Origin of the sequence: Clostridium sp. KNHs214, from assembly GCF_000744935.1 — a bacterium.
GTDB lineage: Bacteria > Bacillota > Clostridia > Clostridiales > Clostridiaceae > Haloimpatiens.
On sequence record NZ_JQMW01000009.1, the window covers coordinates 115344 to 173014 of the forward strand.

Below are 57671 nucleotides of genomic sequence, written 5' to 3' on the forward strand. Positions count from 1 at the left end.
AAAACAAAAAGTGTATGAACTTATACAATTTTTATCCGAGCTAGAAAAACAGTATTTACAAGTGGATACTGAAGAACAAGAAAAAATATTTTATGAGCAAAGAGAAAAATTTAATCAAGAAAAGAGTACCACAGATTATTTAAATTATTCAGATGATTGGATTTCTCATGCTGGTAGAATGATTTTTTTAAACAAAACTTGTTTTAATGGATTGTATAGACAAAATAGAAAAGGAAAGTATAATGTACCTTTTGGTAAAAGAAAAAAAGTAACCATATGCGATGAAAGCAATTTAATGGAAGTAAATAGAGCACTACAAGGAGTAAAATTAAAAATAGGAGATTTTCAAGAATTATCGGATTATGTGGATGAAAATACATTTATTTATATAGATCCGCCATATAGACCACTAAATGCTACTTCAAGTTTTAATGATTATTCAAAAGAACCTTTTAATGATGATAGCCAAATAAGATTAGCAGATTGGACAAAATTGCTAGATTCTAAAAAAGCCTTTTTTATGCTAAGTAACTCGGATCCAACAAATACAGATCCTGAGGATAAATTTTTTGAGAACTTATATAAGAATTTTACTATCAATAAAGTAAAGGCAAGTAGAGCAATAAATAGTAAAGGTAGCGGTAGGGGTAAGGTAAATGAACTATTAATATTAAATTATAAAAGTGAGTAGTATATGAACAAAGAGTTTTAAATAATTACTCTTTAAAAATGCTAATATTTAAGCACCTTAAGGGTGCTTATTTTTGATTTTGTATAGGAGTTTGCGATATAATAAAAGGTAGTTGTTAGTAAAAATGATATTAAATATATTTTATAAAAATAAAAAAATGTATACTATAAATTATAGGGAATAGGGGGAGAAAAATAAGTATGAGTATAAATTATGAAAAAAATGTGGAAACGTTCAAATATCTTTTAGATACATTAAAAGATTCTATTAAAGGTTGGGACTATTTTGTTAACTGGGATAAGGTAAATAATAATGTAAGGGATATTGAGATACAGTTAAATATCCTTAATTATTTGATTGGAAAAGAGAATATTTATGATGAAGCAAAATATTTGATTAAAAAACATCCAGAAGTTATTAAAGTAATTCCTGTGCTTATAGCATGTAGAGAAAAAAAGTTTGAAATTGTAACTTTTGATGCTAAAGGTGCTTCTGAAAGAAAAGGATATGCATTTAATAAATATAAATCATTAGATGATAGTAGAATTGATGATATTGTTGAGTTTATGGATAAAGCTAAGATACTAGATTTGTTTGCAAATAAATCAATTAAGAATATAGTTGATTATGTATTTGGCATTGAAGTAGGGCTAGATAGCAATGGGAGGAAGAATCGCTCAGGACATGCCATGGAGGATATTGTGGAGAAATTTATTTTGAAGGTTTGTGAGGAAAAGGGGTTTTGTTATTTAAAAGAAGCTACTCCAAGCCATATAAAAAGTGAGTGGGGTTATAAAGTAACTGTAGATAAAACAGCAAGAAGGTTTGATTTTGCCATAAATACAGGGTGTAAGCTTTATCTAGTAGAAACTAATTATTATGGTGGTGGTGGTTCTAAGCTTAAGGCTACTGCTGGGGAATACAAAACACTTCAAGATATAACTACACAGGATGGGCATGAATTAATTTGGATAACTGATGGAAAAGGGTGGCTATCAGCTAATAGGCCATTGGAGGAAGCATTTTATCATAATAAGTATATAATTAATTTGACAATGTTACAAAATGGGTTATTGGATGATATATTAGAGGAAGCTGACTAATCTTAATTTATGAGAGTATGTGTTGCTTAGAATATTATGTAATATGTAAAAGCTAGAGGGAAGAGGAGGGTTTTATATGAGCATTTGGCTTTTTAGAGCAGGTAAAAACGGAGAGTATGAAAATAAATTTCTAAATGATAATAGAGTATACCTTACATGGGATGATTTAAGAATTAATTTAAATACAATACGTTCAAAAGAGGAATTATATAAAATTTTATTAGAGAATTATGATTTAGAAAAGGAAAAGACAGCTATTAATTGGGCATCACAAATTTGGCCAATTGCTCACACTATGAAAAAAGGTGATTGGGTTGTTTTGCCAAGTAAAATCAATAGGACAATTCATTTTGGAGAAATATTAGGTGATTATGAATATGATGAATCATTAGGTAGTCCATATTATCATTATAGAAAAGTAAAATGGTTTGCTCTAGATATACCAAGGGATAGATTTGATAAAGACATTTTATATTCTCTTGGTGCATTTATGACTGTTTGTAGGATACATAGAAATAATGCAGAAGAAAGAATTAAAGAAATGCAGAAAAATAATTGGAGTACTAAAGCTAGTATTACTATGAATATCATGGATGATAATGATGAAAATACAACAATTGATTTAGAAGAGTTTATTTTTGATAGAATCTCAGGAAGAATTATTCAAAAATTTAAGGGGCATAGAATGGAAGAGTTAATTAATGAAATTCTTAAAGCAAAAGGATTTACAACTTATAGAAGTCCAGAAGGTGCAGATAATGGAGTGGATTTACTAGCAGCTTCAGATACTTTAGGATTTGGCTCTCCTAAAATTTGTGTTCAAGTAAAAACACAAGATAATCCAGTAGATAGACCAACATTAGATCAATTAGTAGGTACCATGAGTAATTTTAATGCAGACTATGGATTGCTTGTTTCATGGAATGGCTTTAAATCTTCTGTTACAAGAGAAATCCCAAAACAATTTTTTAAGGTTCGTTTGTGGGATTCAAAGAAAATAATTGAAGAAATATTTCAAAATTATGATAAATTAAGTGATGATATAAAAACAGAAATACCATTAAAAAGAGTATGGATGTTAAATGTAGAGGAATAACAATTGGAATAGGGATAACATACCATCAGCAAAGCTAGACAGTTTATTTGCTAAGTGTTAGCAAACAAAAAAAGTCTTCCGCTCCGCTATATCCTTTTTTTGTCAGAACCCCTGGGAGTAATTTTTACCATTAATTCAATAAAAAAACAAAAATACGCAGATGAAGTAAACTATGTACCGACCCCAAAAGGTTAGACCTAAAAATCCAATAATTGGAGGTCGGTTTTCTATTGGCGAAACATAGTTTTGAATTTAAGAAAAAAATAGTACAAAAATATCTTAATGGTGAAGGCGGGTATAAATTCTTATACCAATCAATACGGAGTTTAGAAGAGGAAAATAAGCTGGATTATGCAAGTATATTAGGCAAAGGGGAATATATTTCAGGGTTAGGAATAAAAAAATCATTATTTAGTCTAGGAAATAAGATAGATATTTTCTCAAACAGAAAAGGATGTTCAAGAAGGTTCTTATTAGACGTTAATTCAGTAAGTGATGAGTTGATATCTCAAAGTGAAAGTATAGATTATAACCCGAATGCAACTGAAGGAACTAATATATTTATAAGTGATTTAGAGAATAATATAAATAAACAAATAATCAATAGTTCTTGTATAGATAATATTTTAGCCGAATTAGGTAGAAGGTGTAGTAAATTTATAAAAAAAGAGAACTTGTAGTTTTTGTAAACAGAAGAAGAGTAATAGCAGAGGATATTGGTGCAAAAAAAATAGACTCCTGTGAAATATTAGGTGATTATAAAGTAGATTTATATAAAGGTGGTAACGGTGATATTTCAGGAATAGATCTTTTTATAAATGATTATATGATATATAACAGGGAAAAAAGGAAAAAAGAAATCCAATGGAACTTGCTAAATGAAGCTAAGCATACTTATACAAATTGCATAGTAGAGATTCAGTATTATGGAGATGAATCAAATTTTATAAAAGATAAGGAATTACTATTTTCATAGGTAATAAAGTTTATTAAAAAAAATAAAGTATATTTTGAAAGTAAAACAATTACAGTTCAATATGAAATGCCCATACAAAAAGTTGAGGAGTTAAAAGCATATTATGATGAACGTACAGCTAAAGCTATAGGTATTATAGCATTCAATAGATTATATGAAGATTTTTTATATAATAATATGAAAAACAATTAATTATGCACTATACATTTTTAAATAATTATAATACTATTTTTATGGAGTTTATATATAAATAAAGCTATTTGTTATAAAAGTGGAGGCATATATGAAAGCAAAAGATCTAATACCTTGGTGTTTAACAGATAAGTATAGTTTATTAAAAGTAATAAGTGATGAAAATTTTATTCATCAAAGTTGGCTGCTGGAAACAGGAGAGGTTTTAACCTATGAAAACATACCAATAAATTATCCAGCAGGTGGAATTGTAGTTTTTGATGGTATAGAGGAATATGTAGAAGCTATTAAAGATGTAGATTGGATTAATGATAAGAATAGTGTTCAATGTGTTGGAGTTGAACTAGAAGATATGGGTTTTCCTTTTTTATAAGAAGAAAAGCAAAGGGTATAGATGTAGTAGGTAGAAAATTTTTTTACACTTAAGGAGTCGTAACTTAAACCTATAATATATGTTTGCTAATTTTCATTATGTATATAAGTTTAAAGATGATAGCATCTTGTTTTACCACAGGTGCTATTTTTATGTATAAAATAATGGAAAATCATTGTATAAAAAGTAACTAAATTTAGGAGAAATACAATGATAAAAATATTAGCTATAAAATTTAAAATATACAAATTTGTGATATAATGGTAGTTAAGAGCAATATAGGGGAGTTGGTTATATGCAAAAAAAGAAGACTATTTTTCTATTAATTGTCTGTTTAATAATTTCAACTTTGTTTTATGGCTGTGAGAAAAAACAATCTAATGAGAAAAATAAATTTGCCATATACTTTGTAAAGGCAGAGGCTAAAGAGAAAGCACTAAGCTATGGAAGAGATGAAAATGGTGAATATGTGAAGCCTGAATCTGATATTAAATCTTTGCCTATAGAAAAATCACCTATATTAACTGAAAAAGATATAAAAAAGTTTAACTGGAATACGCAAGAAATTGAAGTTACAGATGAATATTTAAAGAATCATGAAGCTAAGGTTCAGGGAGAAAATGTATCTAAAGTGGGTAGTAAGTTGCTTGGAGCTAAAGAACTTGATGCAGTTATAATAGTAGTAAATGGTGAAAGAATTTACTGCGCTGGTTTTCCCATTGATGAGCGTAAATCCTGTTTTCCACCAGAATATATGATTTCTGATGCCTCTAAAAATACCATAAGTATTAAAAAGAATGGTAATAAGGGTAAAGATTTAAGAAAAGATGAAAGAATATATAACGCTTTAAAGAATGTGAATATATTAGTTGAATAGATTAGTAGACATATAGGAATTATATAAACAGGAAAAAATGTTAATACTCCCTTATTGTATTTTTAATGGTGTAATTTGTATATAATTACTAAAAAGGTGGTTTTTATTATGAAAAAATGGAGTTTAGTATCTTGTTTTTTAATTGTTTTTAGTATCCTAGCGTTAGGATGTACAAAAGATAATAAGGCAAACTTAGATACTAAAGATATAAAATATCAGGTACTAACATTAAACGTTAGTTCAGCTTCTGATGATAGTATTATCGCGACTGAAGGAAATGGCAACAAGTATCAAATCTCAAATTCTCAATTAGATATAACAGATGACAAAGGTAATCATTTATCATGGAAAGAACTAAAAGATGCAAAAGTTATTGAGGTACATTATTCAGGTAAAATAAAGGAAGTATCACCTGCTGTATTCGAAAAAATAACTAAGGTAGTAATTATATCCTAACATTATGTTAAATCAATAAGTGCAAAAATAAACCACAATTATAAAATACAGGGGACACCAAGACTAATTAATATGTATAATACCGACAAAACATGTAATATGTGTTATACATATTATATGTTTTGTGAAAATAATGCACGAAGAGCAATCTCTTGTGACTACATTTCATAGGCACTAATGGGTTGTATTAAAATATATTTATAGATGGAACTAAAATTGAAGCAAATACAAATAGGTATACTTTTGTATGGAAAAAGGCGTATAAAAAATGAATGATCACCATATACTTCAAATATATGGTAATGTATTATTGTAAAAAAATGATTGGAGTGAAAATAATTGAAATATATATATGACCAATTTTTTAATTCTATACTGATAGTTTTAGTAACATTACCTGTTATAACATTGATTATATCTGCCATATTATCTTTATTTATAAAAAAGCGAATGTTTATTTTAAGTTTTATTTTTATAGTATATATTATTTTAACTTTTACTATATTTAATTCTTCTTTTTTAGTTTGGATTCCTGTATATATAATAATTGCTTATATAGGAACATTATTTGGCGATTCAATACGTTTTTTCAAAAATAAATAAAAAACCAAAAAAGTTTTTCGATCTTCTGCAACCTTTTTTGGTAGTAATCCTGGAGTCGTTACATAAACTGAAAGTTTGTGTTTACTAACCTATTTTAAGCAATGCATATATTTTTCTGCCTCATCTGCTTTTATTAAAAAACTTTGTCCCTTGGAGCAAAAAATTGAAGTAGATGTATATTCGATATCAGCATTTTTATCATAATCCATTTTTTTAATAATCTGTTCTTCATTATGACAAAGATCATATCCATCAAAGATAAAATTAATTTTTCCCGTACCTTTTGTTAATGAAATAAATTCTATAGGATAGTTCATAAAAGTAGCCACTGGCCCTCTTCCTGTTATAATAGCCTTATTATAATTCATTTTTGGTGGTTCAAAAGAACCATTTAATTTTTGTATGTCAGATAAAACCCTGCCCATATAATCTAGTTCAACGTCCATTTTAAAGGCATAATAAGGCTCTAGTAATGTATTGGTTGCTCCCTCTAAACCTTGTCTTAAGGCTCTGAAGGTTGCTTCCCTAAAGTCTCCTCCACTGGTGTGTTTATTATGAGCTCTTCCAGTTAATAAAGTGATTTTTAAATCGGTTATAGGTGAGCCTGTTAATATTCCATGATGTTCTTTCTCATAAATATGGGTACGAACTAAATTTTGATTACCTATAGTCAAGTCCTCTGTATTACATATACTTTCAAAAGTAATTCCACTATTTCTTTCTGCTGGTTCTAATTTAAGATGTACTTCTGCATAATGTCCTAAAGGTTCAAAATGGCCATAGCCAATTGATTCAGTAGAAATAGTTTCTTTATAAAGAATTTCACAAGGGCCAAAGTCTACAGGTATATCAAATCTCTCATCTACCAATTGTTTTAAAACCTCTAATTGAATGATTCCCATAATATGAATTTGTATTTCCTGTAGCTTTTCATCCCAAATTATACTTAAAGTAGGGTCCTCTTCTTCTAAGACCTTAAAACATTTTAAAACATCTTTTGCATTTATAGCTTTATCAAATATAACTTTTGATTTTAATGTTGGAACCATTTCATAATTAGACTTTTCTCTTAAAGCTCCAACTCCATCTCCTATAGATGCATTTGCTAATCCCGTAACTGCAAAAATTTCTCCTGCTGAAACCTTGTCCACAGTTTTAAATTTGTTTCCATTGTAAATTCTTATTTGATTAACTTTTTCAGAAAAATTATCTTCATCATTTCCTAGATATATTTCATCTTTAACTTTCAAAATACCACTTAATGCCTTTAAATAAGTTATTTTAGTTCCGTTTTCATCATGACGTATTTTGTATACTCGTCCACTGAATTCTTCTTTTTTGTTATATTCTGTATAAGTTAGCATATCTAATTTTTCTAAAAAACTATCTATATAAATATTCTGAAGAGCTGAACCATTAAGGCATGGAAAAATTTTATTTTCCTTAATCATTTTTTTCATAGAACTTAACCACAGAGATTTTTCATAGCCGTTCTCTATATACTTTTCAAAAAGTGCATCATCTTTTTCAGCAATAAACTCAATAAGTTCATCTTCCATATCTTCACCATTAAGAGAATTTGTAATAAAACAAACATCTTTAGTTAAATTTAATTGAATTTCTTCTAAAACATCTTCAATATTTGCACCTACTCTGTCTATTTTATTGATAAAGAAGAATGTTGGTATCTTATGCTTTCTAAGCAGTTGCCAAATGGTTTCTGTATGTCCTTGAATTCCTTCAACTCCATTTATTATAACAATGGCATAATCCATTACTTCAATTGCTCTCTCCATTTCAGATGAAAAGTCTATATGACCTGGAGTATCTATTAAATAGTAGGTTGAAGAATTATACTCAAAAACAGCCTGATCTGAAAATACAGTAATTCCTCTTTCCCTCTCTATGTTATGGCTATCTAAAAAAGCGTTTTTGTGATCTACTCGACCTATATTTCTAATACTTTTGGTATGATACAGTATTTGCTCAGCAAATGTAGTTTTGCCAGCATCTACATGAGCTAAAATTCCAATTGTCTTATTCATATTTAGCACCCCTATGAAATCATTTAGTTTTATATTAAATTTTATCATAAAGTGCAAAAGCATACTAGTTTGGTAATGCTACCAGGCATCTGGTGATTTAGAAACAAAAAAAAGTTTTTCGCTCTGCTGCAACCTTTTTTGGCACCTCGAGGTTATGACATAATACATATAGTGTAATTTATTTGATTTTTTTATTTGCTTATTTTACGTCTAACCAATATAATAATATTTGAATAATAACTTTAATAAGTAAGGGGTATGATTATGAGCAACAATAAATTAGATACAGAGGATATCTATGAAATATTGAAACAGAGAATCATTCATCTTGAATATGGATCAGGGCAAGTTCTAAATGAGGTAGATGTAGCTGATGAGTTTAATATTAGCAGAACCCCAATTAGAAGGGTGTTTCAGCTATTAAATAATGATAAACTTTTAAACATAGTACCAAGGTTTGGGGCTCAAGTTACTCCTATAGATTTTAAACAGATGAAATCTATTTTTGAGGTAACTAGAGTGTTAGATCCATTTGCTGCAAGACTTGCTGTTGAAAGAATAAGTGATGAAAGTCTTGCTGAACTTGAAGAAATAATATCTAGACTTAATAGTTATGATATAAGTAAGGATTATCAAAATGCTATAAATGATGATGAACGTTTTCATAATATTATTTTTTCATCCTGTGGTAATCCTTGGCTACAGGATATTTTAAAGTCATTACATTACCATACAGAAAGGTTATGGCATTATTGTGAACAGTATTTTGATAGTATTGATCTTTTTAGTCATACCCTTGGGAAGGTATTAGAAGGTATAAAGGAAAAAGACTTGGATAAGGTGGAAAAATATTCAAGAGACCATATAGATGAATTTGTTCTCAAGATAAAAAAAGAAATGCTATAGGAAATTTCAAAAAGCTCTAATTTCGAACGACTATACTCGTTCGAAATTAGAGCTTTTTTTATTTTTTTCAAAATTTTCAGAATTTTACTGAAATACACTTGAAATACACAAAGAATATGTGTAGAATAATAATCAGAAACAGTTGAAAAACATTTAATGAACTTAATCAAAAAAAAGAAAGGAGGTGGAAAGAGATAATTTTTAATGAGAACACAAAAATTATTATTGGTGACAGGTATGGCATATTAGGACTAGCTATGGAAGAATGTATAAAATATTGATAATAGTAATATGGAAGGAGATAAACAAGTGGGAAGCAAGACAAATTATCAGATAGTAACTAATAATCCAACTGTAAAAAACAATTATGAAGAAGTAATCTTTATTGAAGGTGGCTTTGAAAATGTGTTATTTAAGGTTAGGGATTTAGTTCATTCAGGTTTTGAACTTATCAATCATCCTTTAGGAGCAAGTATAAGAATGTTTTTCTCCCCATATCGTTCAATTATAATTGGTGAGAAATTACAAAAGATAAATGATATTCATATAGAAACAATTGAAAACAGCATATCAAACTATAAAAAACATATGAAAGTTAGAAAACCAGATATAGTAAATGCTGAAGACTATGCTTTAATTGATATTGAACTTTTAAAATCCTCATTAGAGGAGTTTAAAAGAATTTATAATTAAAAACTAAAAATAAAATGGAGGTGACTTTCCTTGAAACTTGAACTTAGAAGAATCTATATCAAGGATATTCAACTTGGTAATGAAACAAGTGTAAAAAATGGGGTTTTAACAGTAAACCAGGAGGAGCTAATTAGCAAACTTAAAGAAGATGAAAGAATTAAGGAAGTAAAGCTTGATGTAGCTAGACCTGGAGAAAAGGTAAGAATTATTCCAGTAAAAGATGTTATTGAGCCAAGAGTAAAAATTGAGGGAACAGGAAATGGTTTTCCAGGATCATCCACTAAAATAGCTCAATTAGGAGAAGGAAAAGTAAATGTACTTTATGGTGCAGCTGTTGTAACTGTAGGGGATATTGTAGGATTCCAAGAAGGTGTAGTTGATATGTGGGGTGAAGGTGCAAAATGGACTCCATTTTCAAAGACTTTCAACCTAGTAGTAGATATTGTACCTGTAGAAGGATTATCACCACATGTTCATGAAGCAACTGTTAGATTAGCAGGACTTAAAGCAGCAGAATTTGTAGGGGAAGCTGGAAGAAGCGTAGAGCCAAATGAAGTTTTAACATATGAAATAGGTAGTCATGATGAGGAAGGAAAATTATATCCAAACTTACCAAAGGTTGCATATGTCGAAATGCTTATTTCTCAAGGATTACTACATGATGGATATATTTATGGAGTTAACAGCCAATTAATATTACCAACTCTTCTACATCCAAATGAAGAGTTAGATGGGGCAGTAATCAGTGGTAACTGTGTTGCAGCATGTGATAAGATAACTACTTATCAACATCAAAATAACTCAGCAATTCTTGATTTATATGCTCAACATGGTAAGACTATCAACTTTTTAGGCGTAATACTCACTCCAGAGTTAACTACTCTTGAAGGTAAATTTAGAACTTGTGATTACACAGCAAAATTATGTAAGAACTTAGGTGCAGATGGAGTTATTATATCTGAAGAAGGTTATGGTAATCCAGACTCTGACTTACTAATGATTTGTAAGAGATTAGAAGACTCTGGAATAAAGACAGTATTAATAACAGATGAATGTTCAGGATGGGATGGAATGAGCCAACCATTGGCAGATACAACTAAAGAAGCAGTAGCAGTAGTATCTACAGGAAATGTTAGCCATGTAGTTACATTACCACCAGCTGATAGAGTAATAGGAAATGATAAAGCAATTGCAACTTTAGCAGGAGGTTGGGAAGGCTGCCTAGAAGAAGATGGAAGCTTGAAATGCGAATTAAACGCAGTAATAGGAGCTACATCAGAAATCGGATATCATAACTGTACAGTTAAATTATATTAACTAGCTTAGAAAGGAGGAAGAAATATGAAATTCAAGGTATTATATTATGTTAATCAATTCTTTGGTCAAATAGGAGGAGAAGAACAAGCTGGAATAAAACCAATTTTTAAGAATGAAAATATTGGACCAGCATTAGGATTTAATGGTCTTCTTGGAGAAGAAGGAGAAGTATTAGGAACATTAATTTGTGGTGATAACTATTTTAATGAAAATAAAGAAGAAGCTTTAGAATATATAATGAAAGTAATAAAGGAAGAAAATCCAGATATCGTTGTTGCAGGACCAGCTTTTAATGCAGGAAGATATGGAATGGCATGTGCTGGCGTTGCTAATGCTGTAGTGGATGAGTTAGGAATTCCTGTGATAACAGGTATGTATATAGAAAACCCAGGTTTAGATGTATGTAGATCTAAGGCATTAGTTGTAAGTGTAACAGATTCAGCAGCTAGTATGCGTAAAGCCTTACCTGTAATGGCTAAATTGACAACTAAATTAATGAAAAATGAGGAAATAGGTCTTCCAGAGGAAGAAGGATATATTTCACAAGGTAAGAGACTTACTGTTTTATCAGATAAGAGAGGTTCACAAAGAGCAGTAGAGATGCTAATAAATCGCTTAAATAATGAAGAGTTTAAAACAGAACTACCAATGCCAGTATTTGATAGGGTAGAGCCTGCAGCAGCTATTAAAGATTTAGGTAAAGCGACTATTGCTTTAGTAACTAGTGGTGGTATGGTTCCACATGGTAACCCTGATAGAATCCAATCAGCTAGTGCTCAAAAATGGGGTAAATATGATGTAAGTGGTAGAGATGCGCTTACAGGAGAATATTGTACAATTCACGGTGGATATGACCCTGTATATGCAAATGAAATTCCTGATAGAATAGCACCGCTTGATATGTTAAAAGAATATCAAAAAGAAGGGGTTATCAGTAGTGTATTTGAATATTTCTATACTACTACTGGGACAGGAACATCCGTTGGAAATGCAATAAAATTTGGTACTGAAATAGGAAAAGAACTTAAAGAAGCAGGAGTAGATGGTGTTATACTAACTTCAACTTGAGGAACTTGTACACGTTGCGGTGCAACGATGGTAAAAGAAATTGAAAGATATGGTATCCCTATAGTTCATATGGCTACTATAACTACAATCTCCGAATCAGTAGGAGCTAATAGAATTGTTCCAACTATTGCAATTCCTTATCCAGTTGGAAATCCAAATCTTCCAAAGGAAGAAGAATATAGATTAAGAAAGAAAATGGTTGAAAGAGCATTAAAAGCATTAAGTACTGAAATAACAGAAGCTACTCAATTCTAAGAGAAAATTCCATTATAAAAAAATAAAGGGGCCGTATCTGGCCCTTTTTTTCCTAGGATAATAGGACAAGCCATTATTAACAATGATAGGAGATGGTAATTATGGAAAAAAAGAAAGTAAGCTGGGGAAGGGTTATGACGTACGCTGGTGCATTTATAGCGTTTTTGATAGGTTCTGGATTTGCAACAGGTCAAGAGGTATTACAGTATTTTAGTTCCTATGGTTATTTAGGAATATTAGGAGTAGTAGTAGTATTTTTATTATTTCTATATGTAGGTGTGGATTTTGTAACTGTAGGCCAAAAGCAAAAATTCCCAAAGGGCAGCGATATATATAAATATTACTGTGGGAATATAATAGGAAAGTTCTATGATTATTTCTCTGTTGCATTTATTTATATGTCATTTATAGTTATGATAGGAGGAGCAGGTGCTACTTTAAATCAGCAATATGGACTTCCTACATTTGTTGGTGGAATAATGATGGGCATATTAGCAGCAGGAACCGTAATATTTGGTTTGGGAAAAATAGTAGATGTAATTGGTAAAATAGGACCAGCTATAATATTCCTAACAATTATTTTAGGAATATCTGCTATAGTAAAAAATCCACAGGGGTTAGCTTCAGCAAATGAAGTAATACCAAAACTTAATTTATTGAAAGCATCATCTAATTGGTTTTATGCAGCTGCTTCATATGTAGGGTTTTGTATGCTATGGCTAGCAGGATTTATGACATCTATGGGTGCATCAAGCGAAAGTAAAAAAGAATCTGTTATTGGTGCAGCTTTAGGTGCAGTGGGATTTAGTGTGGCATTAGCAATTATCACATTAGGTATACTTGCAAATATTGTACAATTAGCTGGTTCAATGGTCCCAGCATTAATATTAGCTAAAAATATAAATTCAGCATTGGCTATTATATTTTCATTTATAGTAGTAGCTGGTATATATACAACAGCAGTTCCACTTTTATAGCAAGTTGTTGCTAGATTTTCAGAAGAAAAAACCAGAAAATTCAGAATGTTGACTATATTTCTAGCTGTAATAGGAGTATTTATTGGTTTAAAAGTTCCATTTGATAGACTGGTAAATATAATATATGTAATAAATGGTTATGTAGGTATCATCCTATTAGGATTTATGATAATAAAAACTATAAAAACCCAATTGGGTCGTGGGTATAAAAAATATTAAAGTAAAAATGGACTTGAAGCGGTGTAACGAGATTTTTTATTATAAAAAATTAAGGCTGCAACGGGTTCACCCGTTATAGTGATAGAGTATAATCATATGATTTATATGACGTACTTAATGAGGTACATATTGTGAAATGTGCATGAAGTAGGAGGGTAACACGAAGTTTAACTCTCGTTCCTAAGATTAATTTCTTAGGTCGGGAGTTTTCTTATATTTAAGTTTATTATAAAGAAGGAGGAAACAGAAAATGAATATTTTTATTGGAGGAGCTGAATGGAACCCCATTGAGCCGAAATATGGAGCTTCAATTGCGGAAGTTACAATATTATTTGAAAGAGTTGATAAGAAGATAATAGAAGAAGAGAAAAATCGTTTATTGAACTGTAGTAATTAAATATGTATTATAATAAAGAGATATAGAGTTGTAAATAAAAAATATAAATATAGAAGGAATATATGAATGAAGGTAGGGATCAAAATGATTAATGCGGATGTTATAAGCCTATTGAGAGAATAGGCTTAACGAAAACTGTTCTCTCTTTCCATTAGTATTATTACAATGAAAGCGAGAGATCATTATGAAAAAAATAAAAAATAAGTATGTTAAAACAATTAATTCATTGGCTTTTCCTATATTAATGAATTATTTGATTTCAAGTATATTTGAAATTATGGATAAAGCTATAGTGGGGCATTATTCAACGGAAGGCTTTGCAGGGGTAGGAGTAGCAGCGTCAGTTATTTATGTAATTACAGGTTCATTTGGCATATTAGCCGTTGCTTATAATATTGTGGCAGCTGAGATAAAAGGCAAATGTGATGATGACATGTTTGAAAAAGCTTTTTGTTCAGCTATGATGATTTCAATAGTTATAGGAATAGCATTTATGATAATATCGTTCATTGGTGGAAGAGTATTTTTTAAATATGTATATGGACTTCATGGAAATGTTTTAGAATTGCTGCTTCGTTATTACTATCCTGCTTCTGTTACGGTGCTACTTAATATGATAATATTTTTATTTTCCACATACTTTAGAAATAAGCATAACACTAAAATAGCACTATATAGCACAGCTGTAGCAACTACAGTTAATATATTTTTCGATTATGCTCTTGTATATGGGAAATATGGTTTACCGGAATTAGGAGTAAGTGGTGCTGCATGGGGAAGTGTCATTGGGTTACTAGCAGGAATCATGGTATATGTGATAGATATGAAAATTGTTAATAAGATGCAGATGAATATTTCATTCAGCAGAAAAGCTACTGTAAGAATGATAAAATTGTACATACCATTGTTAGGACAGGATATTATGGAGTGCACGGTTTTTACAATGATAGTAACAGGAATAGTATCTAGGCTTGGAACAAGTGGTATAGTATCATATAATCTTCTTGAAAATTTAGGAAGCATGGTTATTCTACCTATGTATGCATTTTCTACAGCAGCAATAACCATTTCTATACAAAAAAAGGCATCTGGTGATAATATAGCTGTAAAATCCACACTAAGAACTGCAATATTTATGTCATTAGTTGTAGTTATATTTATAAGCATGGCCTGTATTACATTGCCTGAAAAAATATTGGCATTAATAGTTTCAGATACGAAAACAATTGAAACTACAAAAACGCTTATTGTATATATGATAGTTTTACAGTTTGTAAAAATTTTTTACCAGATTTACAAGAGTTATTTGCAGGGAACAAATAATGAAAAGTTTGTTTTTATAACTTCTGTAGCCGGGTCTTTGCTGTCAGTAACCTGGATATATTTATTGTCAATAGTATTAGGAATCGGGGGAATATATATAGGACTTTCAATTAATTATATATTTTTAGCACTAATTTATTTAATAAAAATAAAAGAATCTATGCAGGAAAATTAGAAGAAAAACGGGGACGGTTAAGTAGTATTTGGCAAGTTATATGCCAAAAAGTTGTTAACCGTCCCCAATTGCTCCAATTGACATTCCAATTAATTCCTAATGTCTAGCTGAAATATTTGGAAATAATTTCATTATAGGATAGTTTAAATTGATTTCCACTATTCATATCTTTTAAAGCTAAAAGCTCATTTTCCATTTCTTCAGAGCCAACCAAGATAACATAAGGGATGTTAAGTTTGTTTGCATAATCAAGTTTCTTGGAGATTTTTTTATCTTCTAGATAAACCTGAGTGGAAATATTATTTTGTCTAAATTTTTTAGCTAGATTTATACAGTATTCTAGTGAGTTATCTAAAGGAATAACTAAAATATCTATTAATGAAGAATTTAAGCTATTTATAATACCTGCTTCCCTAAGTTGATAGAAAAGTCTTGTAAGGCCTATGGAAATTCCAACACCAGGCAACTTTTGTTTGGTGTAGTATTCTGCTAAGTTGTCATATCTGCCACCGGAGCAGACGGAGCCAATTTGAGGATAGTTATTTAATATTGTTTCAAAAACAGTTCCTGTATAATAATCTAGTCCCCTGGCGATTTTTAAATCTATAGTGTAGTTTTTTTCTGGAACTCCAAAGGAATTCATGTAATAATTTATATTTGAAAGCTCTTCAAGACCTAGAAGATAAGTGGAATTTGGTATATTTAGCGCTTTAAGATTGCATAATATTTCCTTATTAGTGCCTTTTATATTTATAAAATTCAAAAGTTTATCTATACTTTCCTGTGAAATACCACAATCCTTAAGTTCAGAGGACACATTGTCTAAGCCTATCTTATCAAGTTTATCAATAATTCTAAGAGCTTCCTCTTTATTATCTATATTTAAGTATTCAAAAAGTCCGTTTAATATCTTTCTATTGTTTATGTGTATGGTGAATTCATCTAAATCTAATTCGGTAAATATTGAATAAATAATGCTAGGGATTTCTGCATCATTTATGATGCTTAAAGTTTCATTTCCTATTATGTCAATATCGCATTGATAGAATTCTCTAAAACGTCCTCGTTGGGTTCTTTCCCCTCTATATACTTTCCCAATTTGGTATCTTCTAAATGGAAAGGTTAATGAAGACATGTGCTGAGATACATATCTTGCTAGTGGAACGGTTAGATCAAATCTTAAGGATAAATCACTATCACCCTTGTTAAATCTGTAAATCTGTTTTTCTGTATCACCACCACCTTTAGCTAATAGCACTTCTGATTTTTCAATAACAGGAGTGTCAATGGGTAAAAATCCGTACCTTTCATATACATTTTGGATTTTATTAAGCATTTTGTTAAATATAATTTGGTCTTCAGGAAGTAATTCCATAAAACCTGGCAATGTAGTTGGTTTTACAATTTGTCTTTTCATATAATTTCCTCCTTGTATAATAAGTTTATAGTAAGTTAAATGACTGCTATAAACTTATTTATTTTTATCATAACAATTTAACTACAAGTAATTACTATAAAATAAAAATCCCACACAGGTGTTATACCTATGTGGGATGAACTTTTTCTGATTTAGAACTTATCACCACCATAGATACAACACAAATGGACCTGTATCCATGGAAGTTTTTCCAAGAAACAAGTCTTTAACTATGATGATGAAGTTGTTTTGTTTTTGCAGTACATATTGTATATTTTATAAGCATTCAAAACACTCCTTGAAATTTTGTTAATAACATTTATAAAATTATAACATAAAGTTACATGTAGAACAAATCCAATGAATAAGAGAACAAACGTTTGTATAAACTTTTTCTAGTTGGAAATAATAAGTAATGACAAATAACTAGAAAGAGGGGATATAAATGGATTATAATAAAGTTTGATATATTAACTTTAACTTTTATACCTCTTATGAGGGGAAATAAAAGTAGAAGCAAAAGGACTTTGGAAAGTATAGAATTAGCAGATACAATACCAGAAAGTAATGAAAAGACGCAATGTATAACACTTTTATATGCATTATTTGATAAATTCGGAGATGAAGCATCCAAAAGAAAATTTAAGGAGGTCTTTAGTATGACAGAAATAGGTAAAATGATAAGAGATGAAGCCATAAAAGAAGGAATGAAAGAAGGCAAAGCAGAGGGAAAGAGTGATATTCTTATAAGGCAACTTATTAAAAAATTCAAATCTGTACCCAATGAATATAAAGAAAAAATAAAGAAACTACCTGAGGAAACTATAGACATAATAGCCACAGATATTTTTGAAATAGAAAAAATTGAAGATGTAGAGAAGTACTTTTAATCCAAAACATTCTCATACTCACAACTAATATTGCCAAGAAGTGCTTGTTCTAGTTTACTAAAGTTATATTTTCTTTGAGTGTAGTCGTTGAAAGTGCTAGTCTTATGGTTTTTACTGTAGTTATGACTATATTCTTTTTTAGTGTAAGTTTTTGTATTGGCGCAGCTATTTAAGCACCTATGAAGTTCTTAATTTCATAGGTGCAGTATAATTCATAGATACAATCATTATTTCCATGATTCTCGATGGTTCACTGAACTATGGGAAATTTGAAAATTATCATAAGGCCTTTTTCGTAAATGTTTTTAGCTTCTAGTTCAATTCCTAATTCTTCACATAAGGATTTACATATGTATAATCCCATACCAGTGGATTTTTCATTTAATCGTCCGGTTCTACCTACAAAGCCCTTATCAAAAATAAAAGGTAATTGGGAATTTTGCACGCCAGGACCATTATCACGGATAGATAAAACAATCTTGCTTTTTTCAATTGTTGATTTAAATTGAAGCTTTCCTGCAAGATTAGTGTTGCTCTTAGCTTTGGATAAAGCTATAAAATATTTAATTGAATTGTCTATAATTTGACCTAGAATAAATTTGAAACATTTTTTGTCCGTAACAATTACCTGTGGCATAGAAGGAAGTTCTATGGAAAAACCTGCTTCCAAGAGAACTTCTGCTTTGCTTTTGATTGCTTCTTTGCAAAGGGATTCCAAGGTAAATTTTTTGAAAATAAAATCCTTATGAGTTACTTGAGTTTTGGAGTAGTAAAGAACTTGCTCAACTTGGTTTTCCATGCTTCTTCTGGATTTAATTAGCTTTTCTTTAACTGTGGTGGAAATTTCATTCTCATGATTATCTAAGACTAACTGCATTAAAGCTAGAGGAGTTTTAATTTCATGAACCCAGCTTTCAATATAGTTACTGTAATTTTCATTGGCAGCAATTAACTTATCTTTTTCATTTTTCTCCCTTTCACATATTTCATCGAAAGTTTTAACTATATATTTATACTCTTTATCAGGAGAGGCTTTAATAAGGTAATTAAGTAAATCTCTCTGATAATGTTGTGTAAGAAAAGTGTCCAAAGCATTAAAGAACTTTTTTTCCTTTTGGTAAGTTATTTTTATTGAGATAAATATAGATGTTGTGGAAAAAACAATTGTAAGAGGAAGTATAACTCTAAAAGCCTTAGGATAAGCTATCCATCCAAGTATGCAAAAGCCTATGGTTAAAAAAATTATAGACAGAATCCAAACTATTTTAGATTTTATAATATCAATTACTTTCATTATTATACTCCTGTAGCATATATCCAACGCCTCTTATAGTTTTAATAACATTTTTTATATTTAAATCTGATAAATGCTGTCTTAATCTAGTTATATTCACGTGCAGTATATTGGCATCAATAAATTCATCAGAATCCCATAGGCATAGGCAAATATCTTTTTTTGTTACAACTTTCCCTTGTTTTTCAGCAAGAAGACTGAGAATTCTTCCTTCATTAGCGGGAAAAACTGCAGATTTTTCCTCAATGGTTATGGTAAATATTTCGGGATCAAGGAAAAACCATCCGCAGTTTAAAATATGTTTTTTACCTGATGATCTTCTTAAAAGTGCTCTGATTCGTGCTAGTAATACTTCCTTTCTAAAGGGTTTTGAAATGAAGTCATCTGCGCCAAGATCTAGTGTTAATACTTCATCTTCTTCTGTATCTCTTGAAGTTAAAACAAGAACAGGAATCTGTGACTCTTTTTTTATATCCCTGCATATCTGAAAGCCACTTTCATAGGGAAGATTTAAATCAAGGAGCACAAGGTTTGGATTAATAGCTTGAACTTGCTTATTCAATTGTTTAAATTCCAGTGCAGTTTCACTTCTATAGCCATTTTCAGAAAGCATTCTTTGAAGTTCGTCTCTCACCATTGATTGATCTTCAATTATATAGATTAATTCCTGTGAGATAAAAATCTCCTCCTTCCTTAGTTTATATATGCCTTTGCTCCATTAAGTCAATAATTTTGCTAGCAGATTTTCGAACAGCCATGTAATATAATCCATATATAAGCATTAGTATTATTACTGCAAAAAATGTTTCCATTAAAATATTGTTTATATTAAAACCGCGAACAGCTATAAGCTGAGAAAGTTCTATAATTGCAACTACACCACTGAGCATGGCAACAGATAAAGGCAGTAGAAAGTATAGCCTTATTTGTTTATAGAGAGATTTTTTCATTTGGATTGATGAAGCTCCAATGTCTGTAAGGATTTGGTAGCGTATTTTATTATCTCTTATTTCAGTGATGAATTGTAGTGCCAGTACTGTGCCTGTAACTAGAAGTAATATAATCCCCAGATATATTAATGTATAACTACTAGCTATGGCAATAAATAGTTGCCTACTATAGCTTTGTAGTGAACTTTCACAATCTAAATTTTTACTTTTAAAAGTATCTAAAATATGCTGAGTGGGAGCAATTTTTCCCTCCTCTTCGACCACATTTTTAGGCAATGCAAAACTTAAAAATCTATTAATATTTTTTTGATCTACATATTTATTAAAATCCTCATCATTCATTATAAAGCTTAAGGAGATGGTTATAAAGGTATCAGTTACTAAATTAGTTTGATTAACCTGTCCAACTAGCTTATAATCTTTATTGTTTATTTTTATTATTGGATTCTTCTTAATAGCTTTTTCTAATGAATTATAGTTACAAGAAAAGTTTGCATCATTATAAATCCCAATTTCGCCAGTTTTAAGGTTTAAGCCTTCTTTTCCCGCAAGTTTTAGTGCTTTATCATAGGCAGAACCCTTAATTATATATCCAGACCAATATATACTATTTTTGCTATAATTATTTTCTTTCATAAGCTTGTTACTAAAGTCAGTTAAATCAAAATTAAATTTATCTAAATCTGCTAATCCAAGTTCAACTACAGTAGGACTATCTACGTATGGACTTATTTCAGGGGAATTTAAAATATTTTCTATAAATTTTTCCCTACCAGAATATTCTCTTATGGTAAGGTCAAATACATTTAGTTTATTAGCTTTTTTTGCTTCGTTGTTTAAAGCCATTGAACAGCCAAAGGATAACATGGAAATTGAAAGAAATAAAAGCAGTGATATAATTCCAAGGCTTAAATATCTACCGGCAACTTGCTCATAGATCTGCCTAGAGGTAAAGGCATTTAAACCTTTAAAATATTTAACTTTTTTTCTCTTCGAAAAATTTACTATTAAATTAGTTATACCATAAAAAACAGCCATTGTGCCGTAAAACCCTAGAATAATGCTGATTATTAGTATTTGAAAAGGAATATTAAGTAATCCATACTTAAGAATATTAAAATATGCAATGGATAAAGTAATAATTCCAGTTATTAATATAAGTTTGCAAAAGTTAGGGGTTTTTTCTTTTAATTTTTTCTTTTTTGTATCCCCATAAAGAAGATTAGCTAATTCTAGTCTATATACACTAAAGGATTGAAGAAAAATGGCAATAATTTGAATAATCATGAATCCAACACTTGTTTCAAGAACAGCAGTTCTAGAAACAGTAAACGTATGTCCTATTATTTGGATTTCAAAAATTCTAGCTGATAATAAAGAAATAAAGTCTGAGAGAATTATACCAATAAACAAGCCTGAAATAAGGGCCAATAAACTTGTAATCATTCCCTCGAGAATGAGCATCCAAAATACCTTACTTTGCTTCATACCCAGCATCATATAAACGCCAATTTCTTTTTTTCGTCTTCTTATTAAAAAGTGATTGGCAAAGACTATAAGGAAAAACATAATGATTAAACATGCAGCAAAAATAATTTGAATATATAAAAGCAGCTTATTAACTCCATGGGATTCAAAAGTTTTAAGAAAGCGAATTACATCCTGAGACTCAATGGCAAGTACCACATAAAAGCAGGCTGCTGCAATAACTAGTGTGATAAAGTAAATTAGATATTGACTTATATTTCTTTTAGAATTTCTAAGGGATATTTTATAAAACATTAGCAGATCCTCCTCCCAAGTAGGACATTAGAGATAGAATTCTATCATAAAAGTGCTGACGGTCTTCGTTATCTTCCTTTATAATTTCATGAAAGATTTCCCCATCTTGTATGAAGAGAATTCGTGAGCAATAACTGGCTGCATTTGGATCATGTGTAACCATTAGTATTGTCTTTTCTACTTTTTTATTTACTTCCATCATTATCTCTAGAAGATTTTTAGCGGATTTTGAGTCAAGAGCACCTGTTGGTTCGTCTGCAAGTACAATAGAAGGATCGCTAACTAAACAGCGAGCGGCAGCAATTCTTTGCTTTTGCCCTCCAGACATTTGCACGGGAAACTTTTCAAGAATATCCTCAATATTTAATACTTTAGATATTTCCTTTACTTTTTCTTCAATATTATTTAATGAAACATTGTGGATTGAAAGAGGTAGGGCAATATTTTCATAGCCTGTTAAATTATCTAGAAGTTGAAAATCTTGAAAGAGATAACCTATTTCAGAACCTCTATAGTCAGCTAAAGCTTTATTCTTTAGTTTTGTAATGTCAAAGTTCTTTAAATTAATTTCACCGGAAGTTGGTTTTATAATTGTAGCTATACAGTTTAAAAGAGTTGTTTTACCAGAGCCTGAAGCCCCCATAATACCAACAAATTCACCGCTGTAAACATCAAAGCATATATTTTTAAGTGCATTAGTTATACTGTCTTTTATTCCATAGGTCTTTTTCAAATTTTTAATTTCTAATATTTTTTCCATATCTATATCCTCCCTGCAAATACCATAATATTTCTATATCATTATAACTATATTTTAATAGTAAATCTCAAAAAGTTGTACTTACAGTTCATGTAAGGTAGCTGTTATCTTTTAATCCATGATATGGCATTGACAAAACATTAAAATTATCATAAAATTTAAAAGTGAACGGGGGTTTTCTAATGCAATATTTAAAGGATGAAGTTAGAAATAGTATAGTAGAGGAAGCTTTAAAGGAATTTAAGGAATTAGGTTATAAAGGAGCTTCTATAAGAAGTATAGCTAAAAGAGCAAATACTTCAGTGGGGAATATTTATAAATATTTTAAGTCTAAAGAGGATTTGTATGAGAATTTGATAGGCTCAGTGTATTATAGGCTTATGGATTATATTAATCAATTTCATAAAGTTGAAATTAATGATAGGGCTGAGGAAATTTTTTATGGACTTATGGAAAAAATAATGGAGATATTTAATGATAATAGCACAGAGATTGCTATACTGTTTAATAAAAGTAATGGATCTAAATATGAGAATTGTAAAAGTACTTTTGTTGATTTTGTTACTAGAATTGTTACAGAAATGATGAAATATCAGCTATTTTCCCAGGGTAAAAGGCTTAAGGACAATTTTATTATATACCTTGTTTCCCATAGTCTTATAGAAAGTATTTCTATTATACTTGAACAGAGAGAAGATGGAGCTGAGGTAAGAAGACTTATACTTAATATAATTGATATCTTTTATATGGACCTTAAAGATAAACTAGATAGTGAGCAAATATAATGAGGATATTTCCATGTACCTAAAAGGTAATAATATTTTTTAAAACAAAAGAGAACCGTGGTTCACCATGGACGGATTGGAGGAATTTAATTAATGGCGAGTTTTATAGAATTAAAAAATGTAAAAAAGACTTATGATATGGGGGAAGTTCTCATTAAAGCGGTGGATGGTGTTTCTTTTTCCATAGATAAGGGAGAATTTGTTGTTGTTCTTGGCCCTAGTGGAGCAGGAAAATCTACAATTCTTAATCTTTTAGGTGGTATGGATCAGGTGACAGATGGAAATATATACATAGATGGAAATGATATTAGTAAATATAATAAAAAGATGCTTACAAAGTATAGGCGTGAAGATATAGGTTTTGTATTTCAATTTTATAATTTAGTTCAGAACTTAAATGCTGTGGAGAATGTGGAACTTGCAGTGGAGATATGTAAAAAACCAATGGATCCAGTGAAGGTGCTTAAGAATGTAGGACTTGAACATAGATTATATAATTTCCCTTCTCAACTTTCAGGCGGAGAGCAGCAAAGAGTATCTATTGCAAGGGCTATTGCTAAAAATCCTAAATTACTTCTTTGTGATGAGCCTACGGGAGCTTTGGATTATAATACTGGAAAATCCATACTTAAGCTTTTATCAGATACTGCAAAAAAATATCGTATGACCATTGTGGTTATTACTCATAATTCTGCCATAGCTCCAATTGCTGATAAAATTATAACTGTGAAAAATGGAATGGTTGAAAGTATAAAGAAAAATACTAATCCTATTTCAATAGAAAGTATAGAGTGGTAATTATGAAGAAAACATTTTTTAAAAATTTATTTAGGGATATAAAAAATACATTTTCAAGATTCTTATCTATAGTTGTAATAATTGCTGTAGGAGTGTCTTTTTATGCAGGAGTTAGAGCTACTAGTCCAGATATGAAGATGTCAGGGGATTATTATTTTAATAAAAGTAACTTTATGGATTTTAAAATAATTTCAACCCTTGGACTTACAGAGGATGATTTATCAGAGATAAAAAAGCAAAAAGAAGTTAAAAGTGCAGAAGGTTCATATTCAATAGATGCAGTAATAGAGAAAGATAAGCAATTACTGGTTCTTAATATTAATTCATTACCAAGGGAAGAAGGTATAAATAATATAAGAATCACTAGTGGAAGAAGACCAAAGAGCAATAATGAAGCTATAGTTGAGGAAAGGTTTTTAAAGGAGAATAAACTAAAATTAAATGATAAAATAATTCTTAAGTCGGGTAATGATAGTAAGCTAGAAGAGAGTTTGAATAATATTGAGTTTAAAATTGTAGGAACTGCAAAGTCTCCATTATATATATCAGCTCAGAGACAGCTTAGTTCTGTAGGAAATGGCTCTGTAAGAGGGTTTGTATATGTATTACCAGGGGTTTTTAAAAGTGAAGTTTACACGGAAATATATGTAAAAGGTGATAGCGAGCAATCAAAGGAAAGCCTTTTAAATAATGAAAGTTATAATAATTCCAATAAAGGTATAGAAAAAGCTCTTAAGGATATGGGTTTTGCAAGAAATAAAATAAGATATGAGGATGTTATAAAAAGTAGTGAAGATAAAATAAAAGAAGCGGAAAATAAGTTGCACAGTTCTAAAAAAGAAGCACAGGATAAATTTGTTGAAGGTTATAAAAAATTAGATGTTGCAAAAGAAAAAATTGCTAAGGGTAAAGATGAGCTTAAAGAGAATGAAATTATTTATAATCAGAAGATGTTAGATGGGGAAAAACGCATTGAAGAAGGTAAAAGCAAAATTAAATCTGCTGAAAATGAAATAAAGCTAAAGTCTGAAGAAATTAAAAATGGAAAACTTCGTATAGCTGAAGGAAAAAAGAAGCTTGACAATAGTGAAAAAGAGCTTAACTTAGGAAAGAAAGAAGCATCAGAAAGTATTTCTTCAGAAATATCTAGAAATTTATCAGATTTAAAGGCGAAGTTAGATGCTGATCCAACTAATCCTATATATATACAACAGTACAATTCTTTAAACTATGTATATGAAAATAATATTAAGGGAAAAGATTTTGATAGTATGTATAGTTCCCTAAAAAATGATAATATGCTAGATATAATAAATAATTATTTCCATATAGAAAGTGTAAAAAGCAATTTTAATAAGGCAGCTTCGGAAATTAGTGCTGGCCGAATAAAGATAGCACAGGAGAAAAAATTACTTATTCAAGGAGAAACTCAGCTTAATGCAGGTATATCTGAATTACAGCTAAGTAAGAAAAAAATATCAGATTCACAGATAGAATTAGATAAAGGCAGACAGGAAGGTCTGAAAAAATTAAATAAAGGTAGAAAAGAACTTCAAGATGGTGAAAAGCAACTTAATTTAAATTTGGAAAAATTAAAAACGGAAGAGAAAAGTGCAAATAATAAGTTTAAAGAAGCGGAAGAGAAAATTGAAAAGAACAAGAAAAAACTTAAGGAATTTAAAGAGCCTGATTGGTATGTGCTAGGCAGAGCCACCAATGTGGGATATGAGACCTACAGACAGGATAGTAATAGAATAGATAATATAGGAAAGGCCTTTCCACTTATATTTTTCTTAGTGGCGGCATTAGTTAGTCTTACCACTATGACAAGAATGGTTCAAGAAAAGAGAATAGAGATAGGAACCTTTAAGGCATTAGGGTATTCTAGAGCAGCGATTGTAGCACATTATCTTATATATGCTCTTTCAGCTAGTTTAATTGGCAGTTTAATAGGAATACTTATTGGATTTAGGTTATTTCCACCTCTTATTATGAATGCCTATAGTTCACTTTATGCTATACCTGCTTCAAGTACACCCTTTAATACAGGATTTGCTTTGCAGGCATCCATACTAGCTATATTATTTACGGCTACAGCTGCAGTGGCAGCCACATTAGAGGAATTAAGGGAAGTTCCAGCTTCTTTAATGAGACCTAAGCCACCTAAATCAGGTAAAGAAATATTACTTGAAAGGATAACCTTTATATGGAGAAGATTAAGTTTTACTAAAAAGGTTACTGCAAGAAATATATTTAGATATAAGCAAAGACTTTTTATGACTGTAATAGGTATTGCAGCTTGTACAGGATTGATGATAACAGGGTTTGGACTTAAGGAAGGAATAGTAGGTGCAACAGAAAGACAATTTGGAGAGATTTATAAATATCATATGCAAGGCACATTGACTAAAACTATAGATGATAAGGAAAAAAATAATATAAAGGAGAAAATTTTAAATAAGGATAATGTTAAATCAGTGATATTTACCTATAGCAAAAATGCCACAACTAAGAAGAAAGACTCAAAAAATGAAGGTATTAATGAGGATATTTATGTGGTTGTTCCAGAGAGTAAGGATAAAATTAATAACTATATAAATCTAACAATGAATGATAAAGCTTTAAGTATTAATAATGAAGGTGTAGTTTTAACTGAAAAGCTATCTAGGCTCATTAATAAAAAGGTTGGGGACAATATTGTAATTAACTTAAATGATAAAGATATAGAAGTTAAAATTGCTGGCATAACAGAACAATATATTCAGCACTATGTTTATATGAGTCCTGAATATTATAAAAAGATTACTGGAGCCAGGGTAGATTTTAATAGTTTTTATGGTATTCTTAAAGATACGTCCCATGCTAGTGAGAATAATCTAGCCAAGGATTTAAAGGGCATTAAGGGTATTAACTCAGTAGGCTTTAAAAATAATATATATGTTGATTATAATAAAAGTATGGAAAGTGTAAATACTGTAGTACTAGTACTAATAATATCTGCAGGAGTTCTAGCTTTTGTTGTAATATATAATCTTACCAACATAAATATTAATGAAAGACGAAGAGAATTAGCTACCATAAAACTTTTAGGTTTTTATAATAATGAGCTAGCAAATTACATATACAGGGAAAATATTATATTAACCATAATAGGAAGCCTAACGGGAATACTAATGGGGATTTTTCTTCATAGGTTTATAATAATTACTGCAGAGACAAATATAATAATGTTTTTAAGAAAAATTAGTCCAATATATTTTCTATATTCTGTCTTATTAACCATGGTGTTTTCTGTAGTTGTAAATTTAGCCATGTATAAAAGGTTTGACAAAATTGATATGATAGAATCCCTCAAAAGTGCGGAATAAAATATGCTAGCTGTTACTTTTTAAAAATGGTAAATGATTTTAAAAAAAATAGAGGAGTATATGCAACGGGCATGCCTAAACAAGTAATGACAGCTAAAATGTTTAAAGAAGTTTATAAGGTCAATGCTGAAATGATAGAAAAAGATAATGAAAGTTTCGTTATTATTAAAGATGCAATATAGGTAATTTTTACTTCTATATTATTCATTATCAACCTAAATTATAAAAATAGTGTTATAATTGAGAGTATATTCTATTAATTTCTTAATTAGGGGGTTGTGGGCATGAATAGTGAAGAAAGACAATTTGAATTACTTAAGAAAATGAGCTTTGTTAGAACTAGCGGCAGTGAAAAGGAAATGGAAGCTCTTAATATTTTAAAAGCTGAACTAGATAGTTTAGGATTAAAAAGTAAAGTAGAGCCTTTTAAAGTAATGCGTTACCAGATAAAAAAGGCTAAATTAGAAGTTTTGGAACCTTTTTATAAAGAATTTAAAGTAGAAGGTGTAGGATTAACAGGAAATACCTCTCCAGAGGGATTAACTGCTGAACTTGAATATGTAGAGAGTGCAGAGGAAGTTAATTTAGTTAATGCTAAGGGAAAAATAGTCCTTGTAAATGGGTATATGAGGGCAAAGAAGTTTAGAGATATAGTAAGAGCAGGAGCTATTGGATACATAGTTTTCAGCGGTGAATTTATGGATGATGAAGAAAAAACAGATATTGCTAAAAATGCTATAAGAGAAAAACATTTAGAATTTGGAAAAATTCCTGGAGTAACTATGAGAGTTAAGGATGCTCTTGAAATGGTTAAATTAGGAGCTACAAAAGTTCGTATAACACTTGAACAAGAAGAAGGAACAACAGATTCTCATAATCTTATTACAGAAATAAAGGGAACACAATATCCAGAAGAGGTTGTTGCATTTATGGCTCATTATGATAGTGTTCCATTTAGTAGTGGAGCATATGATAATGGAGCAGGCTCTGTAAATATTATGGAAATTCTTCGACATTATTTAGAAAATCCGCCTAAACGTACTTTAAGATTTATGTGGTTTGGTTCAGAAGAAGTAGGACTTCTTGGAAGTAAAGCATATGTTAAAGAGCACGAAAAAGAACTTGAGAATATTAAATTTGGAATAAACGTGGATTTAGGTGGAGCAATTATTGGACAAGATAGGGCTAGTATAATTGCCAATGAAAGTTTATGTCATATGATTGAATACTACGCAAAGGAAGTATGCTTCCCGATTTCAGTTAAACAAGCTATATACTCCAGTGACTGCATGCCTTTTGCAGATAAGGGTATACCAGTGGCAAATTTCATGCGTGTAGGTGAAGATGGAGCTATAGAAATTCATAATCGTTATGATATTATAGAAAATATTTCTCCTAAAAATTTATATAAAAGCATGAACTTTATTAAGAATTTCAGTGAAAAGATAGTTAATGCAGCGGTAATTCCAGTGCTAAGAGAAATTCCTGAAAAATTAGTTAAGGAAATAGATGAGTATTTAATGAAAGACTTAAAATAAACGGGAGAATTAAAGCACTATTCTTTATAGGATGGTGCTTTTCTCATTTATATTGATTTAATTTTAAAAGTAGGCCATGTATAAAATAATTTTAATTGGCAAAAATAGTAATAAATAACTGAAAGGGGTTAGTTTTATGAATGAATTGCTTGAAAGTATTAAATATAATAATAAGGAATTTCCTGAGCAAGAGCTAAAATATATAATAGAACATAGAGAGAATTTTATACCAGAATTTCTTAAAATATTGAAGAATGCAAAGGAAAATTATGAAGAAATTTTAGAGGATGAAGAATATTTTATACACATATATGCGCTTTATCTTTTGGCTGAATTTAAGGAGAAAAAAGCTTTTTCATTGATTATTGATTTGTTTAGTTTACCTGGAGAAATTCTATATCAGATGTTTGGAGAATTTATAACAGGGGATTTGTGCAGAATTATGGCATCAGTTTGTGGTGATGATATAGATTCAATTAAAAAGTTTATAGAAAATAACAATATTGACGTATACATGAGAATTGCTGGCATAAATACATTTGTTGTACTTTTGGCTGAGGGTATGATTTCAAGAGATGAAGTAGTTAAATACTATAAAAGTTTATTTCAAGGAAAATTAGAGAGAGAGCATTCAGAAATTTGGAGTGGGCTTATTAATGCATGTTGTGATATACATCCAGAAGAATTTTATGAAGATATTAAAAAACTTTATGAAGATGATTTAGTAGAAGATATGTATATATGTTTAGAAGATGTAGAAGATGTAATGAAGTTTAATAAAGAACATGTAGTTTCTGATTTGAAAAATCAATCATATCATACATTTATTACAGATACTATAAGTGAGTTAAAGTCATGGGCAAGCTTTGAGAGGAAAGACATAATTCCATTAGATAGGGTAAAATATAAAGAAAAAAGTAAAAGAGATAATAAGAAAAAGAAGAACAAAAAAAAGCAGGCTAAAGCTTCTAAGAAGAAACAAAGAAAAAAATAATGGATGATAAAGTAGTTATTATAGTAAATATTCCATCAGTGGATACAGTATATGAAGAACTTATGAAAAAATTTATAGATTTAAAGGTATTAGATGAATAGATAATAACAATATATAAATGTCTGTTACAATTAACTTAATAGTAAGTTGTAGCAGCTTTTTTATATACTAAATTTACATAGGTTTTTGGATAAATATTGATTCTAAGTTATGTATAAGCTAAAATTGTATGTATCAATATTTAATAGCAAGATAGGAGAATATTTTGAATAAGATGAATAAGGAAAAAAAAGAACTTATAGTAATTTTTAATGAAAAGGGTTTTATGTTAGACTATGAAACAATTAGTACTAAAGTTTTGTCAGAGGAAGCTCAAAAGGAACAATGGAGTTGGTATGAAAGATTTTTAGAAGATAAATATAAAGCGCTATGGGATTTTGGATTTATTGAAAAAAAGGAATGGATGTCATCTACCATAAGTTTCTTATATTTGTTATCAAATAAATTAATATTTAAAATCTCGACACAATCAGATATTGAATTTACAAGGGAAGATGCGGAAATAATTTTAACACAAGAAGATATAGAAGAAATAAAGCAAAGTATTCCCTTTGGTGTAGGTATGGAGTTAGTTGATGATGAATGGATTGTACATATATGGAATGAAATCTTTGAGGTATATAAAAGAGAGATAAAGGGATATAAAGGAACTGTTAAAGACTTTATAATGGAGAGAAATACTAATATTACTGTAGTAGGAAGAGTTTATTTTCACTTAGTTGAAAATAAAGATAGAGAGTATCCTTTTGCGTTTCTAGCTACATATTCAACAGAAGATAAAAACATTCAAGAAGGCAAAAAAGTTAAATCACAAGAAAAAGAGCATGCAACCCTGCGTAAAGCAAAGCATATGCCACTAAAGAACGCTTTATTAGAATACAAAAATAATGAACAAAAACTTTTACAATTAATGTCTACAATAAGTAAAGCTGCTGGTAAAAGTGAGTTTATATCAGGATTAATGGAGAGTGGAGAATTATTCTCACCACTGAAATTAACGAAGGAAGAGGCTTATGTAATATTAAAGGAAATACCTATTTATGAGGAATCCGGGATTATGTGTAGAATTCCTAATTGGTGGAGAAGAAAGGGCAATTCTTTAAGGCTTTCTGTAAATATTGGAAGTGAAGAACCGTCAAAAATAGGAATGGATGCAATATTGAGTTTTCAGCCAAACTTATTTTTGGGTGAAGATAAAATATCAAAAGAAGAATTAAAGAAACTTATTGAAGAATCAGAAGGGCTAGAACTTATTAAAGGAAAGTGGGTTGAAATTGATAAGGAAAAGCTTAAAAAAGTGTTGGAGGCATATGAAAAAGCTGAAAATTTATCCAAGGCTGAGGGACTTACTATAGCAGAGGCTATGAGGATGGAGTTAAGTATAGAGGAAAGACTTGGCATTAGTGAGCAAGAATTAGAATTACAAGTATCTAGTGGGGAATGGCTAAAAAGCTTGAAAGATAAGATGTGTAATCCTAAGGTAATAAAAGAAAGAGATGTCAATGAGACCTTTAGGGCTACATTAAGACCTTATCAAAAGACAGGGTATTCATGGCTATATTATATGCAAAACATTGGATTTGGTGCTTGTCTTGCAGATGATATGGGGCTTGGTAAAACGGTACAGGTTATTGCACTTCTTGAGAAACTTAGAATAGAAGAGAGTGGAAGGGTGCTACTTATAATTCCAGCGTCTTTAATAGCAAATTGGCAAAAGGAAATAGAGAAGTTTGCTCCTGAAATGTCAGTGTGTATACTTCATGGAAAAGAAGCAAAAAATGAATTAGATGACAGGGAGAATTCATTTTTATATATTACAACCTATGGAATGGCAACTCGTTTAGAAAAATTAAAGGATATTTATTGGAATTTAGTTATATTAGATGAAGCACAGACAATTAAGAACCCTGGTACAAAACAGACAAAAATAATTAAACAATTTAAATCAAAAACTAGGATAGCCATGACAGGAACTCCTATTGAAAACAAACTTTCAGATTTATGGTCATTATTTGATTTTTTAAATCCAGGACTACTTGGAAATGCAAAGGAATTTAAAACTTTGACAAAACATATGAAAGAAAACAATAAGAGTTACGGAAAACTTAGAAATATAGTAAGTCCATTTATATTGAGAAGATTAAAAACGGATAAAACCATCATAAAAGATCTGCCAGAAAAGGTTGAAAACAAAGAGTATGCTACATTGAGTAAAAAACAGGTTGTACTCTATAATAAATTAGTAAAAGAAATAGAATTTAAGTTAAAAAATGCAGAGGGTATGGAGAGAAAGGGGTTAGTGCTTTCAAGTATAATTAAATTCAAGCAAATATGTAACCATCCAGATCAGTATCTTGGATTGGAAGAATTTAAAATTGAGAATAGTGGAAAATTTGAACAGCTTAAGTGTATTTGTGAAAATATATACGAAAAAAGAGAGAGGGTAATTGTATTTACTCAGTTTAAGGAAATGACTGAACCTATTTCAGATTTTCTTGAAAAGATATTTAATAGAAAGGGATTAATCTTACATGGAGGTACACCGGTTAAAAAAAGAGGCCAAATGGTGGAGTATTTTAATGGGGAAGAGTATGTGCCATATATGGTACTTTCGTTAAAAGCAGGTGGTGTAGGACTTAATCTTACTTCAGCAAATCACGTTATTCATTTTGATAGATGGTGGAATCCAGCAATTGAAAATCAAGCTACGGATAGAGCGTTCCGTATAGGGCAGAAGAAAAATGTTATGGTACATAAATTTATTACATCAGGAACCATTGAAGAAAAAATTGATTTGATAATAGAAGATAAACAAAAATTAGCAGGGGATATAATAGCTTCTTCTGAAGAAAAGTGGATTACAGAGTTCAATAATGCTGAACTTATGGAATTATTTAGGCTAGGTGGTGAACAATAAATGGGGTTTTATGGGTTTCATGAATATGTTCCAGTGGCAAAGAAAAAGGAAAATGCTAAAAAAACTGTTGAAAAACTTAGGAAGAAAAATCCTAATATTGCTCCTATTATTATAGAAGGAAATCAAATAGCGAAAAAATGGTGGGGAAAAGCTTGGAATAAAAATCTAGAAAGTTATGCGGATTTTAGAAATAGAATAGGGAGAGGGCGAAGTTATGTAAAACATGGAGCTGTAGTAGATTTGCAAATTAAAAAGGGGAATATTGAAGCATTGGTTCAAGGTAGTAGTTCCAAACCCTATAAGGTTGAAATCCAGATTGATAAATTCAGTAGTGTAAAGTGGAAAAAAGTTATGGAGTTATGTAATCATAAAATAGAAACTCTAGAAGCATTGATTGCAGGTGAATTTCCAAAGGAACTTGAACAAGTATTTAAGGAATCAGAAACTGGACTGTTTCCATCGCCTAAGGAAATACATTTTAGTTGTAGTTGTCCTGATTCAGCTATTGTTTGTAAACATGTAGCTGCTGTATTGTACGGAGTAGGTGCTAGGTTAGATAGTGATCCAATCCTTTTCTTTAAGCTTCGAGATATTGATTTTGAGCAGTTAATTAAAAAATCAATGGAAGATAAGATGCAGAGTATGCTTAAAAATGCAGACAAGAAGAGTGAACGTGTTATCGATGATGAAGAGGTATTTGATTTGTTTGGTATATAGAGAGGTGGAAAGTTTTGAGGGAAAAAGATGAAGTAAAAACTGAATAAGTTAGATATTTATAAAGATCTGTGGATTTTAAACAGTAGCTATATCTTAGCTGCTGTTTTTATTGCTATTTTAAGTAAAAGAATTTTAATATATATGTTAATATTAGATTAAACAATATTAATACCATAACATTTAAATTAATCTGTTAAATATATTAAGATTAACCCACAAAAAGCATTATATTACTTGAATTAAATTTATTGTTCCGAGCTTTTATGCAAGTCATGGAGGAGAAATTTCATAATTCCACCACATTGTACCTTATTGTGGGTTAATCATATTAATATTATTGAAACATTTGTATATGTTCTTTTTATTAAATAAATAGTTTTGGAGGTATAGTAATGGGCCAAGCATTTGATTTATCTGAATATATGAGTAAAGGTATTGAAAATATAGTAAAGAATGTTTTAAAATCATCAATAAAAAAACCAAAAGAAACTGCATTTGTGATGAAATATATGTTAGCGGTAAAAGATGCAAAAAATAAAAGAGACATATTAGAAAGTGAAGGAGAACATATACCACCATTTTTTATGGGGAGTATTGCTACTAATTGTAATTTGCATTGTAAGGGCTGTTACGCAAGAGCTAATAAATCTTGTGGAGATAATTTAAAAAGTGATGAGTTATCACAAGAAAGATGGGGAGAGATATTTATCGAGGCAAAGGAGCTTGGAATTTCATTTGCATTGTTATTAGGCGGGGAACCCTTAATGAGAAGAGGGGTTATTGAAAAAGCTTCTTCAATTAAAGAAATAGTTTTTCCAATCTTCACAAACGGAACTATGTTTGATGAAAATTATATAAATTTATTTGATAAAAATAGAAATCTAGTGCCAATGATAAGTATTGAAGGTGATAAGAATCAAACTGATGACCGAAGGGGAATAGGCACTTATAGTTCAATAATGGCTGCAATGGATAGTTTAAATAAAAAAGGAATTTTATTTGGCGGTTCCATAACTGTAACAACTGAAAATATAATGACTGTTACAAGTAGAGAGTTCGTACAGGAACTTTATAGTAAAGGGGCAAGAGCATTAGTATTTGTGGAGTATGTTCCAGTAATTGAATCTACTAGAAATCTTGCTCCTACAGATAAAGAGCGATTAGTATTAGAAGAAAACATAGAAGTGTTAAGAAAAATATTTGACAATATGGTATTTTTATCATTTCCTGGGGATGAGAAATATTCAGGTGGATGTTTAGCCGCTGGAAGGGGATTTTTCCATATAAATGCTAATGGCGGAGCAGAACCATGTCCACTTTCACCATATTCAGATGTTAATTTAAAAGAATGCAGTTTAAGGGAAGCTTTAAGATCACCACTATTTAAAAAGCTTAAAGATAAGGAAATGCTAATTGGAGAACACGATGGAGGATGTTTATTATTTGAAAAAGAGGAGGATGTTAAAGAACTATTAGAATTGTAGGGTTAATCAATATAGGGTATACTATTAAATATAGTAGATAAATAGCTTATTTAAGCATAGATAAAATTAAACAAGGAGTGAGAATGAATGAAAAGAATACCCTATGGCATTTCTAATTTTGAGGTTTTAAGAGAAAAAAATTACCTTTATGTAGATAAAACTTCATATATAGAATTATTAGATAGATACGCTCCTTATAATTTTTTTATGAGACCTAGAAGGTTTGGAAAAAGTCTTTTTATATCCATGCTTGAAAATTACTATGATATAAATAAGAAGGATAAGTTTGAAAAGCTATTTGGGGATTTATATATAGGTAAAAATCCTACGGAAGATAGAAATAAATTTCTTGTTTGGAAAATAAGCTTTGCAGGAGTAGATGCAGGACATGGGGAAGAAGAACTTAGAAAGAGTTTTAATACAAAAGTAACCTTTTCTATTAGAAATTTTATTGAAGAATATTCTAACTTTTTTCAGGATGAGAAAATAGTTGAAGATTCCATTAAAGCAGAAGCAGCTGTTGAGTATATAGCATATCTTTCTAGAAAGGCAAAAATACCTATTTTTGTACTAATAGATGAATATGATAACTTTGCCAACGAACTCATTACAGGAGGAAGAAAAAGTACTTATAGTAGTATACTTCATGGTGAAGGTTTCGTTAAAGTTTTCTATAAGGCTATAAAAGATGCCACAGCAGACAATTTTAACAGAATATTTATGACAGGCGTAAGTCCTATAATGTTAGATGACTTAACTAGCGGATTTAATATTACTATGAATTATACTTTAGACCAAAATCTTAATGCTATGATGGGTTTCACAAGGGGTGAGCGATCAGGTAGGCATAGAAGATATAGGTCTTAGAGAAAAGATATGTGCTGATATGACTAAGTATTATAATGGATATAAATTTAATAAGAATGGGAAATCAGTTTTTAATCCAGATATGTCTATGTACTTTCTTAACAAATATTTAGCGTATAATGAATATCCAGAAGAAATGATAGACAACAATGTAAAAACGGATTATGGAAAGGTGAATCAATTAGCATATAATTTCAATGACAGAGAAGCTCTAGAGGAAATAATGACATCGGGAGAAACCTCTACTATGCTGGTAGATAGGTTTAATATTCATACCATGTATAGTGTAAAAGAAAACTTTAAGTCATTACTTTTTTATCTTGGTATGCTTACAATAAAAGAGCAGGGACCTCTTGGAACTGTACTTAAGGTGCCAAACTACGTTATAAAAACAATATACTGGGAGCAGTATTTTCAAAGAATAAATGAAGACTATGATTATCCCACAAAAAGCATTACATTACCTGAATTATGAAATTTCTCTGGAATGACTTGCATAAGAAGCGAAGGAACTGTTTAAATTTAATTTTAGAAATTCTTCTTTTAGACAGATAAAATTATCGTAACCCTTAAAAGGACGCCAGGCTAGCGAACCTGAGGCAGGACGCTGAATGTGAGCGTTAGATAATTTTATATGGCTAAAAGATTAGAATTTCTTAAATTAAATTTATTGTTCCGAGCTCTTATGCAAGTCATGGAGGAGAAATTTCATAATTCCATCACATTATACCTTATTGTGGTTTAATCAGACTATAATATCCAAATACAAAATGTAAGAATAGCTGTCAATGAAATGAGAATGCATGGAGATATTCAGCCATTAGTAAAACTTCTAAGTAACATACTAGAGGATTTATCTAATAGAGATTTAATAAAAATGGATGAAAAGAATGTAAAGATGATGCTTTTAACTCTTCTAGGTGTAGATAGTACTTATTTTATAAAAAGTGAAGATGAAAATAATAATGGCTATGTAGATATAATGCTTAAAAGAAAGATTCAGTTTAAGGATATAACTAAATTCCAGTGGATTATAGAGCTAAAATATATAAAAGAAAGTGAAAGAGACACTTTAGAAAAAGTAAAAGAAAAGGGGTTAAAACAGCTTCAAAGCTATGGAGAAAGTAAAATGGTTCAAGAAGAGCTTGGAGATGATGATTTAAAGAAAGTATTGATTATCGTTACAGGAAAGAAAAATATTTATACTGTGAGTTTATAGAAAAATAAATACTTCAGCTTGACATACTCCCTTTATGACAACAGTTTTATTATTTTAACTGTCTACCATAAAGGGAGCAGTTTATATATGGATGGTAAAGATGCTGCTAATCGTGCACATTCATTGATTAAAAATAATGTACTAGTAGATGTTGTGTCTGGACATGATTTTCATCAATGCCAAGATTTTTACTATGTTTGCTTATGTAATATAAAAATGCATGAAGGCAAATTAAATTATAAGTTTTTAATCGTTAATTTTATAAAAATCAAAACTTATATCGTAAGCTTCTTTAATGTTTTCTTCATTAATATCCTCAGTATTTACCATGTGCTTGTACATAACTATATAATATCCGTCTAAGCTCTTTTCAAATGTGTTGGAAGTTTTTAATGCATTTAATCCATCTTTTAGAATATCTTTTGTAAATATATTCTTATTTGACAATGCATTACTTATTTTTCCTAATTCATAAAACAATTCAATATCATCGTCATTTATTTCACGTAAACAAATATTATTGCTTATCCCAATTGAATTCTTATTTTCTATATGAAAATTACTATTTATTCCTATGACATTCTTAGTAAAATTACCATATAATTTTGTTATATTTTTTCCAAACCTATAATTTAAACAATTTCTATTGAAGTAAGTAAAACTAATAGATGTATAATCTCTATCTTCCATTATTTCAGGGGGAAGATATCTAGGTGCTTTGCTTAAGATTTTTTCTTTATTTTGTGTAATTTCTCTTGATATAGTAGCACTTTTTATTCTCATTTGTTTTGGCATATAATAAATGTATGAGGCTAATGCAGCTAATATTGAACATACAAAAATAAATTTAAATACTATAAATAAAGTACTTGTCATGTTATTGAATTTGTACGACTTAATAGAAAAGATTATAATAAAAATAATATGTGTACATAACAATATAATTATAGGAATAAAGCATTTTGTTATAACAGTAGTGTTATACTTTGTAAGCCCTACAAATATAGCAGGATATCCTAATAATGAGAGTGCTTCAATTACTATAATTACTACATTTAAGATTATAAATTTCTTATAATCACGCTTAGTGTATTTGTATTTATTTGTATTATGGTATTCACCTTCACTTTTATTTGTATAAATTTTTCCGTTTTCTGTATACATGCAACCATTGTATTTTTCTTCATTCATATGTTTATTTCCTTTCCATTATTAGTATGAATTTGTATATTGTCTTTTGAGCTCCTACAATTATATATTATAAATGAATTTTACAAAAATAGCATTAAATAATTAATATATTATTCATTGTTAGCCTATTAAATTTAAATGTAGAAAAATTATGATATAATGTATAAAGGTAATTGCAGTTATTTTATAAAGGTTCTTGTAGGTCATAAAGGAAATGGGATATCAAACTAGGGGGATTTTAATGAAAACAAATAAAAGACCTATAATAGGTATTTCAGGTAGTGTACATTTAATTAATGAGGGGGTTTTTCAGGGACATAAAATACTAGGAGAAAAGGCGTTAGTTAATAGCTTTCATCATCAAGCTGTAAAAGAGGTTGCTAAAGGCTTTAAAGTTGTTGCAGTATCAAAGGATAATGTTGTTGAGGCTATTGAAAAATAGGGAGAAGATTTTGTGCTTGGAATTCAGTGGCATCCTGAAATGATGATTGACAAGCATGATGTGATGCAGAAAATATTTAATATGTTGGTGGATAAATCTTCCGTTTAATGATAGTTTACGATAAGTCAGGTACTTTGGAAAGAATTCCGAGTGCCTGACTTTTTTTAGAACTATTTTTGTTTTACTACAAAATATCCTTAAACATCCTCAGTCTATAAGAGTTCATAGATGTCTCACCTAATTTATTCATTAGTTTGTAATTAGCCACAGCTCCAACGACTGCACCAATGCCTGGAACTAGCTGCAGAGTCTTAGCAAGATCAATATAATCTCTATATTCTTGCTGAAACTTTCTCCAGTTGAAGTCATTAATGTCTTGTGGAAGAGATTTAGCGTATATATTCCAATTGCGAATATACTTATAAATCTCCAACCGCCTTTCTTTACTAGAGAAAGCTAGTTGAAATATATATAGAATGTATAATCTCTCTTTATAGTTTTTAACATCAAATCCATACAAACTAGTTGTGTCAAAGAGAAATTTTATTTTTATCCCTAATAGTATAGGAAAATCCGCAAGACCAACAAAGAAACCACCGGCACCAGTGCCAGCACCACTAATAGTAGCAGTTTTTTTATAAAAATCCAGTTTATTAAGAACTTTTTCTTCTCTTTCTTTAAGAGTAGCGTTTGTTAGGGGAGGTTTAGTGGAAAATTCAGAGCCAATAAGTACGCCTTTAACCATATTTTTTATTCCCATAGTTATGATTTCATGAGCTTTTTCTGGTATAAAACTATTCATTTTATTTTGAAGCCCCTTTGCTATGTCAATGTTAATAAAGGGCTTTTTACTCATTTTTTTATCCCATAATTTTAATTCATTAATTGCTTTTTGCATGTAAACTTCCATTATGACACCTCTCTTTAAAGATATTTTATCATAAATATAGTTTATACTGAATTTTTAAATTTATATTTTAGAATATTTTGATGTTAATATGAAATTTTTATTTAAAAATAATAGGTAATGGCAAGTAACTAGAAAAACGAAATTAAAATGTAGTATAATAAACTTAGGAAGCAGTGGCAAATATAATTACTAAATATAAACATTGAAAAACAGTGTGTATGTTTGGGATACTAGATAGTAAAATTATTGGGGGTTATAAAAATGAATTTTAAAATTAGGTACAAAACTATAAGTTCAATGCTTGAACTATGTAAAAAGTTAAAATGGGGCAATGTAGAAAAAAAGAAAATCGAAGATTTAGTTGAACATGAGGATTATAAATTTGAATTTGAAAGATATAAAGGTAAAATTTCTAAAGAAGAATTTACAGAATATTTCATGAATTTGCCTAATATAAAGGAAGAAGAAATAACAAACAAAGGTTTAAGGATACATCATAAGTTTTATAAAGATTTACTAGATAATTTAGATTTTTATATGGAAAAGGTTAGTGAATTAGATAAATTTACAGAAGAGCTATTTGAGCAGCAGATATCCATTGCACTAAAGGGGTTGCCAGAAGATATAAGTTTGCCAGAATTAAATTTTATTTTTACAGTGGGAATAGGACAAAGCTTTGGATATGTGTATAAAAATGGCATGCATTTTGATTTTTTACAGTTAGTTAAGGAAAAATCAATAGATGATTTTTGTGCTACTATAGCTCATGAGGTTCATCATGTGATACTAAATACTATTTATGAGGAATTGGACCTCAATAATATGCCAATTGAAGATTTATTTTATCTTTCTTTTTCTGGGGAAGGATTGGCGGTAAAATACTGTAATAATGCTGAGGGAGTTTTATCTAAGAGCATACATGCTGGTCCTAAAAATATAGGCTTGGATAAATTCACATGGGAATATCTCAATAAGGATTTTTATAATACCATGAAACAATTTAAAGCTTCTATAAATTATATAAGAGCTGGTCATATTAATACAATGGAAGAACTATTTAATTATATGGAAGATTATTGGATGAATCCATATGTAGAAGGTCAGGATAAAAACAATGATATACCTAAGCTAAAACACTTTAGAGTATATAGTTTTGGAAATGAGATTTGGGGAATAATACATGATTGTTTTGGAAAAGAAATGGTATATAAAACCATAAGAAATCCTCAAAGTTTCCGAGAGATATTTAATAAAGCTCTAGAAAAGCTTTCACATGAAGAATTTAAAATATAAATAGTTCCTTTGCTTCTTATGCAAGTCATTTCAGAGAAATTTGATAATTTAAGTAATTTAATACTTTTGTGGGATGAACATAAAAATATAATTTGGACAAATTCATATAAAGGATTTGTCCAAATTTAATGTTCACAAAAAACTTCATGTGAAGCTTGAAATCTTTTATTTAGAATATAATTTTTTTGAAGTATAAAATTATTTTTATACTTTGTCCAGAAAGATAGTATTTATTAGATGATTATCCCACAAGAAGTATTAAATTTATTGTTCTGAGCTCTTGAGCAAGTCATGGAGGAGAAATTTCATAATTCTACTATATTGTACCTTTTTGTGGTTTAATTATTAGACAACTCTATAATAGTGGCACCAGAATTAGTAATTGGAATTGTCAAATCTAAATATTAATTTATACCCATCAAATGTTTCACCAAACTTTTCTTCATATACGCCCTTGGTATAATTTGAAACGGTCTTTCTCCAAAATTTTTGTCCCCGTATATTTTTTTTACATGAATTAGTATAAAGCTCCCATTTACCTTTAAATTTATCAAATATTTTTGAAGCTGCATGGGAGCCTATCCCTTGTCCTCTAAAAGGTCTAAGTAAAAAGAATTCGTTAACATAATAATCTGTTCCTTTTGATGTATATGGTGGCGTTGCCACAAGCATAAATCCTGCTGGTATTTCGTCTACGAGAATTAAAAAAGGATAGAGGCAATTAGGCTTTTCCCACCATATGTTAAACACTTTATTTTGATCTGATAAGGTTTTATAGTCATTACTTTCTTCAAAAACTCCATGCTTATTAGGCAGAAATCCATAATGTTCTGAAAGATCATGAAGGTATAAAGGATAGAGATTATTAATAATATAAGCATTTTCTTTTGATGTTAGTATTAGTTTTATATTCATAATTAGTGCTCCTTCTATAGTTCTATAATTTTGATTATTGCCAGGCCCTTGTAAAATATTCTCAGGGGCCTGATTTATTTTACCATTGTTGCCATGATTTAAATATAACATAACTGTTATATTTTCTCAATTTCATAAATGGTTCGGAGGTGAGTTTAATTAATTAGTTATTGCTTTTTAATATTTTAAGATAAAAATTGAGATAAAAAATTATGAATTATTCTTTATAACAAAAAACTTTTTTCAATTACTTATCGTAGTAATTAATAGATACTAAAAAATAAAAGATAAATGAAAGATTATAGAGGAGGGAATATTTGTGAAGAAAATAATAGCTTTTGAGAATGTATCAAAAATTTATAATAAAAATTTTTATGCATTAAGAGATGTTAATTTAGAAATTGGAGAAGGGATGTTTGGACTTTTGGGACCTAATGGAGCAGGAAAAAGTACTCTCATGAAAAGCCTTATTACCCTTATAAGTCCTGAAAAGGGGAATATTACAGTTGAGGGATATGACACTAAGACTCATTCATTAGAAGTTAGAAATATAGTAGGGTATCTTCCACAGGATTTTTCTATATACCCTAATTTAACTGCATTTGAATTTTTAGATTACATGGCTCAGCTCAACAATGTAGGTGGAAGAAATATGAGATGTAAGAAGATATATGAGGTATTAGAAAAAGTTAATCTTTTAGAGCAGAAAGATAAAAAAGTCGGAGGCTTTTCAGGAGGAATGAAGAGAAGACTCGGTATTGCCAATGCTATAATAAAAGATCCTAAAATTTTAATTGTAGATGAACCAACAGCAGGACTTGACCCGGAGGAGAGAATTCGTTTTAGGATGCTACTTGTGGAATTAAGTAAACAAAAATGTGTAATATTATCTACTCACATTGTAGAGGATATATCTAGTTCTTGTGAGAACATAGGGCTTTTAAATAGAGGTAGCATACAATATATTGGTTCACCTATGGAATTTATATTGAAAGCTAAGGATAAGGTTAAAGAATTTAAGGCTATAAATCATGAAGATATATTATATTTAAAGGATAAATATGAGGTTATATCTATAAGAAGAACCTCAAAGGGAACTTTTTTAAGGGTAGTTGGAGAAAACTTTTTAGGAGCAAATAAAGGAATAGAGGTGGAACCTAACCTTGAAGATGCTTATATGTATTTTATGAAATATGGACAAAAGGTAAATTATCAGGAAGGAGAAAATAAGTATGCTTAGAAATGTATGTATAGTGGCAAAGCAAGAGTTTAGAAGCCTTTTGAAAAATTGGATTACAGTTATTTGTATTATTGCTCTTGTAGTGGCACCTATATTTGTATATAGTCCAATACAAAGTAATAGTATGTGGAAAGAGGCATTTGCTGCATATCAATGTAACAATGGATTAGTTATGATAGCAATAATGATAATACCTATTATAGCTATAAGTATTTATTATAAGGATGAGGTATCTGAGATGCCCGTATTAGTATTTTCACAACCTATTAATGGTAAAGCATATGCTGCAGGTAAGTTTTTGGGAGCATATAGTTATTGCTTATTGTTTGGAGTAATAGAAAATTTAGTTTGGATGTTTATGCCTCTATATTTCAAACAAATGCCCTATTCACCACTTCCATTTTTGAAATATTTTATTATATATTCTGTACCATCTTTTTTGGCAGCATTAGCTTTTACTTATTTTTTAGAGGTTTTCTTTAGTATTAAACCTTTAACTATATTTTTACCTATGTTTTTATTTATGAGCTTGGCAGGAGAAAAGGCTAATAAGTATGGAGTGATTATATCTTCAACCTATACTAGTAGTTTGTATGCAGGTAATCCTTTGAGTCAGAAAGATATAAACTATATCCTGGCTAATAGGATATTCATATTAACTTTATCAGTAGTATTTATAATACTAGCTATATTAAAATTTTCTCCTAAAAAATTAATGGATAGAAGGTGATTTTATGCTTTTAAGATATCATTTTAAACAACAATCAAAAATTATGGTGGGAATTTCAGCTACCTTTATGGTATTGGTATTCATTTTTAATTTATTAGAAATGAATAGAGAATGGTATACTTTAAGTTTGATAATAACTTTGTTACCGGTATTTTTTACAGCTAATATATTTTCAAGTGAAATTGAAAAGGGAACGGATTTTTTAATTTTTACATCTAGAACACCAAAATATAAGGTACTAATACAGAAGTATTTATCTGCATGGATTACAAGTGAAAGTGTAATTTTTATTGTATATATTTCTGCTTTAATTATGGGATTTGAAAAATCTATGTTTACACTTATGGTTATAGTTATATATTCTACTTTGCTTAGCTTAATAGGACTTTTAATTAGCAATATTAGTGGAAATACACTATTGGGTTATGGTATATCACTAGGTATATGGGCAATGCAAATGCTTTTGGGTGCTAGCTGGCATGAAAACAACCCCTTTGCATCCATTAATGTAAATCTAATTAATAAATCAGTACCAATATGGTCAAATATATTTTTTATAGTTATTTTGATAATGATACTGGTGATTTTAAATTTATTTATAGTAAGTAAAGGAGAACATTTAAGGAGAAAACTTATTTATAAAGGTTCGGTAACAGTAATTACTTTTTCTTTAATTTTCTTATTTATATATAATTCTTTTTTCATGAAGATGGAGTTTTGGAAAAATGATACATGGAATTTAGTAAAGGGACAAAATATTAAGTTACATCATAAAAATTTAGACAGTGATCGTGCAGAAGAATTATTTAAAATATGTGATACAGAAAGTAAAATATTAGAGGACATATTTGGAAAAAATATATGCTATAATGAACTTTATATGTGGCGTGGCAAGGAAAAAGATTTTACTAAAAGTAGAAAAGGTGTATATACAATGCCATATAGTACATTAAAGAGTTTTAATCCTGTAGAATATGGTGGAGAATACTGGGGAACATATATAAATACAATTTTATTGGAACCTATGTTTAAAAATATAGAAAGAAGTAACGAAAATGAAATATTGATGGAATCTTGGAAAGAATATATATACCATGCGTATGTAGTTCCTAAATCAGGAGGAAAATTTAAAGAAAATAAATTAATCCAAATACCAGAGTACTATAATAATAAAGAAGAATATTGTGAAAGTTTAGAAAGAGATTTAAAAGAGGTTAAGAGTGATAAAAAAGGTATACATGCTTTAGCTTCTATATCACAAAATCTTTTGTATAAATTAGATAAAAGTAGTCATGAAAAAACTATAAAACTTCTTAATTCCATATATAACAATGAAAAAAGTATTTCTTATGATGATATAAAGAATTTTATAGAGAATAACTATAAAGATAATACGGTTGAAGAAACACTTGATTTATACGATGACATAAGAAAATATCATGAAAAGTATTATGCTGATAAACAGTATGTAAGATAATTAACTATACATTTAAAGCAAATTAATAAAATCAATCAAATTGATTATAGAAATTATGTGTTATATGGTTTAATCATATAGATATATTAACTAATTTATTTGAAGTAATAGAAAGGGGTTATACTGTGGAACTAAGCATTAAAAATCTTACTAAAGTATACGGAAAAAAGGCCGTTTTAAATAATATATCTTTAACTATGTCAAATGGGATAGTTGGAATTTTAGCTCCTAACGGAGCAGGTAAAACAACACTTTTAAATATTTTATCAACAGTCAGTACTCCAAGTAGTGGAAATGTTTATTTAAATAGAAGAGATATTTTTAAAATGGGGGAAAAATACAGAAACATTATAGGATATTTACCTCAAAACTTTGGTGTATACCCTAGTTTTACCTGCGAAAAGTTTTTAACTTATTTTGGAGTTTTAAAAGGTATTTCCAAACAGCATATAGATTACAAGATAGATGAACTATTAGAGATTGTTTCTCTTAAAGATGTAAAGAAAAAAAAGATTAAGACTCTTTCAGATGGAATGAAAAGGAGAATGGGAATTGCACAGGCGCTTTTAAATGATCCTAAAATTTTAATACTTGATGAGCCAACAGCTTCATTAGATCCCAATGAAAGAATTAAATTTAGAGATTTTTTAATTGAAATAAGTAAAAGTAAACTTATTATTTTATCCACACATATAGTATCTGATTTAGAGTCAACAGCCACAAATTTGGTTTTTATAAAAAATGGACAACTTCTTTCACATATAACCCCAGAAGAAGTTTTGAAAGAACTTGAAGGTAAAGTCTTTGAAGTTACCACTAATTTAGATGAGCTTAAAGAATTAAAGAAAAAATATCTAGTAAGTCACAATATTAATAGAAAAAATGGCATAGCTGTTAGAATTATTGGAGAGAAACCAAACAATAAAGGTGTAATTGTAGAACCTAATCTAGAGGATGCTTATATTTATCACTATAAATATTTATAGGATAAGGGGAAATAATAATGTTTTTTGGAGTATATAAAGCAGAACTTTACAAAATAATAAAATCCTATAGATTTAAAATAGTTCTTTTAGTTATATTAGCATGTTCAACTTATAATATTGTAAATGCATATAAAAAATTTCCTCAATACAATTGCATATATGAACAAAATAAAAAAGATTACATTAATAAAATTGATGAGTATGAAAAAGATTTGCATGAGTTAAATAATGAAATAGATATATATATCAGTAAAAGCATATTAGATTTTTATAAAAATCACTTTGCTGTTGAACCAAAACAGGATTTTTCGCAAGGAATGGCTGAGGCCATATTTAATGACACTTATTGGCTTCCTCTTTTACTTTTGTTTTGTGCTGATATAGTATGTTTTGAAAAAACAAGAAATATAACAAAGGTGCAATTTGCAACAGGTACAAGCAGAGTAAAATTATATTATTCTAAATATATGGCCATGCTGTCAGCAATGTTAATAGTTTTTAGTGTGAATTTAATATTTTCATTTATATTTAGTGGTTATTTAATGGGTTTTTCTGATTTGTCTAGTTCCATAAGGAGTGTGCTGTGCTACAGCATGGCAACGGTTGAAAGAAGTGTAATAGATACATTTATTATAAAATCAGTTTTGACAATTTTAATTTTAGCCTCAGCTGCAGTTTTGTTTTTGGTAGTATCTACATTAGTACAAGATGTGGTAACTTCTTATATTATAAGTGTATTGTTGGTAACAAATTCATGGTCATTTTATAATGCATTTGGAAATGGTACGGGAATTTTTAGATATTTTTTTATTTCTTTTTACAGTGGAATTGATTTATATTTTTATGGGCAGCCCATTTACAGTATAAAAGTCGGAGTGATATCAATGGTTGTTCAAAGTATTTTATTATATTTTTTTGGATATCATTTTTATAAGCGTATTGAATAATAAGAAAGACATTGAAATAAAAAAGTAGGGCAAGAAAATATCATTTTTATAAGCGTTTGAGTAATTGAAGGAGTTCTTGCTAAAAATTATAGAGGACTCATTCTCAAAACGAGAGAGTAAGGTGAAGTTATGGATTATGTAAGCGATGAAGATTTATTTAAAAAGGTTAAAAACGGAAACAAAGAAGCTATGGAGTTTATAGTACGACGATATTATAAAAATATTTTTAGATATATATACATCAAAATTAAAGATTATCATACATCTCAAGATATATGTCAGGAAGTGTTTTGTAAAGTTTATGAAAAAAGAAAAAGCTATTTAGAAGAATATTTGTTTAAGCCTTGGCTTTATAAAATTGCATATAACTCTGTAGTTGATTACACTAGAAGTAAAATTTACAAAAATAGAAATAGCATAACTTATTTACATGAAGATATAAAGGAAAAAGATAATGTAATTGAGTATAAAATTATCAACAATAATATAGATGATTTAATTGAAGATTTAAATGAGATTCAAAAGGAAGTTTTAAAGTTTCGTTTTTGTGAAAGCATGTCTATAGAAGATATTGCTTTAATTACAGGGAGTAGTTTGAATACAACAAAAAGTAGACTTTATCAAGGAATAAAGCATATAAAAAGTAAATTACAAAGTGTAAGGGGAGGTGATTCTTATGAAGAAAGAGTTAAATGAACAGATATTAAATGATTTAAGTAGTATAAATAGTGAACAAGAGATAACATTAGAGGATATAGAGGATATTGATTTATTATTTGAGGAAGAAGAAATAGTAGAAGTGCCAGATAATTTATTTGACAATATAATAGATAAACTAGAAGGCATATATGAAGAAGAGTATTTAGAAGAAAAGTCCAGAGATAAAATTAGTATATTTGATAGTATAAAATATTTACTTTTAGCTGTAAGGCTTCAAATATCACTTTTAGACGTAAGGTTTTGGATAGCGTCATTTATTATACTTATATTTGGGGTATTGAATATAAAAATGGATGAAAATTTTAATACCATTTTATTAAGTCCTATTATTTCGTTATTTTCTATATATTATTTATATAGAGGAAAATATTTTAATGTTTCTAAAATGGAAGCAGCATGTAAATATTCAATGTATGAAATAGCTATAGCAAGGACTATTGTAATAATTTTTTATAATATATTATTTATAAGTTGTATGGCTCTTGCTAATTATTTGATATGGGATGTAAATATATGGACATATTTAATTATAAGTTGGTTGTCTCCTCTTTTATTTTCATATTACTTAACACTCTACTTTTTTTATAAGAAAGGGCTAATAGAAAGCATAATAGCTAATATTTGCGCATGGGGTGCATATGCTTCCTTATTTTACAAGTTTAATAACGCTTATTCTGTTAAATTCAACATTGCTAAATTATCATGTAATACTTTATGGATTATTGTAAACTTAGTTTTAATATTGCTATCCATAGTCATGCTGTTTGTACAATTTAAAAGTATGAAAAGTTGCTCTAGGAGTGAAAATTTTATGAGAAATCCTGTGAAATAATTATTCACAGGATTTCTTATTTTAAATTTATTGTTTCCAGATCTTATGCAAGTCATGGAGGAGAAATTTCATAATTCCAACGCATTGTACATTTTTGTAGTTTAATCATATACTAAAAAATTATATTTAATTCTATAAAAATAAGCAGATATTAATTACGTATTATAATGATGAGTCCTTATGAAAAATAGAGATAAATGTCTAATAAATGCGTATAATATTAAAAATTATGTTGAAAATGTTCGTAATATGTGATAAGATTTATTATGTTATAAAATAAAATATTCGCTCTTATATAATTCTGATAATAAGGTTCAGGAGTTTCTACAGAGTAGCCTTAAACTACTCTACTATAGGAGAAGTTAATGGATTACATATATCGTCCATAACTTATCTCCTTCTTATATTAAGAGTAGATATGATTGAAGGGAGACAAGAAATATGGATTTATGGAAAGATATTTTGTCAATTTTTAGTGTGCTTTTAAATGGATTGCCTCAGGGACTTTTGGCACTATCCTTTGGTTTTGCTTCTGTTCCTACGGCTTTTGCATTTGTAATAGGTGCTGCTGGTAACGCCATAACGGGGAGTGTAGTGCCTATATCATTTCAAGCGGAAACAATTACTTTAGCTGGTACTATGGGGGACAACCTTAAGGAAAGACTTTCAATGATTTTTTATGGTGGTTTGATAATGGCCTTTATTGGATTATTAGGATTAATGAGCAAAATAACAGATTTTATCGGTCCTGTTATCACAGCAGGAATGATGGCTGGAGTTGGAATTATGCTAGCTAAGGTTTCTATAGAAATGGCCAGAAAAAATAAAATTATAGGATATATTTCTATAGCTTCTGGAGTAATAACACATCTATTTACAAAAGATTTAGTTTACACTATTGCAGTATCTGTAATAATATCAAGTATCGTATACAATATCCGTGGTAATAAAAATAATGAATCGCTTATTATAGAAAGAGAAAAAATAGCATTAAAAAAACCATCTTTTAGCTTGAAAATATTAAGAGGTGCTATGAGTATGGTGTGTCTTAACATAGGGGCTAATATAGCTTTTGGTAACATCACTGGTCAACTGGCAAGTCGTAAAGTAAATATAGATCATGTATCAATAATAAGTTCATTAGCTGATATGAGTTCTTCTCTTTTTGGTGGAGCACCTGTAGAAACTATAATTTCAGCAACAGGAGGAGCACCTAATCCTAAAGTTAGTGGTATTATCATGATGTTACTTATGGCTGCAATATTATTTGCAGGACTTCTACCTAAAATTGGTAAATATATTCCAACGGAATCTATAGCAGGATTTCTATTTGTACTAGGTGCAATAGTTACAGTTCCTATTAACGCAGCTGCAGCTGTTACATCTAATACTGTAAATGGCACACTTATAGGTGGAATTACAATGACGGTAACAGCTATAACAGATCCATTTGTTGGCATGATTTCAGGATTATTAATGAAAATATTATTACCTATGATAGGGTAAATGGAGGGGAAATATATGAATAAATATTATGAATTAAATGTATGTGGTGTTAAGCGTAATCTTCCAGTTATTAAAATAAATGAAGATTTAGCCATTGCTAGCTTTGTAATTCTTGGGGATACAGAACTTATATCTAATGTTGCTTTAGCTATAGCAGAAAAGTTACCTAAGGTTGATGTATTGGTTACTGCTGAAGCTAAAGGAATTCCCTTAGTTTATGAAATATCAAAAATATTAAACATGAAAGGTTTTATTGTTGCAAGAAAAAGTATAAAACCTTATATGAAAAATCCTATATGTGATGAAGTGATTTCTATAACTACTCAGAAAAAGCAATTATTATGTCTTGATGGTGTGGATGTAGATAAAATTAAAGGTAAAAGAGTGGCACTAATTGATGATGTAATAAGTACAGGGGAATCATTAATTGCAATGGAAAGATTAGTGGAGAAAGCAGGAGGTATTATAACTGCGAAGGCTGCAATTTTAGCAGAAGGGGAAGCAGCTAAAAGGGAGGATATAATATTTTTAGAAAAACTGCCTTTGATGACTCCAGATGGTGAAGAAATTTCAGAGATGTAATTGAAAATAGGCAAATTGATGGCGGTTTCATTTGTTAACTATGCAGATGGATTTCATAGTATTCTTGACATTATATTTCAAACTTAATATAATCATAAAGGTAGAGGGAGTAGCTTGCTTTTTTAAGTATCAAAGTCGTCAATACGGAATGTTTTCCCGGCTTTGTTGGCATCATTTGTTTAGTGAGACTCTACAATTAAGTTTTTTATATTTTATAAAGGACTTAATTGTAGAGTTTTTTAATTTTGTATAAAAATCAAAAGAAAAGGAGCATATGTATGGACATAATAATAATTAAGTATCTTAACACATTTCCGACTATTGTTTTAGCGCTTATTATAGCTGGAATGCTATATATTTTAAGCAAAGGTGCAGATATTCTTGTGGATGAGGCAGTTGGATTATCAGTACAATGGGGTATTCCTAAAATGATTATTGGTGCAACCATTGTATCTTTAGGAACCACATTGCCTGAAGTGGCTGTATCTGTTTTTGCAGCTTTAAAAGGAAATCCTGATTTAGCTTTAGGAAATGCTATAGGATCTATTATAGCTGATACTGGTCTTATTATAGGTATTGCTGCTATAATAGGTAAACTTCCTGTGGATAAAATGACTATAGATAGACAGGGGAAGGTTCAAATCTTAGCTGGTATTTTACTTTCTGTAGTTTGTATGCCATTCTTTTTAAAAGAAGGCAAAAAAGTAGGAATAATTCCTCAGTGGATGGGATGGATTTTTCTTGCTTTATTGGTATTGTACATTTACATATCTTTAAAATGGGCAAAAGGTTCAAAATCAGAGGATGAGGAAGCAAGTGAAACACAAAAAACTGCTATATTACAAATTCTAAAGATGTTTTTAGGAATAGTTCTTGTAATAGGTTCTTCTAAAGTACTTATTCCTTCTGTTGAAATAACAGCTATAAGAATAGGAATACCTCAAAGTATTATAGCTGCTACTTTAATTGCTTTTGGGACTAGTCTTCCTGAACTTATTACTGCTATAACTTCTGTTAGAAAAGGTCATGGTGAGCTGGCGGTAGGAAATATTATAGGTGCTGATATTTTAAATGTTTTATTTGTAGTTGGAAGTTCAGCTTCGGTTACAAGGGGAGGTCTTTTAGTTCCTCAAAACTTTTATAAAATACAGATACCTGCCATGCTTATTATACTTATGTGTTTTAGATATTTTTGCAAAAATAAAGGAGGAGACGTTATTAACAAAAGAGAAGGTCTATGTCTCACATGTATTTATGGAGTGTATGTATTGTTATCATATGTTTGGATATAAAGAATCCTATGCATCTGAGTTACTTTCAACAATAGATAGAGAAGGGGCATTAGTTCCTTCTCTTTATTTTATGAGGATTCTAGCTGCTAAAGCAATGGGGCTAAATGATATAGAATTTATTATTCATCATTTATTACCTAATGTCATTTCTCCAATTATAGTAGCAGCCACCTTGGCTATTGCAGATGAGTATTGTAGTGTTTATGAATCAGACGGCGTAGATATAACTAAAGTTGATAAAGATTCAAAAAGACAAAGTATTATCCCGCTGTATAAATTAGATACAAAATGGATGGTTACTAGAAAAATGAAGAGCATAGAGGGTATACAGTATGCTAAGAATCTTGAAGCTATTGAGTTATCAGAATGCGAGATTTCAGATATAACACCATTAAAGGATCTTAAAAAAATAAAATATATAGAATTAGATAGAAATAGGATTACTGATGTTTCACCTTTAGCTAATTTGACAGAATTAGAGCATTTAAAGTTATATAATAATTTGATAAGAGATATTAGTCCATTAAAGACTCTTACAAAACTTAATTACTTAGATGTTCATTTCAATGTTGATAATGATGGAAGTAATGGTATAACTAATGCTGATGTTGTTAGGAATATGCCTGAATTGGATACACTAGATTTATCAGCAAATCATATAACAAATGTGGATGCTATAGTTGGATTAAATAAACTTAGAATTTTAGATTTTAGTGGAAATAATGTAAGTGATTATGCGAATATAAAAGATAAAGTATTTGAAATGTTTTCTAAGCAACTTGATGAATATAATAATCCTGAAAGAGTAAGTTGTGGCTTCTTTGGACAGAAGTTAAATGTAAATCAAAAGGTTGCTATACCAGCGACAGGAGGAGAGTTTACATTCAATAGTCCTTATTCAGGATTAGACGAATTGGCGGAAATGTTTGAATTGAATACTTTCTTCTTAATGTGCAATCCTTCATATGTAAGCAATGGAATGCTTGATGCTACTGAGATTGGAGAATTAGGTGAAGGTGATAAAATAATAGAAGAAATGATAGAAAGTATAGAATATAATTCAGAAAATAAAACTTTCACTGTTAAGGTTAAACCAAACACTACAACTGAAAAGAAAAACTTAAAAATAGATGTTAACGCAACAACAGGGGAATTAGGTTTTATACTTACAGGTATAGAAATAAACCAAGAAACGCAATCAGAAGAAACAAAAACAGAAGGAAAACCAGAAACAAAACCAGAAGGAAACCCAGAAACAAAACCAGAAACAAAACCAGAAGGAAACCCCGAAACAAAACCAGTTTCTCCAGTTGCTTCACAAAATAAAAAGGCAAGCAATGAAAAAATCAGTGCATTGCCAAAAACAGGTGGAGTATCAGAAGGCATGAGTATTCTTTTAGGAAGCTTGGTAACAGCTATAGGAGCTATTATGCTTCTATCTAAAAAAAGAAATTAATAAGTAGAATAAATATATAAAACAGTCACTAACTTGTTAAGATTAGTGACTGTTTTTTTTATACTTATTTTTAAAACTATACATTCTCTTATCTGCAATGTTCAGTAAATCATTAATGAGTTGTCCATCTTTATTAAATGTGGAAATGCCGTAGCTAAAGGAATATTTTATGCAGTTACCTTTAAAATAGGTATGCTTATTTTCTAAATAACTTAAAAAATTATTTAATCTATCTGTTAATTCTTCAACTGTGCAATGGAGAAAGATTCCTGCGAACTCATCTCCACCAAATCGTGATAATATATCTCTATTTCCTAGAATATTTGAACATTCATTAGCAAAATCCTTAATTACAGCATCTCCTGCTAAGTGTCCAAAGCTATCGTTAATATATTTGAGGTCATTTAAGTCAAATATTACTAGGTTAAATGATTGTTCACATGCTGTTGATTTATTGTGAGTTTCCGTAAGTAATTCATAAAAATAACTCTTATTATAAACTCCTGTTAAATAGTCATGTCTAGATAAATGAACCTTTTCTTGATAAAGTAAGCAGTTAGATATAGCTATTTCAACATTGGTTTTTATAAATTCCATAATTTTAATATCATCTAAATCAAATGAATTAGCTTTAGTTGAATCTACATTAACCACTCCAAAAAAACTATTGTTTACATATATGGGAGCTGTAATAGTAGATTTTATATATTTTGAATCTTCATCATTGGTGGCAATGCGATATAAAGTAATATCTGGATCATTAGTATTGTCAATTTTAGCGATTTTATCTAATTTTCCATTGGTTTTTTGATAAAGAAAGGATTCCTTTATTGGAATTTCAAAATTACTAATAGAACTACTTTTAAAACCCACATGAGAAACGATTTTTAAGTTATTTCCTTGTTTAATCATAATACTGCCTAATTTAGCATGGTTTATTGATTTTATGGCATTTTTTAAGATTAATTCATATATAGAATATATATTATCAGTGTCAATGATAGCGTGGCTTATTTCAATCATTAATGAGCTTACTCTTAAAATTTTAGATAGATGAAGCTCCATTTCTTTTTTATGTGTGATATTAATTAAATGGGCTAATATGTATGTTTCAGATTCATAACTAATTAGAGTGCATTCATAATTACCCCAAATAATACTATTACCTTTTGTTCTTATTTTTAGAGCTTGTTTAATTATATCTCCATTCCCTTTAAGGCTATCTATAATATTTTTAATAGATGTTTTTTTAGGTTCCTCAATTATACTAGGAATTAAATTACTTTTTCTAAGTTCTTGTAAAGAATAACCTAGCATTTCTTGAAATTTATAATTTATGGATAAAATTTTTTTATCATTCAGTATTATAGTAGGCAATTGAATTATGCTTTCTAAATTTTTTAAATCGTTTTTTGTTATGATTTGAATATTTGATTTATTTTTCAATTATATCACCTTAATCTGATAAATATTTAATATATACAAAAAAAATAAAATAATTAGAATACGAACATAAAGATTGTATTAATAGTAAATATTCGACAAAAATACTTATTATCCTTTGTAGAAATTTAAAAAATATAAATTTGAAACTGACTTATATATATGATTTACTAGTGAAAATAAGTAGCTTGACAAAATAATTGAATTTGTTAAAATAAAGTTAGCACTCACCAAGTTTAAGTGCTAACAAAATGCGTTAAAAGGCATGTGCCTTTCACATTTCTAATAATTTAAACTATGATGAAAGGAAATGATAAAATGTCTACAAAACAATTTAAAGCAGAGTCAAAGAGATTACTTGACTTAATGATTAACTCAATTTACACAAATAAAGAAATATTCTTAAGGGAACTTATATCAAATGCTAGTGATGCAATTGATAAGAGATATTATCGCTCACTTACTGATAAAAATATAAGTTTTAATAAGGATGATTTTTACATAAGAATTTCTGCGGACAAAGAAAATAGAATTCTTACAATTACTGATACTGGTATAGGAATGACATCAGAAGAACTTAAGAATAATCTTGGAACTATTGCAAAAAGTGGATCTTTTGTTTTTAAAAATGAAATGGAAGCAAAAGAAGGAGTGGATATTATAGGTCAGTTTGGAGTTGGATTTTATTCTGCATTTATGGTATCCGATTCAATCACTGTAAAAAGCCGTTCCCTTGATTCTAATGAGGCATATAAATGGGAATCAAAGGGTGTAGAAGGTTACGAAATTGAAAAGTGTGATAAAGATGAAGTAGGAACTGAAATAGTATTAAAAATAAAAGAAAATACAGAAGATGAAAAATACGATGAGTTTTTAGAGGAGTATAATATACAATCTTTAGTTAAAAAATATTCCGATTTTATAAAATATCCAATTAAAATGATGGTGAAGAAGAGCAAGTTAAAAGAAGGCAGCGAAAATGAATATGAAGATTATTTTGAAGATGATACTTTAAATAGTATGATTCCAATTTGGAGAAAAAGTAAAAATGAAGTAACCAATGAAGATTACGAAAGATTCTATATGGATAAGCACTTTGGATATGAAAAACCTCTAAAATCAATTATTTCAACTGTTGAGGGTGCAGTAAGCTATACAACTTTACTATTCATACCTGCTAGAGCTCCTTATGATTTTTATACAAAGGATTTTGAAAAAGGCTTAGAGCTTTACTCCAACGGTGTATTAATAATGGAAAAATGTGCAGACTTATTGCCAGATTACTTTAGCTTTGTTCAAGGACTAGTTGATTCAGCGGATCTTTCTCTTAATATTTCAAGGGAACTTTTACAGCATGATAGACAGCTTAAACTTATTGCAAAGAAAATAAAGGATAAAATAAAGAGTGAACTTTTATTAATGCTTAAAAATGATCGTGAAAAATATATTGAGTTCTACAATAGCTTTGGAAAACAATTGAAATTTGGTGTATATTCTGAGTTTGGAGCTAATAAAGATGTACTTCAGGATTTACTTATGTTCTATTCATCTACCGAGAAAAAACTTGTTACCCTTGATGAATACATTTCTCGTATGAAAGAAGGTCAAAAATATATATACTATGCACCGGGAGAAAATATAGATAAGATAGATAAATTACCTCAAACTGAAGCTGTAAAAGACAAGGGCTACGAAATATTGTATTTCTCTGATGAGGTGGATGAATTTGCTATTAAGATGCTTATGAAATATAAAGATAAAGAATTTGTATCTGTTTATAGTAAGGATTTAGGCTTTGAGCCTGATGAAAAAGAAGACCAAGAGGAAACAGATGAAAATAAAGAATTATTTAAATTCATGCAGGAAGCTTTAGGTGGTAAAGTAAAAGAAGTTAAAGCATCAAAGAGATTAAAGAGCCATCCAGTTTGCCTTACTAATGCTGGAGACATTTCAATTGAAATGGAAAAAGTTCTTAAGATGATGCCAGATAACCAAAATATAAAGGCTGATAAAATATTAGAAATCAATACAAGTCATGAAATGTTCAATGCTATTAAAAATGCATTTAAAGACGATAAAGATAAATTAAAAATGATTTCAAATTTATTATATAACCAAGCATTATTA

General features: G+C 29.3%; 51 protein-coding genes, 2 pseudogenes and 1 riboswitch (2 of these 54 cut by a window edge). Of the genes and pseudogenes, 43 read left to right on the plus strand and 10 right to left on the minus strand.

The genetic code is table 11. The annotated features are described in order from the left end of the window. From CC89_RS03180 to CC89_RS21400, 10 genes are all read left to right on the plus strand, one after another. A protein-coding gene (locus tag CC89_RS03180; protein WP_035288955.1) for a DNA adenine methylase crosses the window boundary here: on the plus strand, positions 1-691 show its 3' portion. 233 nt of this gene lie to the left of the window's left edge; the window shows 691 of its 924 coding nt (coding positions 234-924); its start codon lies beyond the left edge, outside the window; it ends in the stop codon at positions 689-691. A gap of 200 nt (positions 692-891) precedes the next feature. Next, positions 892-1794: a type II restriction endonuclease gene (locus CC89_RS03185; RefSeq protein ID WP_035288957.1), complete on the plus strand. Its 903-nt coding sequence runs from the start codon at positions 892-894 to the stop codon at positions 1792-1794. A 76-nt stretch (positions 1795-1870) separates the two neighbouring features. Next, positions 1871-2890, plus strand: a complete 1020-nt coding sequence (locus CC89_RS03190) for a restriction endonuclease (protein WP_035288959.1) — start codon at positions 1871-1873, stop codon at positions 2888-2890. A 230-nt stretch (positions 2891-3120) separates the two neighbouring features. Continuing rightward, the gene (locus CC89_RS03195; RefSeq protein ID WP_035288961.1) at positions 3121-3570 is read left to right on the plus strand and encodes a hypothetical protein; all 450 of its coding nucleotides are present in this window, start codon (positions 3121-3123) and stop codon (positions 3568-3570) included. A gap of 146 nt (positions 3571-3716) precedes the next feature. Further along, positions 3717-3866 carry a hypothetical protein gene (locus CC89_RS20335; protein WP_185750662.1) on the plus strand — a complete coding sequence of 50 codons (150 nt, stop codon included), beginning with the start codon at positions 3717-3719 and terminating at the stop codon, positions 3864-3866. Positions 3867-3932: 66 nt separating this feature from the next. Continuing rightward, on the plus strand, positions 3933-4058 hold the full coding sequence (locus CC89_RS20995; protein WP_286161291.1) for a hypothetical protein: 126 nt from the start codon (positions 3933-3935) through the stop codon (positions 4056-4058). A gap of 91 nt (positions 4059-4149) precedes the next feature. Beyond that, positions 4150-4431 (plus strand): hypothetical protein, encoded by a 282-nt coding sequence (locus CC89_RS03200; protein ID WP_035288962.1) that lies wholly within the window; start codon positions 4150-4152, stop codon positions 4429-4431. Between the two features lie 295 nt (positions 4432-4726). Beyond that, positions 4727-5308, plus strand: a complete 582-nt coding sequence (locus CC89_RS03205) for a hypothetical protein (protein WP_035288964.1) — start codon at positions 4727-4729, stop codon at positions 5306-5308. 108 nt (positions 5309-5416) lie between these two features. Beyond that, positions 5417-5764 (plus strand): hypothetical protein, encoded by a 348-nt coding sequence (locus CC89_RS03210; RefSeq protein ID WP_035288966.1) that lies wholly within the window; start codon positions 5417-5419, stop codon positions 5762-5764. 339 nt (positions 5765-6103) lie between these two features. After that, entirely contained in the window at positions 6104-6367 is a 264-nt protein-coding gene (locus CC89_RS21400) for a DUF2651 family protein (protein WP_051931441.1), read from the plus strand. A gap of 89 nt (positions 6368-6456) precedes the next feature. Here the strand turns inward: CC89_RS21400 and CC89_RS03220 are convergent, their stop codons facing one another. Continuing rightward, positions 6457-8412: a GTP-binding protein gene (locus tag CC89_RS03220; RefSeq protein ID WP_035288968.1), complete on the minus strand. Its 1956-nt coding sequence runs from the start codon at positions 8410-8412 to the stop codon at positions 6457-6459. A gap of 264 nt (positions 8413-8676) precedes the next feature. Between CC89_RS03220 and CC89_RS03225 the strand changes: the two genes are divergently transcribed. The 7 genes from CC89_RS03225 to CC89_RS03255 all read left to right on the plus strand — a co-directional run bounded on the left by CC89_RS03225 (position 8677) and on the right by CC89_RS03255 (position 15742). Further along, complete coding sequence (locus tag CC89_RS03225) at positions 8677-9318, plus strand: GntR family transcriptional regulator (RefSeq protein WP_035288972.1); 642 nt, start codon at positions 8677-8679, stop codon at positions 9316-9318. A gap of 291 nt (positions 9319-9609) precedes the next feature. Beyond that, positions 9610-10011: a GrdX family protein gene (locus CC89_RS03230; RefSeq protein WP_051931443.1), complete on the plus strand. Its 402-nt coding sequence runs from the start codon at positions 9610-9612 to the stop codon at positions 10009-10011. Between the two features lie 30 nt (positions 10012-10041). Beyond that, positions 10042-11328 carry a glycine/sarcosine/betaine reductase component B subunit gene (locus CC89_RS03235; RefSeq protein ID WP_035288975.1) on the plus strand — a complete coding sequence of 429 codons (1287 nt, stop codon included), beginning with the start codon at positions 10042-10044 and terminating at the stop codon, positions 11326-11328. 24 nt (positions 11329-11352) lie between these two features. Next, positions 11353-12651 (plus strand): glycine reductase complex selenoprotein B, encoded by a 1299-nt coding sequence (gene grdB, locus CC89_RS03240; protein ID WP_081896948.1) that lies wholly within the window; start codon positions 11353-11355, stop codon positions 12649-12651. Between the two features lie 101 nt (positions 12652-12752). Then, positions 12753-13628 carry a YkvI family membrane protein gene (locus CC89_RS03250; protein ID WP_207641493.1) on the plus strand — a complete coding sequence of 292 codons (876 nt, stop codon included), beginning with the start codon at positions 12753-12755 and terminating at the stop codon, positions 13626-13628. A 469-nt stretch (positions 13629-14097) separates the two neighbouring features. Then, complete coding sequence (locus CC89_RS20340) at positions 14098-14244, plus strand: hypothetical protein (RefSeq protein WP_185750653.1); 147 nt, start codon at positions 14098-14100, stop codon at positions 14242-14244. 184 nt (positions 14245-14428) lie between these two features. Then, positions 14429-15742 (plus strand): MATE family efflux transporter, encoded by a 1314-nt coding sequence (locus CC89_RS03255; protein ID WP_051931444.1) that lies wholly within the window; start codon positions 14429-14431, stop codon positions 15740-15742. A 103-nt stretch (positions 15743-15845) separates the two neighbouring features. Here the strand turns inward: CC89_RS03255 and hisS are convergent, their stop codons facing one another. Beyond that, entirely contained in the window at positions 15846-17159 is a 1314-nt protein-coding gene (hisS, locus tag CC89_RS03260) for a histidine--tRNA ligase (RefSeq protein WP_035288982.1), read from the minus strand. 494 nt (positions 17160-17653) lie between these two features. Between hisS and CC89_RS21005 the strand changes: the two genes are divergently transcribed. Then, positions 17654-18049 (plus strand): DUF4351 domain-containing protein, encoded by a 396-nt coding sequence (locus tag CC89_RS21005; protein ID WP_286161292.1) that lies wholly within the window; start codon positions 17654-17656, stop codon positions 18047-18049. Between the two features lie 250 nt (positions 18050-18299). On the opposite strand, the gene CC89_RS03270 is transcribed toward CC89_RS21005, so the two are convergent. The 4 genes from CC89_RS03270 to CC89_RS03285 are packed head-to-tail and all read right to left on the minus strand — an operon-like array spanning position 18300 to position 22835. Next, positions 18300-19343, minus strand: a complete 1044-nt coding sequence (locus CC89_RS03270; RefSeq protein ID WP_035288984.1) for a sensor histidine kinase — start codon at positions 19341-19343, stop codon at positions 18300-18302. Further along, positions 19330-20049, minus strand: a complete 720-nt coding sequence (locus CC89_RS03275; RefSeq protein WP_353601174.1) for a response regulator transcription factor — start codon at positions 20047-20049, stop codon at positions 19330-19332. The genes CC89_RS03270 and CC89_RS03275 overlap by 14 nt, the downstream gene beginning before the upstream one ends. Then, the gene (locus tag CC89_RS03280; protein ID WP_035288990.1) at positions 20042-22075 is read right to left on the minus strand and encodes an FtsX-like permease family protein; all 2034 of its coding nucleotides are present in this window, start codon (positions 22073-22075) and stop codon (positions 20042-20044) included. The genes CC89_RS03275 and CC89_RS03280 overlap by 8 nt, the downstream gene beginning before the upstream one ends. Next, positions 22065-22835, minus strand: a complete 771-nt coding sequence (locus CC89_RS03285; RefSeq protein WP_035288994.1) for an ABC transporter ATP-binding protein — start codon at positions 22833-22835, stop codon at positions 22065-22067. Before CC89_RS03285 ends, CC89_RS03280 begins: the two co-directional genes overlap by 11 nt. A gap of 182 nt (positions 22836-23017) precedes the next feature. Here CC89_RS03285 and CC89_RS03290 point away from each other — a divergent pair, with 182 nt between their 5' ends. The 11 genes and pseudogenes from CC89_RS03290 to CC89_RS03335 form a co-directional block, all read left to right on the plus strand. Next, positions 23018-23620, plus strand: coding sequence for a TetR/AcrR family transcriptional regulator (locus CC89_RS03290; protein WP_035288996.1), 603 nt, complete (start codon positions 23018-23020; stop codon positions 23618-23620). A gap of 93 nt (positions 23621-23713) precedes the next feature. Continuing rightward, positions 23714-24418, plus strand: a complete 705-nt coding sequence (locus CC89_RS03295; RefSeq protein ID WP_035288998.1) for an ABC transporter ATP-binding protein — start codon at positions 23714-23716, stop codon at positions 24416-24418. A 2-nt stretch (positions 24419-24420) separates the two neighbouring features. Beyond that, the gene (locus CC89_RS03300; RefSeq protein ID WP_035289001.1) at positions 24421-27786 is read left to right on the plus strand and encodes an FtsX-like permease family protein; all 3366 of its coding nucleotides are present in this window, start codon (positions 24421-24423) and stop codon (positions 27784-27786) included. 26 nt (positions 27787-27812) lie between these two features. Next, entirely contained in the window at positions 27813-27968 is a 156-nt protein-coding gene (locus CC89_RS20345; protein WP_185750663.1) for a hypothetical protein, read from the plus strand. Between the two features lie 102 nt (positions 27969-28070). After that, a complete protein-coding gene (locus tag CC89_RS03305; protein WP_035289003.1) occupies positions 28071-29324 on the plus strand; it encodes a M28 family peptidase in 1254 nt (417 codons plus the stop codon). A gap of 136 nt (positions 29325-29460) precedes the next feature. Continuing rightward, the gene (locus CC89_RS03310) at positions 29461-30318 is read left to right on the plus strand and encodes a DUF1186 domain-containing protein (RefSeq protein WP_035289005.1); all 858 of its coding nucleotides are present in this window, start codon (positions 29461-29463) and stop codon (positions 30316-30318) included. Between the two features lie 274 nt (positions 30319-30592). Further along, on the plus strand, positions 30593-33295 hold the full coding sequence (locus tag CC89_RS03315) for a DEAD/DEAH box helicase (RefSeq protein WP_035291125.1): 2703 nt from the start codon (positions 30593-30595) through the stop codon (positions 33293-33295). Continuing rightward, positions 33296-34012, plus strand: coding sequence for an SWIM zinc finger family protein (locus CC89_RS03320; RefSeq protein ID WP_035289008.1), 717 nt, complete (start codon positions 33296-33298; stop codon positions 34010-34012). A gap of 392 nt (positions 34013-34404) precedes the next feature. Then, entirely contained in the window at positions 34405-35496 is a 1092-nt protein-coding gene (locus CC89_RS03325; RefSeq protein WP_035289010.1) for a radical SAM/SPASM domain-containing protein, read from the plus strand. An 87-nt stretch (positions 35497-35583) separates the two neighbouring features. Then, positions 35584-36820: pseudogene (locus CC89_RS21405) on the plus strand (ATP-binding protein); the annotation flags it as partial. Between the two features lie 291 nt (positions 36821-37111). Continuing rightward, positions 37112-37582 (plus strand): annotated as a pseudogene (locus CC89_RS03335) (PD-(D/E)XK nuclease domain-containing protein); the annotation flags it as partial. Between the two features lie 246 nt (positions 37583-37828). On the opposite strand, the gene CC89_RS03340 reads toward CC89_RS03335, so the two are convergent. Further along, positions 37829-38773 carry a hypothetical protein gene (locus CC89_RS03340; protein ID WP_035289014.1) on the minus strand — a complete coding sequence of 315 codons (945 nt, stop codon included), beginning with the start codon at positions 38771-38773 and terminating at the stop codon, positions 37829-37831. A 241-nt stretch (positions 38774-39014) separates the two neighbouring features. On the opposite strand from CC89_RS03340, the gene CC89_RS19840 reads away from it, so the two are divergent. Further along, entirely contained in the window at positions 39015-39215 is a 201-nt protein-coding gene (locus CC89_RS19840) for a gamma-glutamyl-gamma-aminobutyrate hydrolase family protein (protein WP_051931446.1), read from the plus strand. Positions 39216-39399: 184 nt separating this feature from the next. Here CC89_RS19840 and CC89_RS03350 read toward each other — a convergent pair whose 3' ends face one another. Further along, positions 39400-40125 (minus strand): EcsC family protein, encoded by a 726-nt coding sequence (locus CC89_RS03350; RefSeq protein ID WP_035289017.1) that lies wholly within the window; start codon positions 40123-40125, stop codon positions 39400-39402. 261 nt (positions 40126-40386) lie between these two features. Between CC89_RS03350 and CC89_RS03355 the strand changes: the two genes are divergently transcribed. Beyond that, entirely contained in the window at positions 40387-41418 is a 1032-nt protein-coding gene (locus CC89_RS03355; protein ID WP_035289020.1) for a DUF5700 domain-containing putative Zn-dependent protease, read from the plus strand. 375 nt (positions 41419-41793) lie between these two features. On the opposite strand, the gene CC89_RS03360 is transcribed toward CC89_RS03355, so the two are convergent. Beyond that, complete coding sequence (locus CC89_RS03360; RefSeq protein WP_035291127.1) at positions 41794-42333, minus strand: GNAT family N-acetyltransferase; 540 nt, start codon at positions 42331-42333, stop codon at positions 41794-41796. Positions 42334-42652: 319 nt separating this feature from the next. Here CC89_RS03360 and CC89_RS03365 point away from each other — a divergent pair, with 319 nt between their 5' ends. The 11 genes from CC89_RS03365 to CC89_RS03415 all read left to right on the plus strand — a co-directional run bounded on the left by CC89_RS03365 (position 42653) and on the right by CC89_RS03415 (position 54101). Further along, a complete protein-coding gene (locus CC89_RS03365) occupies positions 42653-43573 on the plus strand; it encodes an ABC transporter ATP-binding protein (RefSeq protein WP_035289024.1) in 921 nt (306 codons plus the stop codon). Then, a complete protein-coding gene (locus tag CC89_RS03370; RefSeq protein WP_035289026.1) occupies positions 43566-44303 on the plus strand; it encodes a membrane protein in 738 nt (245 codons plus the stop codon). Before CC89_RS03365 ends, CC89_RS03370 begins: the two co-directional genes overlap by 8 nt. A 4-nt stretch (positions 44304-44307) precedes the next feature. Continuing rightward, a complete protein-coding gene (locus tag CC89_RS03375) occupies positions 44308-45780 on the plus strand; it encodes an ABC transporter permease (protein ID WP_035289030.1) in 1473 nt (490 codons plus the stop codon). Between the two features lie 125 nt (positions 45781-45905). Then, positions 45906-46766, plus strand: a complete 861-nt coding sequence (locus tag CC89_RS03380; RefSeq protein WP_035289033.1) for an ATP-binding cassette domain-containing protein — start codon at positions 45906-45908, stop codon at positions 46764-46766. Between the two features lie 17 nt (positions 46767-46783). Beyond that, a complete protein-coding gene (locus tag CC89_RS03385) occupies positions 46784-47713 on the plus strand; it encodes a hypothetical protein (RefSeq protein ID WP_035289036.1) in 930 nt (309 codons plus the stop codon). Between the two features lie 129 nt (positions 47714-47842). Then, a complete protein-coding gene (locus CC89_RS03390; RefSeq protein ID WP_035289039.1) occupies positions 47843-48409 on the plus strand; it encodes an RNA polymerase sigma factor in 567 nt (188 codons plus the stop codon). Continuing rightward, entirely contained in the window at positions 48390-49265 is an 876-nt protein-coding gene (locus CC89_RS03395; protein ID WP_051931448.1) for a hypothetical protein, read from the plus strand. The genes CC89_RS03390 and CC89_RS03395 overlap by 20 nt, the downstream gene beginning before the upstream one ends. Before the next feature lie 271 nt (positions 49266-49536). Then, positions 49537-49638, plus strand: a riboswitch (purine riboswitch). Between the two features lie 68 nt (positions 49639-49706). After that, positions 49707-50771: a permease family protein gene (locus tag CC89_RS03400; RefSeq protein WP_035289043.1), complete on the plus strand. Its 1065-nt coding sequence runs from the start codon at positions 49707-49709 to the stop codon at positions 50769-50771. A gap of 15 nt (positions 50772-50786) precedes the next feature. Continuing rightward, positions 50787-51353 carry a phosphoribosyltransferase family protein gene (locus tag CC89_RS03405; RefSeq protein WP_035289046.1) on the plus strand — a complete coding sequence of 189 codons (567 nt, stop codon included), beginning with the start codon at positions 50787-50789 and terminating at the stop codon, positions 51351-51353. A gap of 278 nt (positions 51354-51631) precedes the next feature. Continuing rightward, on the plus strand, positions 51632-52645 hold the full coding sequence (locus tag CC89_RS03410; RefSeq protein ID WP_035289049.1) for a sodium:calcium antiporter: 1014 nt from the start codon (positions 51632-51634) through the stop codon (positions 52643-52645). Next, positions 52617-54101, plus strand: a complete 1485-nt coding sequence (locus CC89_RS03415; protein WP_185750665.1) for a leucine-rich repeat domain-containing protein — start codon at positions 52617-52619, stop codon at positions 54099-54101. Before CC89_RS03410 ends, CC89_RS03415 begins: the two co-directional genes overlap by 29 nt. Positions 54102-54143: 42 nt before the next feature. On the opposite strand, the gene CC89_RS03420 is transcribed toward CC89_RS03415, so the two are convergent. Next, positions 54144-55547, minus strand: coding sequence for a diguanylate cyclase (locus CC89_RS03420; RefSeq protein ID WP_035289054.1), 1404 nt, complete (start codon positions 55545-55547; stop codon positions 54144-54146). A gap of 315 nt (positions 55548-55862) precedes the next feature. Here CC89_RS03420 and htpG point away from each other — a divergent pair, with 315 nt between their 5' ends. Beyond that, positions 55863-57671 carry the 5' portion of a molecular chaperone HtpG gene (gene htpG / locus CC89_RS03425; RefSeq protein ID WP_035289057.1) on the plus strand. The gene runs 66 nt beyond the window's last position, so only the first 1809 of its 1875 coding nucleotides appear in the window; its start codon is at positions 55863-55865; the stop codon falls past the right edge of the window.

What these genes read in the sequence shown, in the direction of transcription:
- CC89_RS03280 (WP_035288990.1), bottom strand. Translation starts at nt 22,075, where the DNA reads ATGTTTTATAAAATATCCCTTAGAAATTCTAAAAGAAATATAAGTCAA.
- CC89_RS21005 (WP_286161292.1), top strand. Translation starts at nt 17,654, where the DNA reads ATGAGGGGAAATAAAAGTAGAAGCAAAAGGACTTTGGAAAGTATAGAA.
- CC89_RS03210 (WP_035288966.1), top strand. Translation starts at nt 5,417, where the DNA reads ATGAAAAAATGGAGTTTAGTATCTTGTTTTTTAATTGTTTTTAGTATC.
- CC89_RS03315 (WP_035291125.1), top strand. Translation starts at nt 30,593, where the DNA reads ATGAATAAGGAAAAAAAAGAACTTATAGTAATTTTTAATGAAAAGGGT.
- CC89_RS03370 (WP_035289026.1), top strand. Translation starts at nt 43,566, where the DNA reads ATGCTTAGAAATGTATGTATAGTGGCAAAGCAAGAGTTTAGAAGCCTT.
- CC89_RS03285 (WP_035288994.1), bottom strand. Translation starts at nt 22,835, where the DNA reads ATGGAAAAAATATTAGAAATTAAAAATTTGAAAAAGACCTATGGAATA.
- CC89_RS03325 (WP_035289010.1), top strand. Translation starts at nt 34,405, where the DNA reads ATGGGCCAAGCATTTGATTTATCTGAATATATGAGTAAAGGTATTGAA.
- CC89_RS03360 (WP_035291127.1), bottom strand. Translation starts at nt 42,333, where the DNA reads ATGAATATAAAACTAATACTAACATCAAAAGAAAATGCTTATATTATT.
- CC89_RS03410 (WP_035289049.1), top strand. Translation starts at nt 51,632, where the DNA reads ATGGACATAATAATAATTAAGTATCTTAACACATTTCCGACTATTGTT.
- CC89_RS03390 (WP_035289039.1), top strand. Translation starts at nt 47,843, where the DNA reads ATGGATTATGTAAGCGATGAAGATTTATTTAAAAAGGTTAAAAACGGA.
- CC89_RS03405 (WP_035289046.1), top strand. Translation starts at nt 50,787, where the DNA reads ATGAATAAATATTATGAATTAAATGTATGTGGTGTTAAGCGTAATCTT.
- CC89_RS20995 (WP_286161291.1), top strand. Translation starts at nt 3,933, where the DNA reads ATGCCCATACAAAAAGTTGAGGAGTTAAAAGCATATTATGATGAACGT.
- CC89_RS03270 (WP_035288984.1), bottom strand. Translation starts at nt 19,343, where the DNA reads ATGAAAGTAATTGATATTATAAAATCTAAAATAGTTTGGATTCTGTCT.
- CC89_RS20345 (WP_185750663.1), top strand. Translation starts at nt 27,813, where the DNA reads ATGGTAAATGATTTTAAAAAAAATAGAGGAGTATATGCAACGGGCATG.
- CC89_RS03255 (WP_051931444.1), top strand. Translation starts at nt 14,429, where the DNA reads ATGAAAAAAATAAAAAATAAGTATGTTAAAACAATTAATTCATTGGCT.
- CC89_RS03300 (WP_035289001.1), top strand. Translation starts at nt 24,421, where the DNA reads ATGAAGAAAACATTTTTTAAAAATTTATTTAGGGATATAAAAAATACA.
- hisS (WP_035288982.1), bottom strand. Translation starts at nt 17,159, where the DNA reads ATGAAAAGACAAATTGTAAAACCAACTACATTGCCAGGTTTTATGGAA.
- CC89_RS03205 (WP_035288964.1), top strand. Translation starts at nt 4,727, where the DNA reads ATGCAAAAAAAGAAGACTATTTTTCTATTAATTGTCTGTTTAATAATT.
- CC89_RS03250 (WP_207641493.1), top strand. Translation starts at nt 12,753, where the DNA reads ATGGAAAAAAAGAAAGTAAGCTGGGGAAGGGTTATGACGTACGCTGGT.
- CC89_RS03310 (WP_035289005.1), top strand. Translation starts at nt 29,461, where the DNA reads ATGAATGAATTGCTTGAAAGTATTAAATATAATAATAAGGAATTTCCT.
- CC89_RS03340 (WP_035289014.1), bottom strand. Translation starts at nt 38,773, where the DNA reads ATGAATGAAGAAAAATACAATGGTTGCATGTATACAGAAAACGGAAAA.
- CC89_RS20335 (WP_185750662.1), top strand. Translation starts at nt 3,717, where the DNA reads ATGATATATAACAGGGAAAAAAGGAAAAAAGAAATCCAATGGAACTTG.
- CC89_RS03200 (WP_035288962.1), top strand. Translation starts at nt 4,150, where the DNA reads ATGAAAGCAAAAGATCTAATACCTTGGTGTTTAACAGATAAGTATAGT.
- CC89_RS03185 (WP_035288957.1), top strand. Translation starts at nt 892, where the DNA reads ATGAGTATAAATTATGAAAAAAATGTGGAAACGTTCAAATATCTTTTA.
- CC89_RS20340 (WP_185750653.1), top strand. Translation starts at nt 14,098, where the DNA reads ATGAATATTTTTATTGGAGGAGCTGAATGGAACCCCATTGAGCCGAAA.
- CC89_RS03415 (WP_185750665.1), top strand. Translation starts at nt 52,617, where the DNA reads ATGTATTGTTATCATATGTTTGGATATAAAGAATCCTATGCATCTGAG.
- CC89_RS03295 (WP_035288998.1), top strand. Translation starts at nt 23,714, where the DNA reads ATGGCGAGTTTTATAGAATTAAAAAATGTAAAAAAGACTTATGATATG.
- CC89_RS03225 (WP_035288972.1), top strand. Translation starts at nt 8,677, where the DNA reads ATGAGCAACAATAAATTAGATACAGAGGATATCTATGAAATATTGAAA.
- CC89_RS03220 (WP_035288968.1), bottom strand. Translation starts at nt 8,412, where the DNA reads ATGAATAAGACAATTGGAATTTTAGCTCATGTAGATGCTGGCAAAACT.
- CC89_RS03230 (WP_051931443.1), top strand. Translation starts at nt 9,610, where the DNA reads ATGGAAGGAGATAAACAAGTGGGAAGCAAGACAAATTATCAGATAGTA.
- CC89_RS19840 (WP_051931446.1), top strand. Translation starts at nt 39,015, where the DNA reads ATGAAAACAAATAAAAGACCTATAATAGGTATTTCAGGTAGTGTACAT.
- CC89_RS03190 (WP_035288959.1), top strand. Translation starts at nt 1,871, where the DNA reads ATGAGCATTTGGCTTTTTAGAGCAGGTAAAAACGGAGAGTATGAAAAT.
- CC89_RS03400 (WP_035289043.1), top strand. Translation starts at nt 49,707, where the DNA reads ATGGATTTATGGAAAGATATTTTGTCAATTTTTAGTGTGCTTTTAAAT.
- CC89_RS03305 (WP_035289003.1), top strand. Translation starts at nt 28,071, where the DNA reads ATGAATAGTGAAGAAAGACAATTTGAATTACTTAAGAAAATGAGCTTT.
- CC89_RS03385 (WP_035289036.1), top strand. Translation starts at nt 46,784, where the DNA reads ATGTTTTTTGGAGTATATAAAGCAGAACTTTACAAAATAATAAAATCC.
- CC89_RS03375 (WP_035289030.1), top strand. Translation starts at nt 44,308, where the DNA reads ATGCTTTTAAGATATCATTTTAAACAACAATCAAAAATTATGGTGGGA.
- CC89_RS03320 (WP_035289008.1), top strand. Translation starts at nt 33,296, where the DNA reads ATGGGGTTTTATGGGTTTCATGAATATGTTCCAGTGGCAAAGAAAAAG.
- CC89_RS03350 (WP_035289017.1), bottom strand. Translation starts at nt 40,125, where the DNA reads ATGGAAGTTTACATGCAAAAAGCAATTAATGAATTAAAATTATGGGAT.
- CC89_RS03395 (WP_051931448.1), top strand. Translation starts at nt 48,390, where the DNA reads ATGAAGAAAGAGTTAAATGAACAGATATTAAATGATTTAAGTAGTATA.
- CC89_RS03355 (WP_035289020.1), top strand. Translation starts at nt 40,387, where the DNA reads ATGAATTTTAAAATTAGGTACAAAACTATAAGTTCAATGCTTGAACTA.
- CC89_RS03290 (WP_035288996.1), top strand. Translation starts at nt 23,018, where the DNA reads ATGCAATATTTAAAGGATGAAGTTAGAAATAGTATAGTAGAGGAAGCT.